This window comes from Microbacterium oleivorans, assembly GCF_023715745.1.
Taxonomy (GTDB): domain Bacteria; phylum Actinomycetota; class Actinomycetes; order Actinomycetales; family Microbacteriaceae; genus Microbacterium; species Microbacterium oleivorans_D.
The window spans coordinates 113988-170980 of record NZ_JAMBOV010000006.1; the positions used below are offsets into that span (position 1 = coordinate 113988).

Sequence of the window (56993 nt, forward strand, 5' to 3'; positions counted from 1 at the left end):
CGAGGTAGAGGCCGCCCGCCGTCTCGAACGTGATGTTCTTGGGCTTCCGTACCAGGCGGTCGACGGAGACCGTCACGTGGCTCGCCTGCGCACCTGCGCGAAGATGACCGACGACGTCGCTGCCGACAGGGAAGCCCGTCGTGTCGGGTCCGGCCGCGATCACCGTGCCGGCGAAGCAGCTGCCCGAGCGGCGGGGGAAGGGGTCGTCCCACTCCTTCTCGGCTCCCGAGCGGACGAAGCCGTCGATGTGGTTGAGACCCATCGTCATCACCTCGACGGTCACCTCGCCCGGGCCGGGCTCAGGAAGAGGCCGGGTGACGAGGTGCAGCACCTCGGGTCCGCCGCTCTCGTCGTACTCGACGACCGATGCTTCTGAGACCTTCTTGATGGCCATCGTCCACTCCTCACGTGCCTGTGGGGCCGACGATAGCCCTGCGGCCGCGGGCAGCGGAGCTCTTGACAGACGGATGCCGCGACCCTCCCGGTGGGGTGGGCCGCGGCATCCGTCGGATCACGAGGTCAGCGTGCGCCGAGCTCCACGTGTCCGATGTTCGTCTCGTACTCGACGTCCTTGGTCTCCTTCGACAGCCAGAGGGCGATGAAGGTCAGGACGGCCGACCCCGAGAGGTAGACGCCGACGAGCCACGGCGATCCGCCGGCGGCGGCCCACAGTGCGGTCGCGACGATCGGGGCGAGCGCCGCGCCGAGGATCGACGACACGTTGTACGAGATCGCCGAGCCGGTGTAGCGGACGTTGGTCGGGAAGAGCTCGGGGAGGAGCGCGCCCATCGGTCCGAAGGTCGCCCCCATGAGCATGAAGCCGAAGATGAGGAAGGCCTGCACGAGCGCGCCGCTGAACTTGGGGTCGAGCTGGGGGAGGAGGAACACGTTGAAGAGCAGGCCGAAGACGGCGATCGCCCCCGTGATCCACAGCAGCAGCCGGCGACGGCCGAGGGTGTCGGCGACGGGTCCCGAGAGCAGGGTGAACACGCCGAAGAACACGACGCCGATGATCTGCATGATGACGAAGTCGGTGTACCCGAATCCGAGCCCGGGCACGTAGGTGGCCGCGTCGAACGCGGTCCCCGTCGCCTCGGCCGCCGCAGCGGCTCCCTCGGTGGTGGCCTTGGTCCCGTAGGCGAGGGTGAAGCTCGTCATCAGGTAGAAGAGCACGTAGGTCGCCAGCATGATGAACGTGCCGAGGATGAGCTGCTTCCAGTGCCGACGGACGACCTCGCCGAGCGGGAACTTGCGGATCGCGCCGGTCTTCTCAGCCTTCGCGAACGTCTCGGACTCCACGAGCTTGAGGCGGACGTACAGGCCGACGATGACCATGACCGCCGAGAACAGGAAGGGCACGCGCCAGCCCCACGCGAGGAACTCCTCGCTGCGCTGCGCGGGGCCGTCGGGGTGCGGCAGCAGGAAGTAGATCACCAGGAACACGGTGTTCGCGATGATGAAGCCGATCGGCGCACCCAGCTGCGGGAACGTGCCGTACCAGGCGCGCTTGCCCTGCGGAGCGTTCTCGGTCGCGACGAGCGCCGCTCCCGACCACTCCCCGCCGAGGGCGAAGCCCTGAGCGAGGCGGAGGACGAGGAGCAGGATCGGGGCGAGCACGCCGACCTGGTCGAAGGTCGGCAGGAGTCCGATGAGGAATGTCGCGACACCCATCGTGAGAAGGGAGCCGACGAGGGTCGCCTTGCGGCCGAACTTGTCGCCGAAGTGGCCGAAGATCACGGCGCCGACGGGACGGGCGACCATGGCGGCGCCGAAGATGCTGAACGAGAGCAGCAGGTTGGTGGTGTCGTTCCCGGCGGGGAAGAACAGGATGGGGAAGACGAGGACGGCGGCGGTCGCGTAGACGTAGAAGTCGTAGAACTCGATCGTCGTGCCGATCAGGCTCGCCGTGATGACGCGGGAGCGGGGATTGGCGGGCGCGGCGGATGCCGCGGGTGCTGCGGATGACATGCGGGGGACCTTCGGAACGAAGCGGTGGGTCCTCATGGGACGCGTCGGCGGCGGACGTCCTCGCAGGGGTGACGCGAGGACATCACAGCACTGGGATCACCGAGGCGTCCACGGAGTCGTCGGCGCCAAACCTCAAGCCTACTCCCGCATGTCCCCGCGAGCGGGGGTCGTCACCAGATGACGGCGAGTCCGGCGTTGAGGAGCGTGAGGATGCCGATGGCCCAGAAGATCCCGGCGGGCACCGAGCCGGACTTCCGCAGGCGTCCCGCGCCGGCACCGAGCAGACCGCCGATGATCACCAGGACGACGAGCTTGATGCCGATCTTCACGTAGTTCAGGTCGTGGTCGAGACCCCACGGCGCTGACAAGGCGAGACCCGCGACGAGCGCGATGCCGAGCCCCCAGTGCATGATGCGCGTGACGCGGCGCTGACCGACGAGCTCGACCACCCATGCTCCGAACAGCGTCGCGAAGCCGACGAGGTGGACGAGGACGACGATGCTGCGCAGGATCTCCATGCCCTCAGGCTAGCTGAAGGTCGGCGCGACGCGCATCCCGCGCCGCCTCACTCGCGACGCGACGCGGGCGCCGGGCTCAGCCGCGGACGTCCCGCAGGACGAGCGCCGTGCGGATGGCGGCATCCGCTGCCTCGGCGCCCTTGTCTTCTTTCGAGCCGTCGAGGCCGGCGCGGTCGAGTCCCTGCTGTTCGTCGTCCAGCGTCAGCACGCCGAATCCGACGGGCTTGCCGGTGTCGAGGGCGACGCGGGTGAGGCCGTCGGTCGCGGCGGACGAGACGAAGTCGAAGTGCGGTGTGCCGCCCCGGATGATGACGCCCAGGGCCACGGCGGCGTCGGCGCCCGCCTCCAGTGCCGCCTTGGCGACGACGGGCAGCTCGAACGAGCCCGGCACCCGGACGAGTCGCCACGACGCGCCGGAGGCGTCGAGCACGCGCTTCGCGCCGGCGATCAGACCGTCCGTGATCACGTCGTGCCACTGACCGGCGACCACCACCACCGACAGGTCGCTCGCGTCGACGATCTCGGTCTTCGGTGCTCCGTGTCCGCTCATGCGGTGTGCTCCTCACTGTGCGCGAGCGCTTCGCGCAGCTCGTCGGCGTCGATGATGTGACCCATGCGGTCGGCCTTCGTCGCCAGGTACTGGTGGTTGTTGGCACCGACGCCGACCAGCAGGGGCACCTGGTCGACGATCTTCAGGCCGAGCGCCGTCAGCTGCGCGACCTTGTCGGTGTTGTTGGTGAGCAGTCGGATCTGCTTGACACCGAGGTCCGACAGGATGCCGGCGGCCGCCGCGTAGTCCCGGGCGTCGGCCGGCAGGCCGAGCGCGAGGTTCGCGTCGACGGTGTCGAGACCGCGCTCCTGAAGGCTGTACGCGCGCAGCTTGTTGATGAGACCGATGCCGCGACCCTCGTGACCGCGCATGTAGATGACGACACCGCCGTCTTGCTCGATCGCGTCGAGAGCCGCGTCGAGCTGCGGCCCGCACTCGCACTTGAGCGAGCCGAACGCCTCGCCCGTCAGGCACTCGGAGTGCACACGCACGAGCGGTGCCTCCTCGGTGAGGTCGCCGGAAACGACCGCGATGTGGTCGGTCCCGGTGATCCGGTCCTTGTACGCGAGGAAGCGGAACTGGCCGTGCGAGGTGGGAACGGTCGCTTCGGCGCGCAGGCTCACGCGGCGCTTGGCGGGGTGGTCGGTGTGGGCCGACGTGCTGTCGCCGTCGGCCGCGTTGAGGTGCGCGATGAGCTGCTCGATCGTGATGACGGGGATGCCTTCGCGCTCGCCCATCTCCATGAGCCCCGGCATCCGCATCATGCTCCCGTCATCGGCGACGACCTCGCCGATGACACCGACCGGCTGGAGGCCGGCGAGCTGCATGAGTTCCACGGCCGCCTCGGTGTGGCCGGCTCGCTCGCGCACGCCGCCGTCGACCGCGCGAAGCGGGAGGACGTGGCCGGGGCGGATGAGCGAAGACGGCACCGAGTCCGGGTCCGCGAGGACGTTGACGGTGCGGGCGCGGTCCGAGGCGCTGATGCCGGTCGTGACACCCTCGGCAGCGTCGACACTCACGGTGTACGCGGTGCTGCGGGCGTCCTGGTTCTGCTCCACCATCGGCGGGAGGTCCAGGCGGTCTGCCCAGTCAGCGGGCATCGGCGCGCAGAGGAATCCGCTGGACCACCGGATGGTCCAGGCGAGCCACTCCGGCGACGCGAGCTCGGCGGAGAGGATGATGTCGCCCTCGTTCTCGCGGCTCTCGTCGTCGGCGACCAGGATCGGTCGGCCTTCCTTGAGGGCTGCCAGGGCGTCGGGGATGGTGGAAAGGCTCATCGGGAGCCTCCTTCTTCTGTGGACGGGATGCCGTCGGGCGAGGCGAATCGGAGCAGGCGCTGCACGTGCCGCGCCAGGATGTCGGTCTCGAGGTTCACCCGGTCGCCCGGAGTGAGGGCGCCGAGGGTGGTGACCTCGAGGGTCTCGGGGATGAGGGAGATCTCGAACCAGTGCGTCGGTGCGTCGGGTTCGGACACCGCGGAGACGGTCAGCGAGACGCCCTGCACGGTGATCGATCCCTTGTCGACGACGAGCGGAGCGAGGTCGGCGGGCAGCGAGACCCGCAGCACGCGCCACTGCGCTCCGGGGCGCACTTCGAGCACCTCACCGGTGCCGTCGACGTGGCCCTGCACGATGTGTCCACCGAGGCGGGTGCGCGCGGCGAGGGCGCGCTCGACGTTCACGCGCGAGTCGATGGCGAGGGTGCCGAGCGTCGACATGTCGAGGGTCTGCTTCATCACGTCCGCCGTGAACCCGTCGCTGGTCTGGTCGGTGACCGTCAGACAGACGCCGCTGATCGAGATCGAGTCGCCGCGCTGCGCGTCCGAGACGGCGAGGGGCGCGCGGACCGAGAGGCGCACGCCGTCACCGGACGGCTCGATCGCGCTGATGACGCCCTGCTCTTCGATGATGCCCGTGAACATCAGTCCTCCTGGGGGGTCAAGGTGACGAGGATGTCGTCGCCGAGTCGGTCGACGCCCATGATGTCGAGGCGCCGCTGCTGGGAGATGGTGGTGACGCCGATGTCGCCGACGGCGACGCGGCCGTCGCCGAGGAGGGTCGGCGCGATGTAGACGAGGAGCTCGTCGACGAGCCCGTGCCGCAGGAAGGATGCCGCCAGGGTCGGACCCCCCTCGACGAACACGCGCTGCGCGCCCAGTTCGCGCAGACGGTCGAGCAGGTCCGGCAGGTCGTCGCCCTCGTCCTGCATGAACGGACGCGGATGCGTCCGCAGGCGCGCCCCCTGCGGGACGGCGCGGACGCCCACGACGACGGGACGGGGCTGGTCCTCGTACAGCTCGCCGTCCTCACGCCGCGCGGTGAGGGCGGGGTCGTCGGCGAGCACCGTGCCCGTGCCGACGACGATGGCGTCCGCGAGCGAGCGCCGACGGTGGACATCGGCGCGCGCGGCGGGTCCGGTGATCCACTGACTGGTGCCGTCGGATGCCGCGGCCCGCCCGTCGAGCGACTGCGCCCACTTCAGCGTCACGTGCGGGCGGCCCAGTCGTTGGACCGTCAGCCACGACGCGATCAGCGCGTCACCGTCCTCGCGGAGCACGCCGCCCTCGACCTCGACGCCCGCCGCACGCAGCCGCTCGGCGCCTCCCGACGAGACGTCGCCCGGGTCGTCCACCGCATACACGACGCGGGCGATGCCCGCCTCGATGAGCGCGACGGCGCACGGCCCGGTGCGGCCGGTGTGGTTGCACGGCTCGAGGGTGACGACGGCGGTCGCGCCGCGGGCGGCATCCGCGTCGATCTTCGACAGCGCGTCGATCTCGGCATGGGGCGTCCCGGCACCGTGGTGCCACCCTTCGGCGAGCACTTCTCCCGTCGGCGACAGGATGACCGCTCCGACCTGCGGATTGAGCCCTCGAGGCCCGCGCCGGGCGAGCGTGAAGGCGTGACGGAGCGCCGTGCGCTCTGCGTCGGTGACACTCATCCGGATCCCTCACGATGGGGTGTTCCGGGGCGCGGGCGCAGGCAGGAGGTGCGGCGTCACCGCATCACCCGTGCTGCCTCCCATCCGGACTAGCGACTCGCATCGCATCACCGTCGGTCCCGGAATCACACCGGATCAGCAGGATCGCAATCCCGCTCGCGGACTGTCACCGCCGGTTCGGATTCTCACCGACCCCGGAGCACGTTTCTTGCTCTCGAAGTGTACTCAACCGCGGTGAGGCCATTTCATTCCCCGTCATCTCTTGACGCGGGTGGTCACTCCGCCAACGCGCGCGCGGTCGCCTCGTCGACGACGAGTTCGGTGACCAGGCGCGCGGCGAGTGCACCGCGCAGGCTGTCGCGCTTGTCGACCCCCGAGACGATGCACACCCTGCTCGGAACCCGTCGCAGGACCTCGAAGCGCGGCCCGGTCGCGCGATCGTTCAGTTCGATGCCGAGGGTGGAGCCGTCGAGCCGGTAGAAGACGGTCGCGACGTCGCCCACGACGCCCTCGCGGTCGAGGGCGGCGAGCTCCTCGGGTTCGAGGTAACCGCCCGAGTAGACGTGGCTGGGCACACGCGAGTCCGCCGCGCCGACGCTGAACACGACGAGGTCCATCGCTGCCTGCATGGTCAGGATGCGGGTCGTGCTCCGCTCCCGCCACATCGCCTGCTTCGTGCGCGGATCGTCGAAGAACGCGGGCACGGGGAACTGCTGCGCGCTGCCCCCGTAGGCCACGGCGAACCGGCTGAGGATGTCGCTCGCATAGAGGAGACCCGTGGTGCGGGTGTTCCCCGACCCGTTCAGCTGCACGAAGGTCGTGCCGTGCACCGCCTTGGGGACGAGCCGACGGCTCACGGCGGCGGTCGTCGACCCCCAGGCGACCCCGACGGTCGTGTCGGCCTCGACGAGGTCGCCCAGCAGGTGTGCGGCGGCCGTGGCGACACGTTCCAGTCGCTCCACCTCGCTCGCGTCGTCGGGGACGGGCACGACGTGCGCGGTGATCCCGTAGCGGTCGGCGAGGTTCTGTTCGAGCAGCTGCGGGGCGGCGAAGGGGGAGCGGATCCGGATGTCGACGATGCCCGTCGCCCGGGCGCGGGACAGGAGCCGGGAGACGGTCGAGCGGCTCGTTCCGAGCTCGCGGGCGATCGCCTCCATCGTGCGGTCCTGGACGTAGTAGAGGTGCGCGGCGGTGAGCGCGCGGCGGACGTCGTCCAGGTCCAGGGTGTCTTCCACGGATCACAGTGTGCACGTATGTGCAACCGGACTGCAATCCCGTCCACGGATGCCATCATGGGTGCCATCGTCACTTCGGTGGCGGTCCGAGGCGGTCGGGGCAGGGCCCCGGAAGAAGTGGGAGTGTGACGTGGACACCGAGATCCGACGGACGACGACGGCGCTGCGGGAGCGGCCGCAGGCAGACGTGCTCATCATCGGTGGGGGCATCAACGGCGTCGCGACCTTCCGCGACCTCGCCCTCCAGGGTGTGGACGTCGCCCTCGTCGAGCGCAGCGACTTCCTCTCCGGTGCGTCGGCCGCGTCCAGCCACATGATCCACGGCGGCATCCGCTATCTCGAGAACGGGGAGTTCCGCCTCGTCCACGAGGCGGTCACCGAGCGCAACGACCTGCTGACCACCGCAGCGCACTACGTGCGACCGCTGCGCACCACCGTGCCGATCTTCTCGACGTTCTCGGGTCTGCTCTCCGCGCCGATGCGCATGCTGCTGCACCGCAAGACGGCGTCCACCGAGCGCGGCGCGCTGCTGATCAAGGTCGGGCTGATCATCTACGACTCCTTCTCGCGCGGCGGCGGTCGCGTTCCCCGGCACACCTTCCACGGCCGGCGTCGCTCGCTGCGGGATCTGCCCGACCTCAACGCCGACGTGAAGTACACGGCGACGTACTGGGATGCGTCCCTCCGCGAGCCGGAGCGGCTCGGCCTCGATCTGGTCCGCGACGGCGTCGCCCTCGGCGGGAGCCGTGCCCGCGCGGCGAACTACACCTCGGCAGCCGGGGTCGACGGCGGCAGGGTCGTCCTGCGCGACGAGGTCACGGGTGAGGAGTTCCCCTTCTCGGCATCCGTCGTCCTCAATGCAGCCGGCCCGTGGACCGACCTCGCCAACCGTGCCCTCGGCGACGCGACGCGGTACATGGGCGGCACGAAGGGGTCGCACATCGTCCTGGACCACCCCGAGCTGATGAAGGCGACCGGCGGCCGTGAGATCTTCTTCGAGCACTCGGACGGGCGCATCGTGCTCATCTACCCGCTGAACGGCCGGGTCCTGGTGGGCACGACGGACCTCGAGCACGACATGTCCGAGCCCGCGGTCTGCACCGAGGAGGAGGTCGACTACTTCCTCGATCTCATCGGCCACGTCTACCCGACGATCCCCGTCGAGCGGTCTCAGATCGTCTACCGCTATTCCGGTGTCCGCCCCCTCCCGGGTCACGGCGACGTGGCGGCCGGCTTCGTCTCGCGGGATTACCGCATCGAGGAGGCGACGCTTCCCGGGTCCGACGGCGTGCCCGTGCTGAGCCTCGTCGGAGGAAAGTGGACCACGTTCCGCGCCGTCGCCGCACGCCTCGCCGACGAGCTCATGACGCGCATCGGCCGCACGCGGGTCCGCTCGACCAAGGGACTGCCGATCGGCGGCGCCGTCGGCTTCCCGCGCACCGACGCCGAGCGCGACGAATGGGTCCACCACCACCTCGCCGACTTCGGACTCGAGCGTGGCACCAGCCTCCTGCACCGGTACGGCACGCACGCGCTCGCCGTCGCGGCGTCGCTCCGCGAGGACGACGAGGATGCGCCCCTCGCCTCGCTGCCCCGCTTCAGCTCGGGTGAGTTCCGCCACATCGCACGCACCGAGTCGGTCGTGCACCTCGACGACATCGTCCTTCGCCGGACCAATGTCGGCTTCCGCGGCGAGGCGACCCCCGAGGTGCTCGACGAGGTGGCCGATGCCATCGCGGATGTGATGGGCTGGGATGCCGCGACGCGGCGCGCCGAGATCGACCGCGCGCTCGCCGCGGTGCACGCCGCCGATCCCGTCGCTGTCTGACGCCGGCATCCCGTCGCCGCCCACCGGCGACGAGTACTCGAAGAGGAGACGAGACGTGACCGAGCACGTGATCGCCATCGACCAGGGCACCACCTCGACGCGGGCCATCGTGTTCGACGGGGAGGGCAACCTCGTCGCCACCGCCCAGCGTGAGCACGAGCAGATCTTCCCGCGCGCGGGACGCGTCGAGCACGACCCCGTCGAGATCTGGACGAACACCGAGTGGGTGCTCGCCAAGGCGCTGGGCCGCGTGGGGCTCTCGGCCGCCGACGTCGCAGCGATCGGTGTCACGAATCAGCGTGAGACGGCGATCGTGTGGGACCGCCGCACCGGTCGGCCGATCCACAACGCGCTCGTCTGGCAGGACACGCGCACTCAGCCCGCGATCGACCGTCTGATCTCCGCGCACGGTGTCGACGCCTTCGCCGACGTGACCGGGCTCCCCCTGGCGTCCTACTTCTCCGCGTCGAAGATCGCCTGGATCCTCGACAACGTCGACGGCGCCCGCGAGGCGGCGCGTCGCGGCGATCTCCTGTTCGGGACGCCCGACACCTGGGTCGTGTGGAACCTCACGGGCGGCAGCGACGGCGGCATCCACATCACCGACGTCACCAACGCGAGCCGGACGCTCCTCATGGATCTGACGACCCTCGACTGGTCCGACGAGATGCTGCAGGTGTGGGACATCCCGCGAGAGATGCTGCCCGAGATCCGGTCGTCCTCCGAGGTGTACGGCGAGGTCGTGCAGCCGCGGGTGGCCCGTGGCATCCGGATCGCCGGCATTCTCGGCGACCAGCAGGCCGCGACCTTCGGCCAGGCGGCTTTCGACGCCGGACAGTCCAAGAACACCTACGGGACCGGCAACTTCCTGCTCGTCGGCACCGGCACGGAGCTGGTGCGATCGGATGCCGGCCTCATCACCACGGTCGCCTACCGCCTGGGCGACGAGCCGCCGCATTACGCCCTCGAGGGGTCGATCGCCGTCACCGGATCGCTCGTCCAGTGGCTGCGCGACAACCTCGGCATCATCTCGGAGTCGACCGAGGTGGAACGCCTCGCCCGCAGTGTCGACGACAACGGCGGCGCGTACTTCGTGCCCGCGTTCTCGGGTCTGTTCGCGCCCTACTGGCGTCCCGACGCCCGCGGCGCGCTGGTCGGCCTCACCCGATACGTGACGAAGGCCCACATCGCGCGGGCTGCGCTCGAGGCGACGGCCTTCCAGACGCGCGACGTCATCGCTGCCGTGGTGTCCGACACGGACCGCGGGCTCGAGGAGCTCCGCGTCGACGGCGGGATGACCCGCAACGACCTGCTCATGCAGTTCCAGGCCGACATCCTCGGCATCCCGGTCGTCCGCCCCAAGGTCGTCGAGACGACGGCGCTCGGAGCCGCCTACGCCGCCGGTCTCGCCGTCGGTGTCTGGTCGGGGCTCGACGCGCTCCGAGGGTACTGGCAGGAGGACCGCCGGTTCGAGCCGCAGATGGACGCCGACGAGCGGGATCGTCGCTGCCGTCTGTGGGCGAAGGCCGTCGAGAAGTCCATGGGATGGGTCGACGACGACGCGCGCGTGCTCGCCGGAACGGTCTGATCTACTTCAGCAGGCGCGACAGTCGGCGGTCGGCGAGGATCTTGCCGCCCGTCTGACACGTGGGGCAGTACTCGAGACTGTTGTCGGCGAAGAACACCGACCGCACCTCATCGCCGCAGACCGGGCATGCCTCTCCCCGCCGGCCGTGGACGGCCATCCCGCGACGCTTCGCATCCTTGAGATCGGCGGGAGGTCTGCCGGATGCCGCGGCGACGGCCTCGGCGAGCGTCTGCTGCATGGCGGCGTAGAGCCGATCGATCTCGGCATCCGTCAGCGTGGCGGCCAGGGCGTAGGGCGACATCTTCGCCGCGTGCAGGATCTCGTCGGAATACGCGTTGCCGATGCCGGCGATGATCGACTGGTCGCGAAGCACCCCCTTGATCTGCGTCCGCCGTCCGGCGAGGAGTCCCGCGAGGGTGTCGCGCGTGAAGGACGGGTCGAGGGGGTCGGGACCGAGTCGGGCGATCCCGGGGACATCGGCGGGGGATCGGGCTGCGTAGTACGCGAGGGACTTCTTGGTGCCGGCCTCGGTGAGGTCGAACCCCGACCCGTCGTCGAACCCGACCCGCAGCGCGATGGGTGTCTTTCCCGGACGGATGACGGTCGCCGGGAGCTGGTCGTACCACCGCAACCAGCCGGCCTTGGCGAGGTGGAAGACGAGGTGGGCACCGGCATCCGTCTCGAGGTCGACGAACTTCCCGTGCCGCTGGGCGCCGGTCACCGTCGCGCCCTTCATCGCGTCGATCGGGGGATCGTAGGTCTTCAGGGCGGCGATGTTCGCGACGGAGACCTTCGTGACGGTCAGTCCGGTCGCGCGCTCGCGCAGGAAGTCGACCAGTCCTTGCACCTCGGGCATCTCCGGCATGCCGTCATCCTGCCACTCGCATCGGACGGTGATGAGGGGGTTGTCAGATCACCGGCCAGCGCACCGGGGTGCGGTCGTCGTCGGGGAGGAGCGCCGCGATCCATCCGTCGTAGCGCCCGCGGGGGTCGCTGAGGCCCTGCCGCAGGATCCCCTCGTACCGGAAGCCGAGCTTCTGCGCGACACGTGCCGAGGCGCCGTTGCCGACGATCGCTCGCCACTGGATGCGGGCGAGGGCGAGCGGTTCCGCGAAGCCGAAGTCGACGACGGCGGTCGCGGCCTCGGTGAGGTAGCCGTGGCCACGGGCCGCGGCATCCATCCAGAACCCGATCTCGGCGGAGCCCTGCTTCTCGACCCGATGCAGCCCGATCATGCCGATCCAGCGACCCTCGCGGCGCACCGCCCAGGTGAGCTCGCTCTCCTCGTCCCACCAGGAGGCGGCCTTGTCGATGAACTCCTCCGCGTGCCGTCGCTCGTAGGGAGAGGGCAGGGTGGTCCAGCGCGGCACCTCGGGGTCCTGTGCGGCGGTCGTGATGGCATCGATGTCGGCCGCCGTCGGCATCGACAGTTCGAGTCGCTCCGTCCGCAGGGTCACCGGTTCCACCCTCCGACCCTATCCGCGTGTCCGCAGCGCCGCGTCAGGCGTCCGGATGCTGCTGGATCCAGACCGCCATGGCGGCGAGGTTCGCGAGCGGAGCCATGGCGCCGATGACGGGCGCGTCGAAGACCATCGATTCGACGCCCGCTTCGGCGTACGAGGCGACCCAGCCGGCCGCGTCGGGGAGGGGGACGGCGAGCACGCGGCCGCGCTCCTCGACGGGGATGCCGAAGCCCGCCGCCGCATCCTGCGCACGCTGCGCCGTCGAGAACGCGAAGATCGCGGGGCCCTGCTCGGTCGTGGCGGCGAAGGGAGTCGGGGCATCGTCCGTGCCTCGGGCGATGAACAGCCACTTCTCGAGCGCGAACACCGCCCGCCAGAGGCGCTCCTGGGCGGCGCGGTCGTCGGGCGCCGCCATGGAAGGGCCGGCGGCCGCGTCGATCGCGGCGACCAGCTCGGGGGCGGGGTCGAGGCGCGGCTCGTCAGACACGTCGCAGCAGCCCGAGCTTGTCGTAGACGTCGGTCAGGGTGCGGTCGGCGACCTCGTCGGCGCGCGCGGCGTTCGCGGCGAGCACGCGGTCGAGCTCGGCCGGGTCGTCCAGCAGCTCGAGGGCGCGTTCGCGCACCGGACCGAACTCCGCCACCACGACCTCGGCGAGACCCTTCTTGAAGTCGCCGTATCCGCGGCCGGCGTACTCGTCCTCGATGGAGGGGATCTGCCGCCCGCTCAGCGCGGCGTAGATCACGAGCAGGTTGGAGACCCCGGGCTTGGCCTCGCGGTCGTAGCGCACGACGCCCTCCGAGTCGGTGACGGCGCGCATGACCTTCTTCGCGGACTTCGCCGGATCGTCGAGCAGCCACAGCACACCGGCATCCGACTCGGCGGACTTCGACATCTTCGCCGTCGGGTTCTGGAGGTCGTAGATGCGCGCCGTGTCCTTCTGGATCACGGGCATCGGCACGCGGAACGCCTCGCCGTAGCGGCCGTTGAACCGCTCCGCGAGCGTGCGCGTCAGCTCGACGTGCTGCTTCTGGTCGTCGCCCACGGGCACGATGTCGGTCTGATAGAGCAGGATGTCGGCGGCCATGAGGATCGGATAGGTGAACAGGCCGACGTTCGTGGCGTCGGTGCCGTAGCGTGCCGACTTGTCCTTGAACTGGGTCATCCGGTTCGCCTCGCCGAAGCCCGTCACGGTCGAGAGCACCCAGGCGAGCTCGGCGTGCGCACGTACGTGCGACTGCACGTACAGTGTCGACTTCGACGGCTCGATGCCCGCAGCGATGTACTGCGCCGCGGTGCGCCGGGTCTTCTCGCGCAGCTCGGCGGGGTCGTTCGGCTGGGTGAGCGCATGGAGGTCGACGACGGAGAAGAACGCGTCGTAAGCCTCCTGCAGGTCCCGCCACTGCATGAGAGCCCCGATGTAGTTGCCGATCTGGAGAGAGTCGGCGGAGGGCTGCATTCCGGAGTACAGGCGGGGTTTGCTCACCCTACGATCCTAGGCGCGAACGGATGCCGCGCCCCCGCGGCCCGGCTCAGCCGCCCAGCGTGTAGTCGGCCACGACCGGCGCGTGGTCGCTCCAGCGCGTGTCCCAGGAGGGTGCCCGCACCACGCGATAGTCGGTCGCTCGCGTCGCGAGCTCGGCGGTCGCGAGGTGGTAGTCGATGCGCCAGCCGGTGTCGTTGTCGAACGCCTTCCCGCGGTTCGACCACCACGTGTACGGCCCGTCCACCTCGCCGGCGAACGAGCGCCCCACGTCGACCCAGCCGAGCCCACGACCGCTCTCGCCGTCGACCGTCGTCACCGTCTCGCCCGCGGGCGCAGTGAAGCGGTCGAAGTAGGCGCGCTCGCGCGGCAGGAAGCCGGCCTTCTTGACGTTGCCCTTCCAGTTGCGGATGTCGAACTCGCGGTGACCGACGTTGAGGTCGCCCGTGATGAGGGCGAGGTCGCCGAGGTGCGGCATCCGCTCTTCCATCGCGTCGAGGAACGCGTACTTGGCGTCCTGCTTCTCGGTGCCGGCCTCGCCGGTGAACACATAGGCGCTGACGACGGTGAGGGTCTCGCCCTCGACCTCGACGTCCGCCTCGACCCATCGTCCCTTCGAGTCGAGCGTCTCGTCGCCCAGCTCGATGCGCCACACGTCCAGCGGCTCACGGGCGGCGATGGCGACACCTGCGCGCCCCTTCGCGAGGGCCTCGTCGTTCACGATGTGCCAGCCGGGCAGGGCCGCGGTGAGATCGGATGCCTCGGCTCGCACCTCCTGCAGGGTCAGGAGGTCGACGCCCGCCGTCTCGAGCCAGGCGTGCATGCCCTTCCGGGCGGCGGCGCGGATGCCGTTGACGTTGACGGAGGCGATGCGGACGGTTCGAGGCACGCCTGCCAGCCTATGCGGGCCCGCCGACACCGGTCGTGCCGCGAGTCCGCTCGAGCAGCTCCTCCGCGCGGCGCAGGTCTCGGCGTGCCGCCGGCCGCTGCCACCATCGGGCCTCCGCGAGAGCGGCACGCGCCTCGCGCACCGCCGGCCTCGGCGACCAGGCGCAGCGCCTCCCGCTCGGCCGCGCGCCGCTCCTGCGCCGTCAGGGGTGCGAGAGGGATGTCGGCGTCTCGCGCGGCGACACCGATCCAGGATGCCGCGACGAGCATGACGATGCCCGCCAGACGCAACCACAGAAGCAGACCGATGACGACGGAGAAGGTGGCGAGGAGGGGATTGGTGGGGGAGTAGGCGGCCAGGAAGCCGAATCCGAGCTGGAGCAGGGCGAGCGCCGCACCGCCGGCCGTCGCGCCGGGGATGATCGACCGCCACGGAAGGGACGTTCCGGTGAGGAACCGGATGAGCAAGGTCAGGGCGGCGGCGTTCAGCACGACGCTCACGACCACCGAGCCGATGCGGCTCGCGAGTTGCGCGGCGGAGGAGGGCACGTCGACCTCGAACCAGGCCAGCACCTGGGTCAGGACGCCGCCCGCGATCAGTCCCAGACCGGCGCCGAGGACGAGGGCCGCACCGAACAGGATCGCCGCGACGAGGTCTCCGAGCTTGAGCAGGAAGAAGCTGCGGGCGTCGAACGGCAGCCCGAAGATGTCGCGCACAGCCCGCCGGGTGAAGGTGACGAAGCCGATGGCGGTCCAGACGGCGACGGCGAGGGCGATCGATCCGGTCACGGCGAGCAGGCTGCCGCTGTCGCGCGCGATCGACGCCACGTCGTCGGGATCCACAGGCCCCGCGTCGCCGATGAACCCCGGGATGTAGGAGTCGACCACGCGGATCAGCCCGTCGATCGCTGCCTGCGAGCCACCGAGCCACAGCCCGACCACCGCGAAGGCGGCGTAGAGGGTCGCGAAGAGCGCGAACAGGGACTGATAGCTGATGGATGCCGCCAGCAGGAACCCGTTCCGACGCAGGAAGTGCCGCCACACCCGCACCGGGAACGACGCGACCGTCGCCCGGGTGAGCTGGGTGGCCCGCTCGATGGGCTGGTCGAGGCGCTCACGCAGACGAGACGCCTCCCACCGCTCGCGCAGGGGAGGCGTCGTGTCGTCCGAGGTCACGCCTCGAGGCTATCGGGCGGGATCAGCCGCGCAGGACCGCCTGCTTGACCTCGGCGATGGCCTTCGTGATCTCGATGCCGCGGGGGCACGCCTCGGTGCAGTTGAAGGTCGTGCGGCAGCGCCACACGCCCTCCTTGTCGTTGAGGATGTCGAGACGCACGTCGCCGGCGTCGTCGCGCGAGTCGAAGATGAAGCGGTGCGCGTTCACGATCGCCGCGGGACCGAAGTACTGGCCGTCGGTCCAGAAGACGGGGCACGACGAGGTGCATGCGGCGCAGAGGATGCACTTGGTGGTGTCGTCGTAGACGGCGCGGTCCTTGATGGACTGGATGCGCTCCTTGCCGGGCTCCGGCGCGGTGTTCGCCTGCAGGAAGGGCTGCACGTCGCGGAAGGACTCGAAGAACGGGTCCATGTCGACGATGAGGTCCTTCTCCAGCGGCAGGCCCTTGATCGCCTCGACGTAGATCGGCTTCGAGATGTCGAGGTCCTTGATCAGCGTCTTGCAGGCGAGGCGGTTGCGGCCGTTGATGCGCATCGCGTCCGAGCCGCAGATGCCGTGGGCGCACGAGCGGCGGAAGCTGAGCGTGCCGTCGACGTCCCACTTGATGCGGTGCAGCGCGTCGAGCACACGGTCGGTCGGGTACATCTCGACGTCGTAGTCGACCCAGCGCGGCTCGGCGTCGACCTCGGGGTCGAAGCGCCGGATGATGAAGGTGACCAGGTACGACTGGATGCCGGAGTCCGTGGACTCCTGCGTACCGGTCGGAGCGTCGGAATCGACGATGGTCATCAGTACTTCCTCTCCATCGGCGGGTAGTTGTACTCGCCCTGCTCGTTCTTCGTGAACACGACCGGCTTCCAATCCAGGCGGATGTGGTCCTCGGGGTTCGCGGAGTGCGGGTCACCCGTGAGGTAGGCCATCGTGTGCTGCATGTACTTGTCGTCGTTGCGGTCGGGGTAGTCCTCGCGCATGTGACCACCGCGGCTCTCGCGCCGATTGCGCGCTGCGTAGGCGACGATCTCGGCGATGTCGAGCAGGAAGCCCAGCTCGACGGCTTCGAGCAGGTCGGTGTTGTACCGCTTACCCTTGTCGTCGACGTGGACGTTCTTGTACCGCTCGCGCAGATCGTTGATGGTGCCCATGACGTTGGTGAGGGTCTCCTCGGTGCGGAACACCTGGGCGTTCGCGTCCATCTCCTCCTGCAGCTTCTTGCGGAGGGTCGAGATGCGCTCGGTGCCGGCGTTGTTCCGCAGGCCCTCGATCATCTCGCGGACCTCCTTCGCGGGGTCCTCGGGGAGCGGCATGAACTCGGCGGTCTGGACGTACTCGACCGCGTTCTGGCCCGAGCGCTTGCCGAAGACGTTGATGTCCAGCAGCGAGTTGGTGCCGAGGCGGTTCGCGCCGTGCACCGACACGCACGCGCACTCGCCGGCGGCGTAGAGACCGGGGACGATGGTGTCGTTGTCGGCGAGGACTTCACCCTTGGTGTTGGTCGGGATGCCGCCCATCGCGTAGTGGGCCGTCGGCATGACCGGAACGGGCTCGACGACCGGGTCGACACCGAGATAGGTGCGGGCGAACTCGGTGATGTCGGGGAGCTTGGTCTCGAGGACCTCCGCGCCGAGGTGCGTGCAGTCGAGGTAGACGTAGTCCTTGTTCGGACCGGCGCCGCGGCCCTCGAGGACCTCCTTGACCATGCATCGCGCGACGATGTCGCGGGGGGCGAGGTCCTTGATGGTCGGGGCGTAGCGCTCCATGAACCGCTCGCCCGAGGCGTTGCGGAGGATCGCGCCCTCACCGCGCGCACCCTCGGTCAGGAGGATGCCGAGGCCGGCGAGGCCGGTCGGGTGGAACTGGAAGAATTCGATGTCCTCGAGCGGCAAGCCCTTGCGCCACACGATGCCGACGCCGTCACCCGTGAGGGTGTGCGCGTTCGAGGTGGTCTTGAAGATCTTGCCGAAGCCGCCCGTCGCGAAGATGACGGCCTTCGCGTGGAAGACGTGGAGGTCGCCGGTGGCGAGCTCGTAGGCGACGACGCCGGCGATGCCGGTGCGACCCAGGGCATCCTTCACCGTGATGAGGTCGAGCGCGTAGAACTCGTTGAAGAAGTTGATGCCGAGCTTGACGCAGTTCTGGAACAGCGTCTGCAGGATCATGTGGCCGGTGCGGTCGGCGGCGTAGCACGCACGACGCACCGGGTTCTTGCCGTGCTCGGCGGTGTGACCGCCGAAACGACGCTGATCGATTTTGCCGTCGGGCGTGCGGTTGAAGGGCAGGCCCATGTTCTCGAGGTCGATGACCGCGTCGATGGCCTCCTTCGCGAGGATCTCCGCCGCGTCCTGGTCGACCAGGTAGTCGCCGCCCTTGACGGTGTCGAAGGTGTGCCACTCCCAGGAGTCCTCTTCGACGTTCGCGAGAGCCGCGGCCATACCGCCCTGCGCGGCGCCGGTGTGGCTGCGCGTCGGGTAGAGCTTCGTGATGACGGCGGTCTTGGCCCCGGGACCCGCCTCGATCGCGGCGCGCATGCCCGCGCCGCCGGCGCCGACGATGACGACATCGAACTGGTGGTAGTGGACGCCGTCCTTGACGACGGAGTCCGCGGTCTGAGTGCTCACGTGACGATTGCCTCTGTTCTATCCGTATGCGTGCCGGTCGGACCGGCTCAGCCCTGTGCCTTGCAGACCTCTGCGACGATGCTGCCGTCGAGGTTCGGGATGCAGGGGTCGAAGGTGAAGACGACGAGGGTGCCGAGCAGGATCATGAATCCGGCCACCACCCACAGGCTCGTGACGAGCACCTTCCGCACCTTCGCGTTGGTGACGTAGTCGTTGACGATCGTGCGCATGCCGTTGGTGCCGTGGATGAAGGCGAGCCACAGCATCAGCACGTCCCACACCTGCCAGAACGGGCTGGCGAACTTGCCGGCGACGAACGCGAAGTCGAGGGCCGAGATGCCCTCGCCGACCATCAGGTTGACGAAGAGGTGACCGAAGATGAGGACGATCAGCAGCACGCCCGAGACGCGCATGAAGACCCAGCCCCACTTCTCGAGGTTCGGTCCCTTCTTGCGGACGGCGGCCTTGCCCTGCGGGGTGCGCGGAGGGACGAGGGTATCGGCGGTCATCAGTGCTCGCCTCCCATGTGCGAGAAGACGTTCGGAAGGTGGCGTGCGGCGAAGCCGACGAGCGTGACCGCCCAGACGGCCAGGACGCCCCACCAGAGCTGACGCTGGTGACGCGTCGCCCACGGCCACAGGTCGACCGCGATGATGCGGAGCCCGTTGAACGCGTGGTACACGATCGCCGCGACGAGGGCGACCTCGCCGAGACCCATGATCGGATTCTTGTACGTGCCGATGACCGCGTCGTATGCGTCGGGGGAGACCCGGATGAGGGCCGTGTCGAGCACATGCACGAGCAGGAAGAAGAAGATGGCGATGCCGGTGATCCGGTGCAGCACCCACGACCACATGCCCTCGTTGCCGCGGTACAGCGTGCCGCGCGGGGTCTTGGACGTGGTCTCAGCTACCGACGGCGTGACGCGTGCTGGTGCAGACACGGTCGTCCTCCCTTGGGTGAGATGGGTCGCGCTGCGCGGCGAGGTCACGGCATCCCCAGGGAATGTCGCCCATCGTCGCAAGCGGGCGCACCGACCATCCTAAGCGGCGCTGAAGGTGGCGGGCGAGGAAGGGGAGCCTTAGAACATATTGATCACGGCCGTCCTCTCGGGACCGCGCCCGTCACGCGGACGGAACGGGGGCGTCACGACCGGCCGATAGGGTTCGGACCATGGTCGAACACATCGAGGACTTCTACGCCGTGATCCCCGCCGGGGGCGTCGGTTCACGTCTGTGGCCGCTCTCGCGCGCGGACGCGCCGAAATTCCTGCACGACCTGACCGGATCCGGGCACTCGCTGCTGCGCGACACCTGGAACCGACTGGAACCTCTGACCGGTCCCGACCGCATCGCGGTCGTCACCGGTCGTGCGCATCGCGCGGCGGTCGAGGCGCAGCTGCCCGGCATCCCCGACAAGAACGTCATCCTCGAGTCCGAGCCGCGGGACTCGGCGGCCGCGATCGGTCTCGCGGCGGCGATCCTGCACCGTCGGCATCCGGACGTCGTCATCGGCTCCTTCGCGGCCGACCACGTCATCCGCGGGTCGCGCGTCTTCGAGTTCGCGGTGCGCGACGCCGTCGAGGTCGCCCGCGAGGGGTACATCTGCACGATCGGCATCCAGCCCACGGAGCCGGCGGTTGGATTCGGGTACATCAAGCGGGGCGGCGAGCTGATCGTCGACGGGGCGCGGGATGCCTCGCTCGTGGAGCGCTTCGTCGAGAAGCCCGACCTCGAGACGGCCAAGACCTACGTCGCCGATCGCTCCTACCTCTGGAACGCGGGCATGTTCATCTCGCGGGCAGACGTGCTGCTCGCCGAGATCGAGGCCAACAACCCCGCCCTGCACGCCGGGCTCATCGAGCTCGCGGAGGCCTGGGACGACCGCGACCGGCGAGGACCGGCCGTCGACCGCATCTGGCCCACGCTCGAGAAGATCGCCATCGACTACGTCGTCGCCGAGCCCGCCGCCGAGAAAGGCCGGCTCGCCGTCGTGCCGGGTCATTTCGACTGGGACGATGTGGGGGACTTCGCCAGTCTCGCGAAGCTCAACTCGGGAGGGCGCACCGACCTGGCGATCCTCGGTAAGAACGCGCGCGTGCTGTCGGACCGGGCGAGCGGCATCGTGGTGTCGCAGACGAGCCGTGTCATCAGCATCATCGGGGTGAAGGACATCGTCGTGGTCGACACGGACGACGCGCTCCTGGTCACCACCGCGGAGCACGCGCAGCGGGTGAAGAGCGTCGTCGATGCTCTCAAGGTCACCGGCCGCGGAGACGTCCTCTGATCCGAGTCGTGCTGCGTTCGCAATTGCGCAGGATGCCGCTCCCGTGACGAGATGATTGCGGCTTTGTAACCATTCCGACGTACGGCCTGATCACGCTGCGTCCTCGACGTCACAGTAGGTAACTTCGGATGCGCACGCCCGCGAAGTCCGCGGGCTCCCTTCCCGTGGAGGCACTTTTGACCATCTCGAACCCGAAGAAGCTTGCCGGCATCGCCGGCGCTGCGCTTCTCATCGCGGCCCTCGCGGGCTGTGGCACCGCGCCCGAGCCGGGCTCGTCCGCGGCTCCCGGCGCATCCGGTGACGTCGTCGAGGGCTTCAAGCCCTGCCTGATCTCCGACGCCGGCGGCTGGAACGACAAGTCCTTCAACGAGTCGGCCAAGAACGGCATGGACCAGGCCGCAGAAGAGCTCGGCGTCGAGCCCCTCGAGTTCGAGTCGACCAACGACAACGACTACGAGCCCAACATGACGACGGCGATCTCCGAGGGCTGCAGCCTGATCGTCTCCGTCGGCTTCAAGCTCGCTGCCGCGACCGTCGAGGCGGCCAAGGCCAACCCCGACCTGCAGTTCGCGATCATCGACGACTACGCAGACACCGACCAGGACGGCGCGACCGACGCCGACAACATCAAGCCCCTCGTGTTCAACACGGCCGAGGCGGCGTACCTCGGTGGCTACGCGGCCGCTGCATGGTCGGCTCAGTCGGGTGTCAACAAGGTCGGTACCTTCGGTGGTCTGCAGATCCCCTCGGTCGCTGTCTTCATGGACGGCTACGCGCTGGGTGTCGAGAAGTACAACGAGGACAAGGGCGCTGACGTCCAGCTCTTCGGTTGGGATGTCGCGGGCCAGAAGGGCGCCTTCACCGGTGGCTTCGACGCGAACGACACGGCCAAGCAGACCGCTCAGTCCGTGCTCGACCAGGGCGTCGACGTCATCCTCCCGGTCGGCGGCCCGATCTACCAGAGCGCCGCAGCAGCCATCAAGGACAGCGGTGAGGACACCCTGATGCTCGGTGTCGACAGCGACCTCGCCGTCGCCGACGACAGCGTGGCGGACATCACGCTGGTCTCGATCATGAAGGCGATCGACGTGGCCGTCCACGACGCGACCGTCGCTGCAGCCGGGGGCGAGTTCGACGCTGCACCGTACATCGGCACGCTCGAGAACGAGGGTGTGAAGCTCTCCGAGTTCCACGACTTCGAGTCGCAGCTGCCTGAGGGTCTCGCCGACGAGCTGACCGCTCTGCGCGACGGCATCATCGCCGGCGACATCACGGTGGAGTCGAAGAACTCGCCGTGATCTGACGTACGGGCACTCGGGGCGGGCAGCGCGCAGCTGCCCGCCCCGAGTGCCGTTAGCTGAACATCGGATGGCGGGCCTGCCTCTCAAGCCCGCCGGATAGGGTGCCTTGTATGAAGCTCGAGCTCCGCGGAATCACGAAGAGATTCGGCAGCCTCGTCGCCAACGACCACATCGACCTCGTGGTCCAGCCGGGGGAGATCCATGCTCTCCTCGGCGAGAACGGCGCCGGCAAGTCCACGTTGATGAACGTCCTCTACGGCTTGTACCGCGCTGACGAGGGCGAGATCGTCCTGGACGATGTGGTCCAGAATTTCCGGGGGCCTGGCGATGCCATGGCCGCCGGGATCGGCATGGTGCACCAGCACTTCATGCTCATCCCCGTTTTCACTGTGGCTGAGAACGTGATGCTCGGTCACGAGAAGACCCGAGGTCTCGGCCGCCTCGATCTGCAGCAGGCACGCGAGCACGTGCGCGCCGTCGCCGACCGGTTCGGCTTCCAGATCGACCCCGACGCGCTGGTGGGGGACCTCCCCGTCGGTGTCCAGCAGCGCGTGGAGATCATCAAGGCCCTGTCGCGCGACGCGAAGGTCCTCGTCTTCGACGAGCCCACCGCCGTTCTGACGCCGCAGGAGACCGACGAGCTGATGGGCATCATGCGCCAGCTCCGGGACGAGGGAACCTCCATCGTCTTCATCACCCACAAGCTCCGTGAGGTCCGCGAAGTCGCCGACCGCATCACGGTCGTCCGCCTCGGCAAGATCGTGGGCACGGCGTCGCCCACTGCGACCAACGCCGAGCTCGCTTCGCTGATGGTCGGCCGAGCCGTCGAGCTCACCGTCCAGAAGGACGCGCCTCGCGTGGGAGAAGGCGGACTCGAGGTCCGCGCCCTGCGCGTTCTCACCCCGACCGGAGCCATCGTCGTGGACGACGTGTCGTTCGACGTCCGGCCGGGTGAGATCCTCGCCGTGGCGGGCGTGCAGGGCAACGGCCAGACCGAGCTCGTCGAGGCGATCGTGGGGCTCGCCGCACGGACGGAGGGCTCCATCCGCCTCGACGGCACGGAGCTGGTCGGGATGAGCGTCCGCGGCATCCTCGATGCCGGTGTGGGCTTCGTGCCCGAGGACCGCAAGGAAGACGGACTCGTCGGCGGCTTCTCCGTCGCCGAGAACCTCATCCTCGATCGCTCGACCGATCCCGCGTTCTCCCGCGCCGGCACGATCCGTCGCTCCGAGTTGGATGCCTTCGCCCGTGCGCGCATCGAGGAGTACGACATCCGCACCCGCGGGCCGGAGACTCCTGCGGGCACCCTCTCCGGCGGCAATCAGCAGAAGGTCGTGATCGCCCGCGAGATGAGCCGCGAGCTGAAGCTGTTCGTCGCCGCCCAGCCCACGCGCGGCGTCGACGTCGGATCGATCGAGTTCATCCACAAGCGCATCGTCGAGACCCGCGACGCCGGCATCCCCGTCGTCGTGGTGTCGACCGAGCTCGACGAGGTGACCGCCCTCGCCGACCGCATCGCCGTCATGTACCGCGGTCGCATCGTGGGGATCGTCCCCGGCGACACGCCCCGCGAGACCCTCGGCCTGATGATGGCCGGCGCAACCGACCCGGAGGTGGCCGCATGAGCGGCACGACGCCCGGCGCCGCAGATGCGGCGCGCCCTGTGGAACAGCTGCCTGCTGCGAAGGGCCCGCTCGCGGGGGACAACGCCCCGTCCCCCACACGGACGGACGTGTTCTTCCGAGAACTGATGCGCGGCAGCGCCGTGACCACCGTTCTCGCCATCGTCCTCGCGATGATCGTGGGTGGCATCCTCATCGCCGTCACCAACGAAGACGTCCAGCGCACGAGCGGCTACTTCTTCGCGCGTCCGACCGACACACTCGTCGCGGTGTGGAACTCGGTCTACAACGGATACGAAGCGCTGTTCCGCGGCGCTGTCTTCAACCCGCGCGTCGACGACTTCGCCACGCAGATCCGCCCGCTCACCAACTCGCTCGGCTTCGCGGCACCTCTCATCGCAGCCGGTCTGGGCGTCGCCCTGGCATTCCGGGTGGGACTGTTCAACATCGGCGCCCGCGGGCAGATGCTCGTCGGTGCCCTGTTCGCGGGCTTCTTCGCCTTCAACCTCGACCTGCCGCTGCTGATCCACCTGCCGATCACGCTGCTGGCCGGCATCCTCGGCGGTGCCATCTGGGGCGGTATCGTCGGGGTGCTCAAAGCCAAGACCGGGGCGCACGAGGTGATCCTCACGATCATGCTCAACTACGTGGCGTATTACCTGCTGCTGTGGATGCTGCGGACGCCGGGCCTCCTGCAGGCGGAGGGGAGCAACCAGCCGCAGTCCCAGCCGACCCCGGCGAGCGCGCAGTTCCCCGATCTCCTCGGTCCGACCTTCCCTCAGCTGGACTGGGGCTTCATCCTGGTCATCGTCGCGACCGTCTTCGTCTGGTGGCTCGTCGAGCGCTCCAGCCTCGGTCTGCGGATGCGCGCCGTCGGTGAGAACCCGCACGCCGCGCGCGCCGGCGGCATCAATGTGGAACGCATCTACGTCTACGCGATGCTGTTCGCCGGAGGACTCGCGGGCCTCGCGGCCATGAACCAGATCCAGGGGAACGTGACCTCGGGCTTCGCCGCCACGATCGACGCCGGCATCGGTTTCGACGCCATCACGGTCGCGCTCCTGGGACGCAGCCGGGCATGGGGCACCTTCGCCGCCGGCATCCTCTTCGGCGCCCTCAAGGCGGGATCGTTCTCCATGCAGGCGCAGGGCATCCCCGTGGACATCGTGCTCGTGGTGCAGTCGCTCATCGTGCTCTTCATCGCCGCGCCCCCTCTGCTGCGTGCGGTGTTCTTCCTTCCCAAGACAGAATCCGAAAAGGCCGACAAGGCGCGAGCCAAGGCCGCGAAGAAGGCGGTGGCGGCATGAGTGCTCCGGCTCCCGCAGTAGAGGCCGACGGCACGATCCAGCTGGCCGTCGTCAAGGAGAGGCACTTCAAGGTGCCGATCGTCTTCGGCGCCGTCGTGTTGCTCCTGGCCGTGCTGTTCCTCGTGGTCCCGCGCGGCGTCACGTCGGCGTTCCGCCTGGGCGACCCGACGTCGTCGATCGCGCTCCCCAACGTGGAGGTCCCGACCGGAGCAACCAGCTGGGGTGTCGTGGTCGTCCTCGTGCTCCTCGCGGGTCTCGCCGCGTGGAACGCCTGGAACTACCGCCGCACACCGCTCTGGTTGACGGCGCTGTTCGCCGTGCTCGCGGTGTTCGCGTTCCTCGTGTGGGCGGCTGCCGGCGGGCTGGTCCCGGTGACGAGCCTGTTGTTCGGCGCGGTCTCGCTGTCGGTGCCCCTCGTCTTCGGTGCGCTCGGCGGCGTCATCGGCGAGCGAGTGGGTGTCGTGAATGTGGCCATCGAGGGGCAGCTGCTCCTCGGCGCGTTCTCGGCGGCTCTGCTGTCGAGCATCACCGGCAACCCGTTCGTCGGACTGTTCGGCGCCATGATCGGCGGTGTGCTGGTCTCGTTCGTCCTGGCCGCGTTCGCGATCAAGTACCTCGTCGACCAGGTGATCGTCGGTGTCGTGCTCAACGTGCTGGTGACGGGGCTCACCGGTTTCCTCTACGGCGCGCTCCTGGTTCCGAACGAGACCGAGCTGAACCGTCCCGAGCGGTTCGGGCGCATCGAGATCCCGCTGCTCAGCGAGATCCCCGTCATCGGTCCGGTCCTGTTCAATCAGACCTTCATCGTCTATCTGATGTACATCACGGTGGCGATCGTGGCGTGGGGCCTCTACCGGACCCGTTGGGGCCTGCGTCTGCGCGCCGTGGGTGAGCACCCGCAGGCGGCGGACACCGTGGGGATCAAGGTCAACTCGACGAGGTTCTGGAACGTCTCGCTGGCGGGCGCGATCGCCGGCATCGGCGGCGCGTACTTCACCCTCGTCTCCGTCCCGCAGTTCGGCAAGGAGATGACCGCAGGTCTCGGCTTCATCGCGCTGGCCGCCGTCATCTTCGGACGGTGGGATCCCATCCGGGCGACACTCGCTGCCCTCCTCTTCGGATTCGCGACGAACCTGCAGAACCTCCTCACCATCCTGGACACGCCGATCCCGAGCGAGTTCATGCTGATGCTGCCCTACGTCGTGACCATCCTCGCGGTCGCTGGCTTCGCCGGTCAGATCCGAGGCCCCGCCGCGTCAGGAAAGCCCTACATCAAGGGCTGACCGGGATGCCGCGAGCCGCGGCATCCGCCAGAACTACGAAGGAAGAGTCGTGACCGACATCGATTGGGACGAGCTGCGCACCGCGGCCGTCGAGGCCATGGAGAAGGCGTACGCGCCCTACTCCCGTTACCGCGTGGGCGCCGCAGCGCTCGTGAGCGACGGGCGGATCGTGACCGGCTGCAATGTCGAGAACGCTTCCTACGGCGTCGGCCTGTGCGCCGAGTGCGGGCTCGTCGGCAACCTGCACATGACCGGCGGCGGCGAACTCGTCGCCTTCGTGTGCGTCAACAACGACGGCGAGACGATCATGCCGTGCGGACGGTGCCGGCAGCTGCTCAACGAGTTCGCGATCCCCGGGATGCTGCTGGAGACCGTGTCCGGCATCCGCACCATCGACGAGGTCCTCCCGGACGCCTTCGGCCCGCGTGACCTGGAGGCCGCCCGATGAGCCAGGTCGAGCCCTTCGACGCGGTCGACGTCATCCGCACCAAGCGCGACGGGGGAGCGGTCCCCGAGGACGCTCTGCGCTGGATGGTCGACGCCTACACGCGCGAGTACGTCGCAGACTCGCAGATGGCCGCCTTCGCGATGGCGGTTCTCCTCAACGGGATGAGCCGGGACGAGATCCGCGTCATGACCGACGCGATGATCGCCTCGGGCGAGCGGATGAGCTTCGCCGGTCTCGGCAAGCCGACGGTCGACAAGCACTCCACCGGCGGCGTCGGTGACAAGATCACTCTTCCGCTCGCGCCGCTCGTCGCGTCCTTCGGTGTGGCAGTGCCGCAGCTCTCGGGTCGCGGCCTGGGTCACACCGGGGGCACCCTCGACAAGCTCGAAGCCATCCCAGGGTGGCGCGCGGCGCTCAGCAACGACGAGATGGTCGCGCAGATGCGGGACGTCGGCGCGGTCATCTGCGCCGCCGGATCCGGCCTCGCCCCCGCCGACAAGCGGCTCTACGCGCTGCGGGACGTCACCGGCACCGTCGAGGCGATCCCGCTGATCGCCTCGAGCATCATGTCGAAGAAGATCGCCGAGGGCACCGACTCTCTCGTCCTCGACGTCAAGTTCGGGTCCGGCGCGTTCATGCAGGACGTCGACAAGGCCCGCGAGCTCGCCCGCACCATGGTCGCCCTCGGCACGGATTCCGGTGTCGCCACCACAGCTCTGCTCACGGACATGAGCACACCGCTCGGCCTCGCGATCGGCAACGCGAACGAGGTCCGCGAGTCCGTCGAGGTGCTCGCCGGCGGCGGTCCCGCGGATGTCGTCGCGCTGACCGTCGCGCTCGCCCGCGAGATGCTCGCCCTCGCCGGCCATCCCGACGCGGACGTCGAAGCCGCGCTGAAGGACGGTCGTGCGATGGACTCGTGGCGCCGGATGATCCAGGCGCAGGACGGCGACCCGGATGCCGCGCTCCCGACCCCGCGCGAGACCCACACCGTCACCGCGACCGAGTCCGGTGTCGTCACGAGGCTGGAAGCCCTCCCGTTCGGGATCGCCGCCTGGCGCCTCGGCGCGGGCCGCGCGCGTGCGCAGGACCCTGTCATCCACGCCGCCGGCATCGACCTGCACGTGAAGCCGGGCGACGCCGTCACTGCTGGACAGCCGCTGTTCACCCTGCTGGCCGACGATGAGAATCGCTTCGCGCGGGCTACCGAGGCGCTCGAGGGCGCCTGGGAGATCGGTGCGGAGGCACCGGCATCCACTCCGCTCGTCCTCGAGCGCATCACCGCCTGACCCCCTCACGACAGGACTCCACCATGGCCATCGACCAGCACGGCGACGCGAAGCTCGAGGGCGTCTCGATCCGCTCGCTCCCCAAGGTCTCGCTGCACGACCACCTCGACGGTGGGCTGCGCCCGCAGACGATCATCGAGATCGCCGACGAGGTCGGGGTCGACGTCCCCGAGGCGGCCGCCGACGACCTCGCCGACTGGTTCGAGGACCAGTCCGACAGCGGGTCCCTCGTCGACTACCTGAAGACCTTCGATCTCACGATCGCCGTCATGCAGACCCGCGAGGGGCTGCGCCGTGTCGCGAAGGAGTTCGTCGAGGATCTCGCCGCCGACGGTGTCATCTACGGCGAGGTCCGCTGGGCCCCCGAGCAGCACCTGCAGGGGGGCCTGAGCCTCGATGAGGTCGTCGAAGCCGTTCAGGAGGGCATCGAGGAGGGCGAGGACGCCGTCGAGGCCTCGGGCCGCGACATCCGTGTCGGCCAGCTCATCAGCGCGATGCGTCACACCGACCGGTCGTTGGAGATCGCCGAGCTCGCCGTCCGCCACCGCGGACGCGGCGCGGTCGGGTTCGACATCGCCGGTCCCGAGGCCGGGTTCCCGCCGTCGAACCTGCGGCCGGCGTTCGACTACCTGGCAGCCGCCTTCTTCCCGGCGACGGTCCATGCCGGCGAGGCCGCGGGGCTCGACTCGATCCGCTCGGCGCTCATCGACGGACGCGCGCTGCGGCTGGGTCACGGCGTGCGCATCGCCGAGGACCTCGACGTCGTCGCGGAGAAGGGCGAAGAGGTGCAGGTCCGCTTCGGCGACCTCGCCCGGTGGGTGCGCGACCGCGAGATCCCGCTGGAGCTCTCGCCGTCGTCGAACCTGCAGACCGGGGCCATCGCCAAGTGGGGGACGCAGCTCGAGGACCACCCCTTCGACCTGCTGTACCAGCTCGGGTTCGCGGTCACCGTGAACGTCGACAACCGGACGATGAGCCGGACCTCGCTCACGCGCGAGCTCTCCCTGCTCGCCGACACCTTCGAGTACACGCTGGATGACCTCGAGGCGTTCCAGCTGAACGCGGCTGCTGCCGCCTTCCTCACCATCGAGGAGCGCGAGGAGCTCATCGAGCTCATCGGCGAAGGCTTCTCGGCCTGACGTCGGGATCGTGCGGTCGGACGCCGACTCCTCAGATCCTGTCGCACCGGCCGCCGCTCGAGACTCGTTCACGGCCGGAGCCGGCGAAGACGACCTCGGATCCTGGCATCCACACGATCGCACCGGTCAAGGGTGCGTCGAGGACCCATGCCGTTCGGTGGGACGACGGCGCTGGGGGATCGCGGGCCTGGCCGGCCTGCTGCGCAGAAACTCCTCGGGCGGGAGGGCGCCGACTCCTCGAGTCCGGCTCGTCGGTGGCTGGTCAGGACGCTGAGGTGCCTCGACTGTCACAGATGGAGGAGTCACGGCGGACCCGCCGGCGCACGCTACGCGCTGTAGACGCCGAGCTCGGTCTGCCGCTGCGCCACCGCCTCCTGGACGCGTCCGAAGAGCGGATGCCCGGGCTCGAGGCCCGTGACCGAGGCGGTGAAGGCTGCGGCATCCTCGGTCCGGATACGCTCCTGCAGTTCGACCGCCTGCGGGTCGGCAGCGTCCTCGAAACGGAGCGCGGCCGAGATCGCGGCGACGAGGCCGTCGACGGAGAGTCCGCGCTCGGCGGCGGCCGACGCGGGGCCGACGAAGCGCTCGTGGCGGGAGAGCTTGCGGAGCGGCTGCCGGCCGACGCGCTGCACGGTGTCGGGGAGGGATGCGTTCGAGAACCGCTCGAGGATCGTCGCGCGGTAGCCGGCCAGCTCGTCGGCGTCGAGGCCGTGCGCAGCCGACAGGAACGCCGAGGTCTCCTCGAGTGCCTGCTCGACCTTGGCACGGATGCCGGTGTCGGCGAGGGCGTCTGAGATCCGGGTGATGCCGGCGACGTAGCCGAAGTAGGCGGTCGCCGCGTGGCCCGTGTTGACCGTGAACAGCTTCCGCTCGATGTAGGGAGCGAGATCGTCGACGAAGTGCGCGCCCGGGATGTTCGGGAGATCACCGCCGAACGGTCCCTGCTCGATCGCCCACTCGAAGAAGGGCTCGACCGTCACGTCGACGCCTGCGCCGTCGGGCTGCCCCGGGACGATGCGGTCGACCGCGGTGTTCGCGAACACGGCGCGAGCCGAGAGGTCTCCCCACGCATCGCCGGCGAGCTTCTCGATCTCGGCGCGGAGGGTGTCGGTCGCCCCGATCGCGTTCTCGCACGCCATGACCTGCAGCGGCTTCGCGTTCGCGTCGCGACGCGCGAGACCCTCGAGGATGTGGGGCGCGACGAACGGCAGGATGTTCGGTCCGACCGCGGTCGTCACGACGTCTGCGGTCGCGACCTCTTCGGCGACCGCATCGGGGTCGGCTTGGCTGTTCAGGGCGCGGAAACCGGTCACGGTCTTGTCGCCTCCGCCCGGCCCCACCTCGTGGACGGTGTACTCGGATGCCGCGTTGATGGTCTCGACGAGGGTGGGCGCGACGTCGGAGAAGACGAGGTCGTATCCGCCTTCGTGGAGCAGGAGGCCGACGAATCCGCGGCCGATGTTGCCGGCGCCGAAGTGGACCGCCTTCATGCGTCGTTCACCGTGGAGAGCAGCTGGTAGAGCTCCTCCGGGGTCTGGGCAGCCTTGAGCTTCGCGACCTCGTCGTCCTCCGAGAACAGGAGCGCGATCTGCGACAGGATCTCGAGGTGCTCGTCGCCCTTGCCGGCGATGCCGACGACGAAGGTGACGGGCTCCCCGGCCCAGTCGACGCCGCCGTCGTAGCGCACGAACGATAGGGCGGACTCGAGGATCGCGTCCTTCGTCTCGTTGGTGCCGTGCGGGATGGCGAGTTCGTTGCCCATGTAGGTCGAGACGGCGACCTCACGCTGCTGCATGGCGTCGAAATAGGCGCCGGTCACGGCCCCCGACGCCTCGAGGATGTCGGCGGCCTCCTTCATCGCCTGCTCCTGCGTGGCGGAGCCGGAGTGGATGCGGATCTGGCCGAGGGTGAGGACGTCGCGAGCCATGGTTTTCTCCTTCTGGGAACTGTGTGGGGGAAAAGCGCTGCGGGGCCGGGACCATTGTCTCCGACCCCGCAGCGGATCGCATCAGGCGTCGCCGTGCTGGCGGCGCACCATCTCCACGACCTCGTCGTACTTCGGCGAGTTCATGAAGTTGTCGACCGAGACGTGGATGGCGTCGGGATTCTGCGCCTTCGCACGGTCAGTCAGCTGCTGCTGGGTGATGACCAGGTCCGCGGTCCCATCGAGGTTGGCGATCGCCTTGTTGACGACCGCCACATCCTCGATGCCTGCCTTCTTGATCTTGTTGCGCAGGACGCTCGCGCCCATCGCCGAGGATCCCATGCCCGCGTCGCACGCGAACACGATCGAGCTGATCTGCTTGGTGTCGGTGAGCGAACCGGATGCCGCGGCTGCGCCGGCGGCCTCCGATGCCGCCGCGACGTCGCCGCCACGCAGGCCCGCGAGAGCGGCCGAGCTCTTGCCCTTGTTCGCCTCAGTGCGTGCGATGGCGGCGTCGAGGCCGCCCTCTCCAGCTGCCTCGCGCGCCAGGTCGCGCTTGCGTCCGGCGAGCAGGAAGACCGCCGAGACGGCGAAGGTCACGGCCGCAGAGATGACGACGGACAGGATCACACCGAGGTGGCTTCCCGGCGCGGTCTGGATGAGGACCGCGAAGATCGACCCCGGCGACGCGGCCGCGACCAGACCCGACTGGAAGATCGCGTTCGTCGCGACTCCACTCGCCCCACCGGCGATGAGTCCGACGATGAGGACGGGCTTCGCCAGCACGTAGGGGAAGTAGACCTCGTGGATACCACCCAGGAACTGGATGATGAACGCGCCCGGAGCGGTGGCACGAGCCGCGCCGACCCCGAAGACGGTGATCGCGAGAAGCAGACCGGCACCGGGCCCGGGGTTCGCCTCGACGAGGAAGAGCAGGCTCTTCCCGTCCGTGACGACCTGCTGGGAGCCCAGGGGGGTGAAGACGCCGTGGTTGATGGCGTTGTTGAGGAACAGCACCTTCGCCGGTTCGACGATGATGCTCGCAAGCGGGATCAATCCGTTGTCGATCAGCCATCCCACGGCGCCACCGAGCGCATCGGTCACGGCCTTGATGACCGGGGCGAGCCAGAAGAAGGCCGCGAGTGCGGTGAAGAAGGCGACGAAGCCCGCGCTGAAATTGTCGACGAGCATCTCGAAGCCGGAGCGGATCTTCCCCTCCCAGAGCTTCTCGACGTACTTGAGGATGAGCGCGGCCAGCGGACCGACGATCATGGCGCCGAGGAACATGATCGTGCCGGCAGCGCCGACGATCACGCCCATGGCCGCGACAGCACCGACCACACCACCGCGGACACCGTTGACCATGCGGCCGCCGGTGTAGGCGATGAGAGTGGGCAGCAGGTAGGTGATGATCGGTCCGACAAGGCCGGTCCACACGGTTCCGTCGGGGCCTTCGCCACCGCCGAGCATGCGGGAGTCCGCCCAACGCCAACCCTCGACCGGACCGTTCTGGCCGACCCAGCCGGTGTCGATGAACAGCGCGGTGATGAGGCCCCACGCGATGAAGGCCGCGATGTTGGGCATGACCATGCCCGAGAGGAACGTCCCGAATCGCTGGACGGCGACGCGGGCCCCTCCTCGTGTCTGTGGTGCAGACGTCGTTGTCATGTGCTGGTTCTCCTTTGCTGTGCCGCGGGTCATGCGGCGGTGAGCTGTGCGGCGGCTTCCAGGGCCGCTGCTCGGGCGGATGCCGCATCGGATGCGGCGAGGGCTGCTTCGGCGATGCGCTTGGCATCGTCGAGGCTGTGGTGCAGAAGGGTGGCGCGCACATCAGCGAGCGCCGTCGGTGCCATGGACAGGGTGGTGGCGCCGAGTCCGACCAGGACGACCGCGAGCAGCGGGTCGGCTGCCGCCTCGCCGCAGATGCCGACCGGCTTGCCGTGGGCGCGGCCGCCGTCACCGGTCAGCTTCACGAGCTGCAGGACGGCGGGGTGCCACGGGTCCTGGAACGAGGCGACGGAGCCGAGCAGCCGGTCGGCTGCGAGGGTGTACTGGGTGAGGTCGTTGGTGCCGATGGACGCGAAGTCGGCGCGGGCGAGGACCCGGTCGGCGAGAAGCGCCGACGAGGGGACCTCGACCATGACGCCCGCCGTCTTGATGTTGTACTCCTTGGCGAGGGTGACGAAGTACTCGGTCTCCTCGACCGTCGACACCATCGGAGCCATGACCCACAGGTCGGCGTCGGTGGCGGCATCCGCGTTCGCGAGGGCGGTCAGCTGCTCGCGCAGGATGTCCTCGCTCGCGCGCAGGGCACGGAGCCCTCGCAGCCCGAGCGCCGGGTTCTCCTCGTGCGCGTCATTGAGGAAGGCGAGCGGCTTGTCGGCGCCGGCATCCAGTGCGCGGACCACGACCTTCTTGCCGGGGAACGCCTGCAGGAGCTCGGTGTAGGCCTTCGTCTGCTCCTCGACCGTGGGTGCCTGCGACGAGCTGAGGAAGAGGAACTCGGTACGGAACAAGCCGACGCCCTCAGCGCCGAGCTCGACGGCCTTCGCGGCGTCGGCGGGCTTGCCGAGGTTGGCGAGCAGCGGCACGGCGGTGCCGTCGGCGAGGGCTCCCGGCGTGATCGGCGCGTCGGCGGCCGCGGCGCGGTCGGCCTCGCGGCGCTCGGCCTGCGCGATCTCGTCGTCGGTGGGCTGGGTCGTCACGATGCCGGCCGCGGCGTCCACGACGACGGTCTCGCCGTCGGTGAGCCCGGCAGCGCTGTGCACGCCGACGACGGCGACGATCGACTTCTCGCGGGCGAGGATCGCGGTGTGCGATGTCGGACCACCCTCGGTGGTCACGAGCGCGAGGACCTTGTCGAGGTCGAGGAGCGCGGTGTCGGCGGGCGCCAGGTCCTTCGCGACGAGGACGAACGGATGACCCGGATCGGGCACTCCCGGAGCGGGAACCCCGCGCAGGTGCGCGATGACGCGGTGCGCGACGTCGTCGAGGTCGGCGGCGCGCTCGCCGAGGTAGCCGCCCATCGCGGCGAGGGAGTCGCGGAACGAGGCGAATGCGTCGAACACCGCGAACTCGCCGGTCTTGCCGTCCGCCAGGCGGGCGGCGACCTCGTCCTCGAGGGCGGGGTCCTCGGCCATCATCGCCTGCGCTTCGAGGACCTCCTGTGCGGCGCCGCCTGCGGTCGCACCACGCTGCTCGAGCTCGCGGGCGACCGCCTCGATGGCGGCGGCGACGCGCGCCTTCTCCTCGTCGACGCCGAGCGTGCTCTTCTCATCCTTCGGCGCGGGCAGCGGCTCCGCCATCCGTGCGACGGGGCCGTGGCTCACGCCCAGGCCGATTCCTACTCCTCGAAGCTCAGTCATGTGTCCCTCAGGCGTCGTGGTCGGTGGTCAGAAGTTCGGTCAGGGTGTCGAGCACCGCGTCGGCGTTCGCGCCGTCGGCCGTGAGTGTGACGTAGTCGCCGTTCTCTGCGCCGAGCGAGATGACGCTCAGGATGCTGGCCGCATTGACGGCGCCGCCCGCCCCCTTCGAGATGGTGACCGGGATGCCGGCATCCTTCGCCGCCTGCGCGAAGAGCTTCGCCGGGCGGGCGTGGAGGCCGTTGGCGGAGCCGATCCTCACGGTCCGGCTGGCCGGTGCGCTCATCGCGGGGTCCTTTCGATGCGGTCGGCAGCGGTCGCGGCCGTCACCAGGGCGAGCGTGCGCGTTCCGTCGCGATCGCCGAAGACGTCCTCCGGCAGCAGCACGACGCGCGCCTGTCGGGTGGCGGCGTCCCGCTGGATGTCGGGGAGGGCGGAGGCAAGATGCGGACCCACGAGCACCACGTCGCCGGCATCCGTCCCCGTGGCAACCATGCCGGGGACACCCGCGTGGACGAGCAGCTCCGTGCCTTCGCGATGTGCGGCCTGCCGCAGACGCTGAGCGACGAATGTGCTCGACGCACCCGCGCCGCAGACGACGAGGATCTTCATCGATCCGCCTCCTTGTCTCCCCGCAATTCTCATCCGACTCCCAGGAAGCGACAACCAGGGCTTCTTCCGCGGGGGAGGAAACCCCGGTGCCCCGGCAGGTGGTTGACTGGATCCGTGAGTCGGACGAGGCAGGATCGCGTCATGGCGCTCCTGGCGAGGGATGCCGGGTGGCGCACCGCGGGCGAGCTCGCCGACCTGGTCGGGGTGACGCCCCGCAGCATCCGCTCCTACGTCGCGGCCCTCAACGCGCGCGTGCCCGGCGGTGATGCCGTCGAGTCGGGGCCGTCAGGCTACCGAGCGGGTGCCGGTGCCGCGGCGGCGTTGAAGCCCGCTGCGGAGGAGACGCCGCGCGATCGGCTGCACCGGCTCGTGCGCGACATCCTCGACGCTCCCGACGGCATCGACGTCTATGCAGCGGCGCAGCGCTTCCACGTGAGCGACGCCACCCTCGAGGCCGACCTCGGGCGCGTGCGAGCCCTGCTGAGCGGGACCCAGCTGACCCTCGAGCGGTCGGCCGAGCGCGTGCGACTCGCGGGGACGGAGATGGCGCAGCGGCGTCTGCTCAGCCGGCTGGCGCACGACGAGATGGAGCAGGGCGCCTTCGATCTGCGCGCGCTCCGCCGTGCGTTGGGCGAGAGCACGGCCGAGACCTCGGCTCTCGGTGCGTTCAAGGACGACCTGGTCGCAGGGCTCGGCGACCTCGGGTACCTCGTCAACGAGTTCGGCATCGGTGACGTCATGATGCACATCGCGATCGCCGCCGATCGCGTCGGTCGCGGCCGCGGCCTCGACGGCGCACCCATCGACGATTCCCCCGCGCGTGCGCAGATCGCCGACCTGCTCGATCGTCTCGCCGTCGGGCGCCTCGGGGTCCGCCTGGGGGACGGCGATCGGGATCATCTCGCTGCGCTCGTGCAGACCCGGGTCGTGGCACCCGGCGCGGCCGAGCCCGATACCGTCATCCGCGGGCGCCTCGATCCGGACGTCGAGGCCGCGGTGCGCGCGATCGTCACGCGGGCGGCATCCGAGTTCCTCGTCGACATCGATCACGACGACTTCATCCTGCGACTGTCCCTCCACGTGCAGAACCTGCGGCAGCGCGCCCAGGATCAGGCGTGGTCGCGCAACGCCCTGACCCGTTCGCTGAAGTCCAGCTATCCGATGATCTTCGAGGTGGCGGTCTTCATCGCGGAACAGCTGCGCGACGTCGTCGGGGCGCCGCTGTACGAGGACGAGATCGCGTACATCGCGATGCACGTGGGCGGGCGCCTCGAGCGCTCGCGGCAGTCCGCGCGCCTGCTGACCGCGACGCTCGTGTGCCCGGGGTACTACGAGATGCACGAGCTGCTGCGGGCGAGCATCGACCGCGCACTCGGGCGCGAGATCGAGGTCGTCGCGGTCGAGACGCGGGTCGATCCCGACTGGGGCGCCCTCGACACCGACCTCGTGCTCACGACGATCGAGCCCCCCGCCCCGTCCGACCGCGTCGTTCGGGTGCAGCCGTTCCTCACCGAGCAGGATGTCGAACGTGTCCAGGGCGCGGCCGCGCGCGCCCGCCGTGCACGTCGCCTGGCGGGACTCCGCGCCGAGCTGGAGCGGTACTTCTCGGCCGATGCCTTCGTTCCGCGCCTCCCCGCCGACGCCGACGAGGAGACCGTCATCCGAGGCCTCGGCGGGTTGCTGGCCGCGCAGGGGGTCATCACCGAGGACTACGTCGGTCGCACGCTCGAACGCGAGCGGATCTCCTCCACCGCGTTCACCGACGCGCTCGCCGTCCCGCATGCCATCGGGATGACCGCGACGCGCACCGCGATCGCGGTCGGGCTCGCCGACCCCTCGATCCGGTGGGGCGACGGGCGGGTGCAGGTCGTGACGATGGTCGCCTTCTCGGAATCCGACCGCGAGGCGTTCCAAACCGTGTTCGAGCAGCTCGTCGAGGTGTTCAGCGAACGCGACAGCGTGCAGCGGATCCTCCGCCGCGGCACGACGTTCCCGGCGTTCCTCGATGAGCTGGTCGCCGTCGTCGACGGGTGATCAGCGCGCCAGGCGCGCCTCGAGGCCCATCCGCACCCCGGGCCACTCGTGGGGGAGGATCGAGTAGACGACGGTGTCGCGCATCGTCCCGCCCGGCCCGATGCGGTGGTTGCGCAGCACGCCGTCGCGCCGGGCTCCGAGGCGCTCGATCGCGGCCTGCGACTGCCGGTTGTGCCACGAGGTGCGGAACTCCACGGCGATCGCCTCGCACGCCTCGAAGGCGTGGCCGAGCAGCAGCAGCTTCGCAGTCGTGTTGACGTCCGTGCGCTGCACGGTCGGCGACAGCCAGGTGTAGCCGATCTCGACGCGACGATTGGCGCTGTCGATGTCGCAGAACGTCGTCATCCCGGACGCGCGTCCGTCGACGATCACTGCGAACGGGTTCATCCGACCGGCCGCGTGTTCGGCGCGCCGCCAGGCGATCTCGTCCGGGACGGATGCCGGGATCGAGGTGTACCACGCGTAACCGAGGCCCTCGCGAGCCTCCGCGAGCTCATCCGCGTGCGCCTCGTCGAGGGGGACGAGCTGCACCCTTCCGCGGCTCAGCACGACGGGCTCGGCGAGAGGCGTCGCCGTCACGTCTGCGCCGCCGCGAGGATCTCCCGCACGCCCGCCTCCACCGCGGCCAGGCGCACAGCGGCGTCGTCGGCGGAGTCGCCGCGCACGTCGAGGTAGGCCTTGAGCTTGGGTTCGGTGCCGCTCGGGCGCACGATGACGCGCGACCCGTCGGCCAGCCACACTCGCAGCACGTCGCCCCGGGGTGAGCCCTCGGGAGCGGTGAGGAGGTCGTCGATGCGATCGACGGCGACCGCTCCGACGGATGCCGGCGGCGCCGCACGCAGGGCGCCCATGATCCGTCCGATCACGGCGACGTCGTCGACACGGAGGGACACCTGCCCGCTCGCGAAGTGGCCGAACGTCGCGGCGGACTCGTCGAGCAGGTCGCCGAGGGTCCTGCCCTCCTCGCGCGCTTCGGCGACGAGGCCGAGGACGGCGATCGCGGCGGAGATGCCGTCCTTGTCACGCACGGTGCCGGGGTTGACGAGGTAGCCGAGCGCCTCCTCGAACCCGTAGACGAGAGCCGGCGCGCGCGAGATCCACTTGAAGCCGGTCAGGGTGGCCGCGAAGTCGAGGCCGTAGTGCTCGGCGATCGTCTGCAGACCGGGCGACGAGACGAGCGAGCACGCCAAAGTGCCGGATGTCGCGGTCCGCGCGGCCCGCCAGCCGAGGAGGAGGCCGACCTCGTTGCCGGTGAGCCGGCGCCAGCCGCCGGGAGCCGCGGCATCCGGGATCGCGACGGCGAGTCGGTCGGCGTCGGGGTCGTTCGCGAGGATGAGCTCCGCGCCGGCCACCCGGGCGGTCTCGAAGGCGAGATCCATCGCGCCGGGCTCTTCGGGGTTGGGGAAGGCGACGGTCGGGAACCGCCCGTCGGGCGCGATCTGGTCGGCCACGACCGTCGGTGCCGGGTATCCCGCGGTCTCGAGGATGCGGGCGAGCGTCTCGTGACCCACGCCGTGCATCGCGGTGTAGACCCAGTTCAGCCCGGCGGCGCCCGCCGGGGCGGGGGCGACGAGCGCGGTCGCACGCACGTAGGCGTCGACGACCTCCTCGCCCGCCGTCTCGTAGTCGTCGGAGCGGGGGATCGAGGCGAGGTCCGCCGCGGCGGCGACTCGGTCGATGTGGGCCGCGATCTCGGCATCCGCCGGCGACACGATCTGAGCGCCGTCGTCCTTGCCACCGAGGTACACCTTGTACCCGTTGTCGTCGGGCGGGTTGTGCGACGCCGTGACCATCACTCCCGCGGACACACCGAGGTGGCGGACGGCGAAGGCGAGCACGGGGGTCGGCAGGAGGCGGGGGAGGAGGATCGCGCGCAGCCCCGCGCCCGCGAAGATCTCCGCGCTGTCCCGGGCGAAGACGTCCGAGTTCCGGCGCCCGTCGTAGCCGATCACGACCGACGGCGTCGCGTCACCCGCGCGCCCGCGCAGGTAGGCGGCGAACCCGGCGGCGGCCTGCCCGACCAGGACGCGGTTCATGCGGTTCGACCCGGCACCCAACGCGCCGCGCAGTCCCGCGGTGCCGAAGGCGAGCCGGCTGTCGAACCGGTCGTGCAGATCGGCGACGGCGGCCGCGTCGCCGGCCTCGGCCCGTGCGATCACCGCGCGCAGCTCGTCGCCGGTCTGCGGGTCGGGGTCCTGCCCGAGCCACTGCCGGGCGACGTCCAGGATGTCGTCGCTCACAGGACGCCGATCACACGGGCGAGGAGGTCGGAGATGACCGGCTCGGCCTCACGGCCCGCTTCGATGACCTCCTGGTGGCTCAGCGGGGTGGTCTGGATACCGGCAGCGAGGTTCGTGATGAGGGAGAAACCGAGGATCTCCATGCCCGCCTGGCGCGCGGCGATCGCCTCGAGCGCCGTCGACATGCCGACGATGTGACCGCCGATCGCCTTCGCCATCTGCACCTCGGCGGGCGTCTCGTAGTGCGGTCCGCGGAACTGGCAGTAGACGCCCTCGTCGAGCGTGGGGTCGACCGTGCGGGCGAGATCGCGCAGGCGCCGCGAGTAGAGGTCGGTGAGGTCGATGAATGTCGCGCCTTCGAGCGGCGAGTCGGCGGTGAGGTTGATGTGGTCGCTGATGAGGACCGGCTGTCCGGGTGTCCAGGACGTCTTGATGCCGCCCGCGCCATTGGTGAGCACCATCGTCTTCGCGCCGGTCGCGGCGGCCGTGCGCACGCTGTGCACGACGCGGCGGACGCCGTGCCCCTCGTAGTAGTGGGTGCGGGCGCCGATCACGAGGACGCGCTTGCCGTCCGGGGTGAGGATGCTGCGGATCGATCCGACGTGCCCCTCGAGCGCCGGCTTGCTGAAGCCCGTGACATCGGTCGCGGCCAGGGTCGCCGTGGTCTCGCCGATGAGTTCGGCGGCCTTGCCCCAGCCGCTCCCGAGGGTCAGGGCGATGTCGTGGTGGTCGACACCGGTGAGGCGGGCGATGTCGTCGGCTGCGGTCCGTGCGACCTCGAACGGGTCGGCAGTGGGGTCGTCGAGCGGGTGGGTCTCCTCGTGCATGCTCCCACTCTAGGAACCGCGGCAGCGCTCGGCCACACGGCTCGCATCGCGTCGCGGCGCACGGGGACCCCGCGGGCTGGAAGAATGGTGCGCATGTCTGTGAGCTTCGAGACCACCCAGAGCGTCGCGATCATCGGCGGCGGCCCCGGCGGATACGAGGCGGCTCTCGCAGCGGCCCAGCTGGGTGCCGAGGTGACCCTCGTCGAACGAGCCGGCATCGGCGGATCCGCGGTCATCACCGACGTCGTCCCCTCCAAGACCCTCATCGCCACCGCCGATGCCGCCGTGGCCATCCGCGGCGCGTCGGACCTCGGGGTGCAGCTGTTCGCGCGCGGCGACAGCGGCAAGCCGCTGAAGCCCGAGATCGCCATCAACCTGGGGGCGGTCAACAAGCGGCTCCTCTCGCTCGCCCGTCAGCAGTCCGACGACCAGCGCGCGCAGCTGGTGGATGCCGGGGTCCGCATCATCTCGGGCCACGGCCGCCTCGATGGCACGCACGCCGTCGTCGTCTCCACCGGCCCCGGCGGTACCGACTTCGACCGCATCGAAGCCGACACCCTCGTCGTCTCGGTCGGCGCTTCGCCACGGGAGCTCGACAGCGCGAAGCCGGACGGGGAACGCATCCTCACATGGACGCAGCTCTACAACATGTCCTCGCTGCCGGAGCACCTGATCGTGGTCGGCTCGGGCGTGACCGGTGCCGAGTTCGCCGGCGCCTACATGAACCTCGGCTCGAAGGTCACGCTGATCTCCAGCCGCGACCAGGTCCTCCCCGGTGAGGACTCCGATGCGGCCGCCGTCATCGAGAAGGTCTTCACCCGCGGCGGCATGGAGGTGCTCTCCAAGTCCCGCGCCGAGAAGGTCGAGCGCACGAAGGACGGCGTCATCGCGACGCTGTCCGACGGCCGCACCGTCGAGGGCAGCCACTGTCTGATGGCCGTCGGGTCCATCCCGAACACCGCCGGCATCGGCCTGGAGGAGGCGGGCGTCCAGCTCACCGACTCGGGACACATCCAGGTCAACCGGGTCGCGCGCACCTCGGTCCCGAACATCTACGCGGCCGGCGACTGCACGACGTTCCTGCCCCTCGCCTCGGTCGCGGCGATGCAGGGTCGCATGGCGGTCTTCCACGCCCTCGGCGACACCGTCATCCCGCTCGAGAAGCAGCGGGTCACGGCCAACATCTTCACCGCGCCCGAGATCGCGACGGTCGGGCGTCAGGAGCGGGACATCGAATCGGGTGCGGTCAACGGCACCGTCCACAAGCTCCCGCTCGCCGCCAACGCGCGCGCCAAGATGATGGGCGTCAAGGACGGCTTCGTGAAGATCATCGCCCGGGAGGGCTCGGGCACTGTGATCGGCGGTGTCATCGTCGCCCCGCGCGCGTCGGAGCTGATCTACCCCATCGCGATCGCGGTCGAGCGGCGCCTCACCGTCGACCAGCTCTCGCGCGTGTTCGCGGTGTTCCCCTCGCTCGCCGGCAGCATCACCGATGCGACGCGCGCCATGCACCAGGTCGCCCGCGACGAGGACACCTACAGCTGATCCACGCGGTCAGGGGGCGGTGATCGTCGTCACGTACAGGAAGGTGGTCGCCGGCGCAGTGCCGGTCGCCGAGACCGCTTTCGCAGCCGGGTCGCCGACGCCGATCCGATGCGGCTCGGTGTCGCAGACGATGTCCTGCGTCAGGGTCATCTGACCGCCGTCCGCCGTCATCAGATTCACCGTGACGGTGGCGGTCAGGCCGTCGCCGCCGAAACACCGGGCATCTGCACCGACGATCCCGGCAGGCTCCTCGAAGTCCGCCCTCACGTCGTTCGCCCCTCTGACCGAGGGCCCGATCCGCATGCCCGTCAGCAGGACCGCGTGCGCGGCGGTGGCGAGGCCCGGCGGAGTCAGGAGATGGTGAGGAGCTGGTGCCCCGCCGAGACCGTCGCGCCGGGCTGGGCGTTGATGGCGCCGATGACGCCGTCCTTGTGCGCCTGGATGGGCTGCTCCATCTTCATCGCCTCGAGGACGACGACCAGGTCGCCCTTGACGACCTGCTGTCCCTCCTCGACGGCGATCTTGACGACGGTGGCCTGCATCGGCGAGGCGACGGTGTCGCCGCTCGCACCCGAGACACCGCTCGCGGCGTGCGACCGACGGGAGGGCGGCACGGCGACGGGACGGCCTGCCGCAGCGGGCACGTGCGCCAGCCGATCGGGGAGGCTCACCTCCAGTCGCTTACCGGCGACCTCGACGACGACGGTGTGACGCCCCTCGGGTTCGGCGGCGGGTCCGGCTTCGCCGTCCCAGGCGGGGATGTCGTTGTGGAACTCGGTCTCGATCCACCGCGTGAAGACGCCGAAGGTGCCGTCCTCGGCTGTGAACGCCGGATCGCGGACGACCTTGCGGTGGAAGGGGAGAACCGTGGGCATCCCGGCGACCTCGAACTCGTCGAGCGCGCGACGGGAGCGTTCGAGGGCCTCCTCGCGGGTGCGTCCGGTGACGATCAGCTTGCCCAGGAGCGAATCGAAGGCTCCCGATACGCTGTCGCCGGCGGTCACACCGGAGTCCAGGCGGACGCCGGGCCCGCCGAACGTCTTGAAGACGTGGATGTCGCCGGGGGCGGGGAGGAACCCGCGACCGGGGTCCTCGCCGTTGATGCGGAACTCGAACGAGTGGCCGACCGGCTCCGGGTCGCCGTAGTCCAGCGTGCCGCCCTCGGCGATGCGGAACTGCTCGCGGACGAGGTCGATGCCGGTCACCTCTTCGGAGACGGGGTGCTCGACCTGCAGGCGGGTGTTCACCTCGAGGAACGAGATCGTCCCGTCGGCGCCGATGAGGAACTCGCACGTGCCCGCACCGACGTATCCGACCTCCTTCAGGATCGCCTTCGATGCGGCGTACAGGATCTCGTTCTGCTCAGCGGTCAGGAAGGGGGCGGGCGCCTCCTCGACGAGCTTCTGGTGGCGGCGCTGCAGCGAGCAGTCGCGCGTCGAGACCACGACGACGTTGCCCGCGGCATCCGCGAGGCACTGCGTCTCGACATGGCGCGGCTTGTCGAGGTACTTCTCGACGAAGCACTCGCCGCGACCGAACGCCGCGATCGCCTCACGGGTGGCGGACTCGAAGAGCTCCTCGACCTCGTCGAACTCGCGGGCGACCTTCAGCCCGCGCCCGCCGCCGCCGTAGGCGGCCTTGATCGCGATGGGCAGGCCGAACTCGCGCGCGAACGCGATGACCTCGTCGGCTCCCTCGACGGGCCCGGGAGTCCCAGGGGCCAGCGGCGCGCCGACCTTCTCGGCGACGTGGCGCGCGGTCACCTTGTCACCGAGTGCCTCGATGGCCTCGGGGGAGGGGCCGATCCAGACCAGACCCGCACCGATCACGGCGCGGGCGAAGTCGGCGTTCTCGGCGAGGAAGCCGTAGCCGGGGTGGACGGCGTCGGCACCGGAGCGGCGCGCCACGGACAGGATCTTCTCGATCGAGAGATACGTCTCGGCGCTCGTCGACCCGCCCAGGCCGTACGCCTCATCGGCCAGGCGGGCGTGCATGGCGTCGCGGTCCTGGTCGGCGTAGACCGCCACCGACGACTTCCCCGAGTCGCGGGCAGCGCGGATGATCCGCACCGCGATCTCGCCTCGGTTGGCGATCAGCACTTTCGAGATTCCGGTGGTCACGCTCTGAGGCATGGCTTCGAGCCTACCCAGGAGCGGGGCCGCTCCTTTGGATCACTCGCACAAGATCATCGGGGTTTCGTGTCGCGGGATCCACTAAGAGGACGTGTCGTCCACCCGGTTCCACAGCGAGGTCCACTCGACGCCGAGCTCCTGGACCAACCGCCTCAGAGTCGACAGCGACATCCCGACGACCGTGGACGGGTCGCCCTCCACCCGCTCGACGAACGCGCCGCCGAGACTGTCGACCGTGAAGGCGCCTGCAACGAGCAGGGGCTCTCCCGTGGCCACGTACGCGTCGATCTCGGCATCCGTCACGTCGGCGGCGAAGGACACGGATGCCGCGGCCACCGCGTGCGCCTCGACGGGCACCGCGCCGGGGCGGACGAGGAAGACGCTGTGACCGGAGTGCAGGATGCCGGTGCGACCCCGCATGGACTGCCACCGGGCGCGAGCCGACTCGGGCGTGTACGGCTTGCCCAGGATCTCGCCGTCGAGCTCGAACATGGAGTCACCGCCCACGACGATGCCCTCGAACCCCTCGTCGGCGAGCGTTGCGGCGACGTCTGCGGCCTTGCGCCGTGCGAGCAGCAGCACGTGCTCCTCGGGGGACAGAATGCGGTCCTCTTCCGCCTCGACGGCGGCGATCACGGCCTCCTCGTCGACCCGCGGCGCCCGGGTCGACGGTTCGATGCCGACCTGGCGCAGCAGTATGAGTCGAGCGGGGGAGGTTGAGGCCAGGCACACGCGCATACCGTCCACGCTAGCTGCGCGAGAGGCAGTCGATGACTGTTCGGCGCGACCCGGTGTGACAGCATCGAAGGATGCAACCCGGAGACCTCCTCGACCTCGAGATCACGGCCGTCGCGCACGGGGGTGTCTTCGTCGCCCGGCACGAGAACCGGGTGGTCTTCGTCTCCGATGCGATCCCCGGCGAGCGCGTGCGTGTCGCCCTCACGGACACGCGGAAGGAGTCCTTCTGGCGCGGTGACACCGTCGAGGTGCTGGATGCGTCGCCGCACCGCCGTCCGCACGTGTGGGCGCCTGCCGACGTGAGTACGCCTCCGGAGTCCCGCCCCGGCGGCGCCGACTTCGGCCACATCTCCCTCGCCCACCAGCGCGAGCTCAAGGCGGAGGTCCTCCGCGACGCGCTCGCCCGCTTCGCCGGCTCCGTTGCTCCCGTGACCATCGAGCCGCCGCTCCCGCAGACCATCGGCGACCGCGTCGTCGAAGAGTCCGAGGACGGCGCGCGCTGGCGGACGCGCGTGAGCCTGCACGTGGACGAGGAGGGGCGCATCGGCCCCTTCGCGGCCCGGAGCCATCGAGTCATCCCCGTCGACGATCTGCCGCTGGCCACTGCCGGTATCGCCCGTGCGGCGAGCCGGCGGCGCGGAGGCGCGCCGGGACGACTCGATCTCGTGCAGCCCGCGGACGGGCGCGTCCGCGTCATCCCCCGTGCGGAGTCCGGTCGCTCACGCCGACCGGTGCCCGTCGATCCGGCCGCCCGCGAAGTGGTCGTCGAGCGCGTCGGCGACCGGGAGTTCCGCGTCGACGCGGGCGGCTTCTGGCAGGTCCATCGTCTGGCCGCGGGCACCCTCCACGATGCCGTCGCGGGGGGTGTCGCCGACGGCGTCGACCCCGACGGCTGGCACCTCGACCTCTACGGCGGGGTCGGCCTGCTCGCCGCATCCGTCGCGGGTGTCGGCGGCCCCACCACCCGGATCACCTCGGTGGAGTCGGACCCGCGTGCGACCGAGCACGCGGGCGAGAACCTGGCGGCGTGGATCGGCGCACGAGCCGAGACCGGTCGCGTCGATCGTTGGCTCCAAAATCTCGCTGAGACGGCGACGCCTGCTCAGCGCGCTCGCCTCGCGCGCGGCACGGTGGTACTCGATCCGCCCCGTGCGGGAGCCGGTCGCGACGTCGTCGAGCGCCTCGTCGGACTCTCCCCGGCACGCATCGTCTACGTCGCCTGCGATCCGGTCGCCCTCGCCCGTGACCTCGGGACCTTCGCTGCGCACGGGTACACGACACCCTCGGTGCGCGCCCTCGATCTGTTCCCGCACTCGCACCACGTCGAGGCGATCGCCGTGTTGACCCGGTGACGGCTATGGTGAGCGCATGATCCGCGTCGCTTTGATCGACGACCATGAATCCGTGCGGCTCGGCCTCGAGGCCGCGTGCAGTCGTACGGATCACATGCGCGTCGTGTTCTCGGGCGAGAGCGTCGCGGCCTACCTCGACTGGCGCACCCTCACTCAGGAGAATCCGGCGGACGTCGTGGTCCTCGATCTCATGCTCGGCGACGGTGCGACCGTGACCGAAAATGTGACCCGCCTCGTCCACGACGGCTCACCCGTCATCATCCACAGCGTGGCCGATCGGCCTGCGGCCGTCCGTGAGGCGCTCGTGGCCGGTGCGGCGGGAGTCGTGAGCAAGGCGTCGCGGATCGACGACGTCATCTCCGCGATCGACACGGTCGCGCAGGGGCACGCACTCGACAACGTCGAGTGGGCGTCGGCTGTGGACGGCGACCGTGCGTTCGCCGACGCTCAGCTCTCGTCCCGGGAGCGCGACGTCCTGCGGCTGTACGCTGCGGGTCTGCCGCTCAAGACCGTCGCCGAGCGCCTCGGTGTGGCCTACTCGACCGCGAAGGAGAACATCACCCGTGTGCGGGTGAAGTACGTCGAGGTCGGTCGTCCGGCACCCACCAAGGTGGATCTCCTCCGCCGCGCGATGGAGGACGGTCTGGTCGCGGAGGAACCCGGTGGCAGCTGAGGCCGCGACGGCGGGGACTCTGACGATCCCGCCCGACTCGACCTTCTTCTCGCGGGAGAGGGTCGAGCGCATCCTCGCGCTCGTCGTCTCGGTGGGCTGTGCGATCCTCGGCTTCCAGTCCCTCTTCCACGCCCTCGGGTCCACGCAGGAGGCGCCGGCCTGGAACGTCGTGCTCACGGTCGTCACGTTCGGCCCGCTCGGCCTGATGATCGCGGCCGGAGTCGGCGGGCGGTTCTATCGCATCCCGGCAGCGGTCTTCGCGATCGTCTTCCCGCTCGTGTTGATGGTCTGGCCGTTGGCGACGGCGGATCGCGAGACGACGGGCGCGGGGGAGCCGTGGATCTGGTATCTCCTCAATGTCGCCACGGTGGCGACGGCCCTCGTCTTCCCCCTGTGGTTGCAGTACACGTGGTGCGCGGCGATCCCGGTGCTCTACGGCGTCGTACGGCTCATCCAGATCGGCGTGGACGGGCCGAATGTGATCCTCGTCTCCCGTCAGGTCGTCTACGCGATCATCCTGGCAGTCGTCATGATCATGATCGGGTGGATGCTGCGTCTGCTCGCCGAACGGCTCGATCGCACCCGGGAAGCGGCGGTGCGCTCGTATGCCGCGGCCGCAGCCGCGGACGCCGTCGAGCAGGAGCGCATCTCGGTCGCCGCCCTGATGCACGACAGCGTCCTGGCCGCTCTGATCGCGGCGGAGCGCGCGTCCACGCCCCGTGAGCGCGATCTCGCGGTGGTGATGGCCCGCGACGCACTCACCCGGCTGGCGAACGCCGATCGTGAGGCGGAGGAAGGGCCGGACGAGCCGGTCGATCCTGCCTTCGTCGTCGAGGGGCTTCGTGAGGCGGCGCGTGAGCACGACATCGATCTCGATGTCCGGGTGACCGTCGATCCGCGCGCGCAGTCGCTCCCGGGTCGCGTCGCACGTGCCCTCGTGCTGGCGGCCGATCAGGCGATCGTCAACTCCATCGAACACGCCGACGCCGTGGGCCTGCACGTCGAGGTCGGTGCCGACGATCGACGGATCGTCGTCCGGGTCGTCGACTCCGGCAAGGGCTTCGACGTCCACGCCGTCCCGGAGGACCGCCTCGGGATCAGCGGCTCGATCGTCGCTCGCACCGCCGCCGTCGGCGGGCAGGCGCTCGTTCGCAGTTCACGGCGTGGCACCGCGGTCGAGCTGCGATGGGAGTACCCGCGATGAACGTGCGCGTGCAGACCGGCCTCTCGATCGTGGCGGTCGTCTTCACCGCCTACCTCGCTGTGGGCGGCCTCGTCTGGACGGCACCGGTGGCGCAGCCGGCGCTGTTCATCGCCGCGCTCTCGCTCTATCTGGTCACGACCTGGCTGTGTGTGTTCTGGGACGTCGTGCCACGCTCGCCGGGCGCTGCGCCGTCTCCGGTCGCGTCGGAACCCGACGGGCTCCCTCGCGGCCCTTCGCTCCCGCTCTGGCTGTGTCTGCTGGTGCTCGGCACCACGGTCGCGGTGCCCTTCGCCACCTGGGCCGCCGTGGATGAGAGCCTTCGCCTCGCCACGTTCGCGACGTGGAGCCTGGGCGGCGTCGGCGCGCTCCTGACCATCGTGACCGTCCGTCGTCGTCCCCTGGTGGCGTGGATCGGCGTGATCCTCCTCGGGATCTCGTCGTCGTTCTGGATCGGCATCCTCGACTCCCTCGCTCTCGGGCTCGTCGGCGCCGCCGTGTGGGTCGTCGCGGCGCAGCTGCTCACGCGCCTCGTCGACCGGGCGGCGGTCGACACCGCTGAGCTGACCGGCATCCAACGTCGTTCCTTCGAATGGCTCGCGAGCCAGGAGGGTCGTCGCCGAGAGCGCCGTGTGCGGGTCCAGCAGGCCCTCGCGGTGGCGGGCCCGATCCTCATCCGCACGATCGAGTCGGACGGTGACCTCGAGCCCGACGAGCGCGAGCGCGCGCGTCTCGCGGAAGGATCCCTCCGCGACGAGCTGCGGGGACCGCGCCTCCTCGACGAAGCGGTGCGCGCGAGGTTGCAGGAGGCCCGGCTGCGCGGCAGCACCGTCACGGTGCTCGATGAGGGCGGGTTGGATGCCGCCGGCCCGGCCGCGCTCGACCGCATCCGGAGCGAGCTCGCCGACGCTCTGAGGGACGCGTCCTCGGAACGGATCTACATCCGGACCTCGCCGCACCCGCGTGTCGCGGTCACCGTCGTCGGTCGGTCCCGCCGGCGCGACGACCCCGATGGTGAGGAGGTCGTCGACCTCTGGCACGAGATCGCCCACCCGCGGCCGGTGGTCGACCGCCCCACGGCCTGACATCGAACGCTCCGGAAGAAGAAGAGGCGAGGGGCGGCGAAGCCGCCCGCCCCTCGCCATGCGAGTGGTTACCCGAAAACCGACCCGCACATGCCGATCCGCGCTCTGAGGGATACGGATCGACAGAACGCAGAAGCGTTCCAGCGCTATTAGTCTCTCTGATCGCGAAAAAAGTGTCTGTAGGTACTTTGGGGGACATGCGCGGCGTCAGCCGGCCCAGCGCCCCCAGGGCACATCGCGGCGCAGGTCGTTCGCGACACCCCGGGCCGAGATGCGCCAGGCTGAGACGGTGGGCTCATCCGCGACCGCGGTGCTCGCTTCGTGGACCAGCGACTCGCTGACGACGGCGATCACCGCGGCGAGCTCCTCCGGAGTCGCCGAGCCGCGCCGCAGGCGGACGTGCGGCGCGTCCGCGGGGATGTCGTCGGGCTCGGTCACAGCGGGATGTTCCCGTGCTTCTTGGCCGGCTGGCTGGCCCGCTTGCCGCGAAGGGCGCGCAGGGCCTTCGCGACGGCGACGCGGGTCTGCGCGGGCTCGATGATGCCGTCGAGCTCACCGCGCTCGGCGGCGAGGAACGGCGAGGCGACGTTGTACGTGTACTCGTTCGCGAGACGCGTGCGGACCGCCGCGACGTCCTCGCCGGCTTCCTCCGCACGCTTGATCTCTCCGCGGTAGAGGATGTTGACCGCACCTTGGCCGCCCATCACCGCGATCTCGGCGGTGGGCCAGGCGAGGTTGATGTCGGCGCCGAGCTGCTTGGACCCCATCACGATGTAGGCGCCGCCGTAGGCCTTGCGGAGGATGACGGTGACCAGCGGCACGGTCGCTTCCGCGTAGGCGTAGAGCAGCTTCGCGCCGCGTCGGATGACACCCGTCCACTCCTGATCGGTGCCGGGGAGGTAGCCGGGGACGTCGACGAGGGTGAGGATGGGGATCGAGAAGGCATCGCAGAACCGCACGAAGCGGCTGGCCTTCTCGCCGGCGTCGATGTTCAGCGTGCCGGCCATCTGCGACGGCTGGTTCGCGATGACGCCGACGGTGCGCCCCTCGATGCGCCCGAAGCCGATGACGATGTTGGGCGCGAACAGCGGCTGGACCTCGAGGAAGTCTCCCGCGTCCACGATGTGCGAGATGACCTCGTGGATGTCGTAGGGCTGGTTGGGGGAGTCCGGGATCACCGTGTTCAGCACCCGGTCGGCATCGGTCGTCTCGAACTCGAAGCCGGACTCGTACCCCGGGGCATCCGACATGTTGTTGTCGGGGAGGAAGCTGATGAGGGTGCGCGCATAGTCGATCGCGTCGTCCTCGTCCTCGGCGAGGTAGTGGGCGACGCCGGAGCGGGTGTTGTGCGTGTGCGCTCCGCCGAGCTCCTCCATGCCGACGTCCTCACCCGTGACCGTCTTGATGACGTCGGGGCCGGTGACGAACATCTGGCTCGTCTTGTCGACCATGATCACGAAGTCGGTGAGGGCCGGGGAGTAGACCGCGCCGCCGGCGGCGGGTCCCATGATGAGCGAGATCTGAGGGATCACACCGGAGGCCGCGGTGTTCAGGCGGAAGATCTCGCCGTACTTCCCGAGGGCGACGACGCCCTCCTGGATGCGCGCCCCACCCGAGTCGAGGATCCCGATGATCGGCACGCCGCTGCGCAGAGCCAGCTCCATGACCTTGATGATCTTCTCGCCGGCGACCTCCCCGAGCGAGCCGCCGAAGGTCGTGAAGTCCTGCGAGTAGACGGCGACGGTGCGGCCGTGGATCGTGCCCGTGCCGGTGACGACCGAGTCGCCGTAGGGGCGCGAGCGGTCCATGCCGAATGCCGTCGTGCGGTGTCGGACGTACTCGTCGAGCTCGACGAACGAGCCGGGGTCGACGAGCAGCTCGATGCGCTGACGGGCGGTGAGCTTGCCCTTCGCGGCCTGCTTGGCGCGGGCGGTCTCCTCGGCGGAGACGACGGCTTCTTCGTAGCGGGCACGGAGGTCGGCGATCTTGCCGGCGGTCGTGAAGAGGTCGGGCTGATCGGTCACGCGTTCCACCCTAGCGAGCGCGTCCCGCGCGGCGTTGGATACCGGCGACAATCGACGCGCGTATCCGCTGTGGCATCCCTCACCATCGCGGCTGTCAAGCCGGACCGGGCCGTGCGGTCGCGCGTCTATGGTGACGACATGTCGATTCCTGAGAACGGATACCCCCGTGCCGCTGCGGTCAGCCCCCGCCTCCACGTCGCACCGAGCGTCGACTCGACCAACAAGAAGCTCCTGAAGGATGCCTTCGACGACCCCGAAGCACATCCCCACCTGTCCGTCGTCGTGACCCGTGATCAGACCGCCGGCCGGGGCCGGCTCGACCGCACCTGGGTCACGCCGCCCGGTTCCGCTCTCGCGGTGTCCGTCCTGCTGCGTGTCGAAGCGGTCCCGGTCGAGCAGCGAGGATGGATACCCCTCATCGCGGGCGCGGCGATGACCTCGGCCGTCCGCGCGCAACTGGATGACCGCGAGGTCGGGCTGAAGTGGCCGAACGACGTCCTCGTCGGGGGCCTCAAGATCTGTGGCATCCTCGCCGAGGTCATGCCGGGCGATCCCCACTCCGTCGTCGTCGGAGCGGGGGTCAACACGCGGATGACCGCCGCGCAGCTGCCTGTCCCGACGGCCACCTCGTTCGCGGCACTCGCCCGTACCGCCGACGAGGATCGCCTTCTCGCCGACTACCTGACGAGACTCCGTGACGGGATCGCCGACCTCGCCGTGGGGGGCACCGCAGCCGGCCTCGCGACGAAAGCCGTGCGGGACGCCTGCACCACCATCGGCGGCCAGGTCTCCGTCTCGCTCCCCGACGGCTCCACCCTCACCGGCGTGGCGACCGGGATCGACGACGACGGTCGACTCGTCGTCGACGCGGCGGGCGTCGTCCACGTCGTCTCGGCGGGCGACGTCGTCCACGTCCGCTGAGGGATGGGCGCGTCGGCGGGACGTGCTCCTCTCGGCGCGTCATGATGGTTCCGTGAGCCAGCCGACCGCCTACCCGGGTCGCCCGCGGACGCCCGCCCCGGGCACCGCGGCGCCGGAACTCGTGATCGCGCGCTTCCGCCGGCACGCACGGCGTCTCATCTGGTCGGCGATCGTCCTGATCGCCGTCGCGGGTGCGACGGGGTACCTGAGCGGGAACCTGCCGTCGCCGTGGGAGGACTGGATGCTGTGGGTCGCCGCGACCGTCGTGGTCCTGCTGCTCGTGGTGCTGCCGTACCTCCGGTGGCTGTCGCACACCTACACCGTCACCACGCGGCGCGTGATCGAGCGCTCCGGCCTCGTCCAGCGGCGACGTGTCGACATCCCCCACGCGCGCGGCTACACGATCTCCGAACGCCGCGGACCGGTCCAGCGTGTGTGGGGCAGCGGCACGCTCACCCTCGCCAACGGCGTCGACGAGCCCGTGCGGCTCATGGATGTCCCGTCCGTGCGACTCGTGCACGAGACCCTCTCCGATCAGGTCGAGGTCAGCCAGATCCTCGCTCATCGCGACTCCCACAGCGTCCCGGTCATCGCCTCGGAGGACTGACCGTCCCGGGCGTCCTCCCGTATGCGCGAGAATGTCGACGTCGGGAGGAGACGCATGGCACTGCAGGTCGGAATCGTCGGAGGCGGTCAGCTCGCGCGGATGATGATCGCGCCCGCCGTCGAGCTGGGACTCGGGGTCCGGGTCCTCGCGGAGGAGCCGGGGATGTCCGCCGGGCTGGCCGCGACGGCCGTCGGCGACTACCGCGACCTCGACACCGTTCTCGCGTTCGCGAAGGACGTCGACGTCATCACCTTCGACCACGAGCACGTTCCGCAGGACGTCCTCCGCGGACTCGTGGCCGAGGGGGTCGCCGTGCACCCGGGGCCGGATGCTCTCGCATTCGCGCAGGACAAGATCGACATGCGCACGAAGCTCGCGGAGCTGGGGCTGCCTCAGCCGGACTGGGCTGCCGTGACGGATGCCGCGGCCCTCGACGTCTTCATCGCCGACCACGGCGGGCGGGCCGTCGTGAAGACCCCGCGCGGGGGATACGACGGGAAGGGTGTCCGCGTGATCTCGGCTGCCGCAGACGCCGCGGACTGGTTCGACGGTCTAGCGGACGGTGCCGCCCTGCTCGTGGAGGAACTCGTCCCGTTCACCCGCGAACTCGCGCAGCAGGTCGCGCGTCGACCGTCGGGCGAGCTCTTGGTCTACCCCGTCGTCGAGACCGTGCAGCAGGGGGGTGTGTGCGCCGAGGCGATCGCCCCCGCGCCGCACTCGGCGGGCCGTCTCGCGGACGTCGCCGCCGAGATCGGCGAGGCGATCGCGACGGGCCTGGGCGTGACCGGCATGCTCGCCGTCGAACTCTTCCAGACCCGGGACGAGCGGCTCCTCGTCAACGAGCTCGCCATGCGCCCGCACAACAGCGGTCACTGGACGCAGGACGGGGCGATCACGAGTCAGTTCGAGCAGCACCTCCGTGCCGTCCTCGACCTGCCGCTCGGGGACACGGCGATGCGCGCACCGCATGCGGTGATGGTCAACATCCTGGGAGGACCGGCGGAGGGTTCGCTCGGCGAACGCCTGCCCGACGCGCTCGCCGCGCACCCTTCGGCCAAGGTCCACACGTACGGCAAGGATCCGCGCCCTGGCCGCAAGGTCGGGCACGTCAACGTCGCTGGAGACGACCTCGACGCTGTGGTGTACGAGGCGCGCGCTGCGGCGGCGTTCTTCCTCGATTGACCCGTGCCGTTCCGGGGTTCTCCAAGCTCACGCGCCTAGCCTTGGTCGAGTGAACAGCCCCCTGCACTCGTCCGACTCCCCGCTCATCGGCGTCGTGATGGGATCCGATTCGGACTGGCGTGTGATGTCCGACGCGTCGCAGGCGCTGAGCGACTTCGGCATCCCCCACGAGGTCGAGGTGGTCTCCGCGCATCGCACTCCGGACAAGCTGCTGCGCTACGGGCGCGAGGCGCGAGGTCGCGGTCTGCGCGCGATCATCGCCGGGGCCGGCGGTGCAGCCCACCTGCCCGGGATGCTCGCATCGGTCACGACACTGCCCGTCATCGGGGTTCCGGTGCAGCTGTCCACGCTGGACGGCCTGGACTCCCTGCTCAGCATCGTCCAGATGCCTGCCGGCATCCCGGTCGCGACGGTCTCCATCAACGGTGCCAAGAACGCGGGGCTCCTCGCGGCGCGCCTGCTGGGCTCGGCCGATCCCGCGATCGCCGATCGTGTCGCGGCGTACGCCGCCGACCTCGAGGTGCAGGTCGAGGAGAAGAACCGCCGCCTGAAGGAATCCCTGTGAGCGGTCGCCGGTGGGGGGAGGGGGCATGAGCGTCCTGAGCCCGCCGCGGGTGACCTCCCGCCGTGCTCTCGTCGAAGAGCGGCCGCTGCGCCATCCCGACGCCTCGGCTCCGGGGATGATGACGAGGCGCGCATGGTGGCTCGTGGTCGCGAACTTCCTGCTTCCCGGCTCCGCGCAGATCCTCGCGGGCAATCGGCGCCTCGGCCGCCTCGGCATCGTCGCGTCGATCGTCATGTGGGTGACGCTCGCCGTGACGCTGTCGCTCGCCCTGATGTGGCGCTCGATGCTGACGACGATCGTCGCCTCCTGGTGGACGCTCACCGTCGCGCAGGTCCTGCTGTGGGTGTACGCCCTGCTGTGGGTCGTTCTCACGGTCGACACCCTCCGACTGGCTCGTCTGCGGCGCGTGCCGGGGCGTACCCGTGCGGCGGTCGCCGTCGTCGCCCTGATCCTCGCGCTCGTGCCGGCCTCGGCTGCCGCCTACACGGCTCAGTCCGTGGTCGCCCCGCTGCGCTCGGGTCTGTCGATCTTCGCCTCCGGTCCGAGCGTCCCGCCCTCCGACGGCTACTACAACTTCCTGCTCCTGGGTGCCGACAGCGGCCAGGGCCGCGACTCCATGCGCTTCGACAGCATCTCGGTCGTGTCGGTGAACGCCGACTCGGGTGCGGTGACGATCTTCGGCATCCCCCGCGACCTCCGTCATGTGCCTTTCTCGGAGGGGCCGATGCGCGAACTGTATCCGGACGGTTTCCAGGGGCAGACCTCGTCGACGTGCGGATGGTCGTCGGGCATCAATCAGCTCACCAACGCCGTCGAGGTCTGCCGAGAGGATCGCGGTGCGGGCCTGTACCCGGACGCCGCGGCGAAGAACACGACCCCGGCCGTCGAAGCCACGAGGGACGCCGCCGAGGGGATCCTCGGCATCGAGATCCCGTACCACGTCTTCATCGACATGCACGGGTTCGCGGATCTCGTCGATGCCCTCGGAGGGGTGGAGATCACCGTCAAGGAACGGCTTCCTGAGGGCCCGGGTCCGCGTTACGAGGGGCAGCCGGCCGACGAGTGGGCGACCGGCTGGATCGAAGAGGGCACTCAGGTCATGGACGGCGACACCGCCCAGTGGTACGCGCGATCCCGGTACACGACCAGCGACTGGGACCGCATGCGGCGTCAGCGGGAGCTGCAGACCGCGATCCTCGCGCAGGCGACCCCTTCCACGGTCCTGACGCGTTTCAGCGAGGTCGTCGCGGCGGGCAAGAACCTGGTGCAGACGGACATCCCGGACTCGCTGCTGCCCTACCTGGTCGACCTCGGGGTGAAGGCGAAGGATCAGAAGGTCCAGAACCTGGAACTGACGCCGAAGGGTGTCAACATCGACCCGGAGAACCCGACGGCGGACGATTGGACCAAGATCCAGTCCGAGGTCCAGCAGCTCCTCCACCCGCCGACACCGACACCGACGACCGCGCCGTGACGGCGCAGGGGGATCTCCGATGACGACGACGCTGAGATTCGTGTTCGACCCGTCCGCCCCGGGCACCGATCCCGACCTCGCCGTCGCCGCGCGGGAACTCGCGGCGGCTCTCGTCGCAACAGCGCCCAGTGGGTGCGAGGTGCGGGCCATCATCCCCGGCGACGCGGGGGAGGACACGCTCGCAGCGCAGGGCGTGACCGCGGCCGACCGTCTCCCCGTCGGATCGGCGGCCGCCGCAGCACTGTGGCGCCGCGGCCTCCGTGCCGGCGCCGGCGACGGCCTCATCCACTCCGCCACGCTCGCGGCTCCTCTCGTGCGGCACGATCGCGTCCACGATCACGACCAGACCGTCGTGACCCTGTGGGACGTGCGTCCGTGGGACCACCCCGACGAGGTGGCCCGGACGGATGCCGCCTGGGCCCGCGCCATGCTGCGCCGCGCCGTCCGGCACGCCGACGCCGTCGTCGTCCCGACGCACGAGCTCGCCCACCGCCTGGCGGACCTGGCGCCTCTCGGAGATCGGATCCGGGTGATCGCGGGTGCGCCAGAGGCCGCCCTGCGCGTGCCGACCGACGAGATCGGGCGCCGACGCGACCTCGACGTGCCCGAGGGGTACGTCCTGCTCTCCGGTTCGACGGCGGCGTCCGCTCGTCTGCGCACCGGATTTGAGGCCCTCGCGACATCGGGTCGTGATACGGCGGTCGTGGTGATCGATGCCGCCGAGGGTGAAGAGCCGGCGATCGCCGAACTCGCCGCGGCGGCGGGACTGCCGGAGCGTCGAGTGCACGTCCGCGGTCACCTCGACGCACCCGATCGCGCCGCCGTCCTGGCGGGCGCCGTCGCATTCCTCGCGCCGTCGGACGCACGCACCTATCCGTGGCGGACGCTCGATGCGCTCCGTCTCGGAGTGCCCGTCGTCGCCGCCGACAGCGCGACCCATCGGGAGCTGCTGCTCGACGGGGCGACGTTCGCCCCGGGCGATGCCGGCTCGCTGGGGGACGAGCTGGCCGCGACGCTCGCCTCGACGTCCGCGGCGGAGCGGCTCGCCGTCCTCGCCGCCGATCGTGGGCGGGCGTTCAGCTGGCCCGGCGCGGCGGAGCGGGTGTGGCAGCTGCACGCCGAACTCTGACCGACTGAGAACGCCGCGTGAGCGGCGTGTCGTTCGGGTGATCTCCAAACGCGACTGGTAACAGAGCGCGACTTCAGTAACACTGTTCACATGCGCCTCACAGTCTCCGCATCCCGTCGACCCTTGCGGAGCTTGGCGATGGTGCTCGCCACCGTTCTCTCCCTGAGCGTGCTGATGGCCGTCGCGCCGATGTCGACGGCGAGCGCGGCCGATCCGAAGCTGCCCTCGACCATCGAGGACGGCGGGTTCATCATCAGTGACGCCGAGTACTTCAACGGCGGATCGATGACGGCGGCTCAGGCGCAGAAGTTCCTCGAGACGCGAGTGCCCTCGTGCAAGGCGACGACGGGACCGACCTGCTTGCGCAACTTCACTGCGGACATGCCCGCGAAGGCGAAGGATGCCTACTGCGCTGCGATCCCGGGCAAGAAGAAGGTCCG

55 protein-coding genes and 1 riboswitch (2 of these 56 cut by a window edge) are annotated in these 56993 nt (G+C 69.9%); of the genes, 23 read left to right on the forward strand and 32 right to left on the reverse strand.

Annotated elements, in window-relative coordinates; genetic code table 11:
- From M3190_RS14170 to M3190_RS14205, 8 genes are all read right to left on the reverse strand, one after another.
- Window positions 1-394 carry the beginning of an NADP-dependent oxidoreductase gene (locus tag M3190_RS14170; protein ID WP_251583106.1) on the reverse strand. It extends 599 nt beyond the left edge of the window, so the window shows 394 of its 993 coding nt (coding positions 1-394); its start codon is at window positions 392-394; its stop codon lies beyond the left edge, outside the window.
- Window positions 395-519: 125 nt separating this feature from the next.
- Window positions 520-1968 (reverse strand): MFS transporter, encoded by a 1449-nt coding sequence (locus tag M3190_RS14175; RefSeq protein ID WP_251583109.1) that lies wholly within the window; start codon window positions 1966-1968, stop codon window positions 520-522.
- 170 nt (window positions 1969-2138) lie between these two features.
- Window positions 2139-2486 carry a Fe-S protein gene (locus M3190_RS14180; RefSeq protein ID WP_251583110.1) on the reverse strand — a complete coding sequence of 116 codons (348 nt, stop codon included), beginning with the start codon at window positions 2484-2486 and terminating at the stop codon, window positions 2139-2141.
- Between the two features lie 76 nt (window positions 2487-2562).
- Window positions 2563-3036: a 6,7-dimethyl-8-ribityllumazine synthase gene (ribH, locus tag M3190_RS14185; protein WP_251583111.1), complete on the reverse strand. Its 474-nt coding sequence runs from the start codon at window positions 3034-3036 to the stop codon at window positions 2563-2565.
- Complete coding sequence (gene ribA / locus M3190_RS14190) at window positions 3033-4313, reverse strand: GTP cyclohydrolase II (RefSeq protein ID WP_251583112.1); 1281 nt, start codon at window positions 4311-4313, stop codon at window positions 3033-3035. The genes ribH and ribA overlap by 4 nt, the downstream gene beginning before the upstream one ends.
- On the reverse strand, window positions 4310-4957 hold the full coding sequence (locus tag M3190_RS14195; protein ID WP_251583113.1) for a riboflavin synthase: 648 nt from the start codon (window positions 4955-4957) through the stop codon (window positions 4310-4312). The genes ribA and M3190_RS14195 overlap by 4 nt, the downstream gene beginning before the upstream one ends.
- Window positions 4957-5976, reverse strand: a complete 1020-nt coding sequence (gene ribD / locus M3190_RS14200) for a bifunctional diaminohydroxyphosphoribosylaminopyrimidine deaminase/5-amino-6-(5-phosphoribosylamino)uracil reductase RibD (protein ID WP_251583114.1) — start codon at window positions 5974-5976, stop codon at window positions 4957-4959. Before ribD ends, M3190_RS14195 begins: the two co-directional genes overlap by 1 nt.
- Before the next feature lie 67 nt (window positions 5977-6043).
- Window positions 6044-6182, reverse strand: a riboswitch (FMN riboswitch).
- Between the two features lie 69 nt (window positions 6183-6251).
- Window positions 6252-7211, reverse strand: a complete 960-nt coding sequence (locus M3190_RS14205) for a sugar-binding transcriptional regulator (RefSeq protein ID WP_251583116.1) — start codon at window positions 7209-7211, stop codon at window positions 6252-6254.
- Window positions 7212-7341: 130 nt separating this feature from the next.
- On the opposite strand from M3190_RS14205, the gene M3190_RS14210 reads away from it, so the two are divergent.
- Window positions 7342-9039: a glycerol-3-phosphate dehydrogenase/oxidase gene (locus M3190_RS14210; RefSeq protein WP_251583118.1), complete on the forward strand. Its 1698-nt coding sequence runs from the start codon at window positions 7342-7344 to the stop codon at window positions 9037-9039.
- A 55-nt stretch (window positions 9040-9094) separates the two neighbouring features.
- The gene (gene glpK, locus M3190_RS14215) at window positions 9095-10627 is read left to right on the forward strand and encodes a glycerol kinase GlpK (RefSeq protein WP_251583120.1); all 1533 of its coding nucleotides are present in this window, start codon (window positions 9095-9097) and stop codon (window positions 10625-10627) included.
- Between the two features lies 1 nt (window position 10628).
- On the opposite strand, the gene M3190_RS14220 is transcribed toward glpK, so the two are convergent.
- Genes M3190_RS14220 through sdhC form a run of 10 tightly spaced genes read right to left on the reverse strand, consistent with a single transcriptional unit; the run spans window position 10629 to window position 19194 of the window.
- Window positions 10629-11492 carry an Fpg/Nei family DNA glycosylase gene (locus tag M3190_RS14220; RefSeq protein WP_251583121.1) on the reverse strand — a complete coding sequence of 288 codons (864 nt, stop codon included), beginning with the start codon at window positions 11490-11492 and terminating at the stop codon, window positions 10629-10631.
- A gap of 43 nt (window positions 11493-11535) precedes the next feature.
- Window positions 11536-12093, reverse strand: coding sequence for a GNAT family N-acetyltransferase (locus M3190_RS14225; RefSeq protein WP_251583122.1), 558 nt, complete (start codon window positions 12091-12093; stop codon window positions 11536-11538).
- Between the two features lie 34 nt (window positions 12094-12127).
- Complete coding sequence (locus M3190_RS14230; protein ID WP_251583124.1) at window positions 12128-12577, reverse strand: hypothetical protein; 450 nt, start codon at window positions 12575-12577, stop codon at window positions 12128-12130.
- Window positions 12570-13574 carry a tryptophan--tRNA ligase gene (gene trpS, locus M3190_RS14235; protein WP_308222259.1) on the reverse strand — a complete coding sequence of 335 codons (1005 nt, stop codon included), beginning with the start codon at window positions 13572-13574 and terminating at the stop codon, window positions 12570-12572. The genes M3190_RS14230 and trpS overlap by 8 nt, the downstream gene beginning before the upstream one ends.
- Before the next feature lie 46 nt (window positions 13575-13620).
- Window positions 13621-14460, reverse strand: coding sequence for an exodeoxyribonuclease III (locus M3190_RS14240; protein WP_251583128.1), 840 nt, complete (start codon window positions 14458-14460; stop codon window positions 13621-13623).
- Window positions 14355-15635 carry a YihY/virulence factor BrkB family protein gene (locus M3190_RS14245; protein WP_251583132.1) on the reverse strand — a complete coding sequence of 427 codons (1281 nt, stop codon included), beginning with the start codon at window positions 15633-15635 and terminating at the stop codon, window positions 14355-14357. Before M3190_RS14245 ends, M3190_RS14240 begins: the two co-directional genes overlap by 106 nt.
- Before the next feature lie 22 nt (window positions 15636-15657).
- The gene (locus M3190_RS14250; protein ID WP_064001349.1) at window positions 15658-16425 is read right to left on the reverse strand and encodes a succinate dehydrogenase iron-sulfur subunit; all 768 of its coding nucleotides are present in this window, start codon (window positions 16423-16425) and stop codon (window positions 15658-15660) included.
- Window positions 16425-18251 carry a succinate dehydrogenase flavoprotein subunit gene (sdhA, locus tag M3190_RS14255; RefSeq protein ID WP_251583136.1) on the reverse strand — a complete coding sequence of 609 codons (1827 nt, stop codon included), beginning with the start codon at window positions 18249-18251 and terminating at the stop codon, window positions 16425-16427. The genes M3190_RS14250 and sdhA overlap by 1 nt, the downstream gene beginning before the upstream one ends.
- 47 nt (window positions 18252-18298) lie before the next feature.
- Window positions 18299-18760, reverse strand: a complete 462-nt coding sequence (gene sdhD / locus M3190_RS14260; protein ID WP_251583142.1) for a succinate dehydrogenase, hydrophobic membrane anchor protein — start codon at window positions 18758-18760, stop codon at window positions 18299-18301.
- Window positions 18760-19194 (reverse strand): succinate dehydrogenase, cytochrome b556 subunit, encoded by a 435-nt coding sequence (gene sdhC, locus M3190_RS14265; RefSeq protein WP_251583144.1) that lies wholly within the window; start codon window positions 19192-19194, stop codon window positions 18760-18762. The genes sdhD and sdhC overlap by 1 nt, the downstream gene beginning before the upstream one ends.
- Before the next feature lie 230 nt (window positions 19195-19424).
- Here sdhC and M3190_RS14270 point away from each other — a divergent pair, with 230 nt between their 5' ends.
- The 8 genes from M3190_RS14270 (at window position 19425) to M3190_RS14305 (ending at window position 28926) form a co-directional block, all read left to right on the forward strand.
- A complete protein-coding gene (locus M3190_RS14270; protein WP_251583146.1) occupies window positions 19425-20537 on the forward strand; it encodes a mannose-1-phosphate guanylyltransferase in 1113 nt (370 codons plus the stop codon).
- A 176-nt stretch (window positions 20538-20713) separates the two neighbouring features.
- Entirely contained in the window at window positions 20714-21835 is a 1122-nt protein-coding gene (locus tag M3190_RS14275) for a BMP family lipoprotein (RefSeq protein ID WP_251583235.1), read from the forward strand.
- A gap of 113 nt (window positions 21836-21948) precedes the next feature.
- A complete protein-coding gene (locus M3190_RS14280) occupies window positions 21949-23463 on the forward strand; it encodes an ABC transporter ATP-binding protein (protein ID WP_251583148.1) in 1515 nt (504 codons plus the stop codon).
- Window positions 23460-24767: an ABC transporter permease gene (locus M3190_RS14285; RefSeq protein ID WP_251583149.1), complete on the forward strand. Its 1308-nt coding sequence runs from the start codon at window positions 23460-23462 to the stop codon at window positions 24765-24767. The genes M3190_RS14280 and M3190_RS14285 overlap by 4 nt, the downstream gene beginning before the upstream one ends.
- Window positions 24764-26050, forward strand: coding sequence for an ABC transporter permease (locus M3190_RS14290; protein ID WP_251583151.1), 1287 nt, complete (start codon window positions 24764-24766; stop codon window positions 26048-26050). The genes M3190_RS14285 and M3190_RS14290 overlap by 4 nt, the downstream gene beginning before the upstream one ends.
- 49 nt (window positions 26051-26099) lie before the next feature.
- Window positions 26100-26498, forward strand: a complete 399-nt coding sequence (locus M3190_RS14295) for a cytidine deaminase (RefSeq protein WP_251583153.1) — start codon at window positions 26100-26102, stop codon at window positions 26496-26498.
- Window positions 26495-27787 carry a thymidine phosphorylase gene (locus tag M3190_RS14300; protein ID WP_251583155.1) on the forward strand — a complete coding sequence of 431 codons (1293 nt, stop codon included), beginning with the start codon at window positions 26495-26497 and terminating at the stop codon, window positions 27785-27787. The genes M3190_RS14295 and M3190_RS14300 overlap by 4 nt, the downstream gene beginning before the upstream one ends.
- A gap of 23 nt (window positions 27788-27810) precedes the next feature.
- A complete protein-coding gene (locus M3190_RS14305) occupies window positions 27811-28926 on the forward strand; it encodes an adenosine deaminase (RefSeq protein WP_251583157.1) in 1116 nt (371 codons plus the stop codon).
- Window positions 28927-29252: 326 nt separating this feature from the next.
- On the opposite strand, the gene M3190_RS14310 is transcribed toward M3190_RS14305, so the two are convergent.
- The 6 genes from M3190_RS14310 to M3190_RS14335 form a co-directional block, all read right to left on the reverse strand.
- Entirely contained in the window at window positions 29253-30416 is a 1164-nt protein-coding gene (locus tag M3190_RS14310; protein ID WP_251583159.1) for a mannitol-1-phosphate 5-dehydrogenase, read from the reverse strand.
- Window positions 30413-30853, reverse strand: coding sequence for a PTS sugar transporter subunit IIA (locus tag M3190_RS14315; RefSeq protein WP_251583161.1), 441 nt, complete (start codon window positions 30851-30853; stop codon window positions 30413-30415). Before M3190_RS14315 ends, M3190_RS14310 begins: the two co-directional genes overlap by 4 nt.
- An 81-nt stretch (window positions 30854-30934) precedes the next feature.
- Window positions 30935-32518, reverse strand: a complete 1584-nt coding sequence (locus M3190_RS14320; protein ID WP_251583163.1) for a PTS mannitol transporter subunit IICB — start codon at window positions 32516-32518, stop codon at window positions 30935-30937.
- A gap of 29 nt (window positions 32519-32547) precedes the next feature.
- Window positions 32548-34215 carry a phosphoenolpyruvate--protein phosphotransferase gene (ptsP, locus tag M3190_RS14325; protein WP_251583164.1) on the reverse strand — a complete coding sequence of 556 codons (1668 nt, stop codon included), beginning with the start codon at window positions 34213-34215 and terminating at the stop codon, window positions 32548-32550.
- Between the two features lie 7 nt (window positions 34216-34222).
- Window positions 34223-34498, reverse strand: coding sequence for an HPr family phosphocarrier protein (locus tag M3190_RS14330; protein WP_251583166.1), 276 nt, complete (start codon window positions 34496-34498; stop codon window positions 34223-34225).
- On the reverse strand, window positions 34495-34824 hold the full coding sequence (locus M3190_RS14335; protein WP_251583168.1) for a PTS sugar transporter subunit IIB: 330 nt from the start codon (window positions 34822-34824) through the stop codon (window positions 34495-34497). Before M3190_RS14335 ends, M3190_RS14330 begins: the two co-directional genes overlap by 4 nt.
- A 141-nt stretch (window positions 34825-34965) precedes the next feature.
- On the opposite strand from M3190_RS14335, the gene M3190_RS14340 reads away from it, so the two are divergent.
- The gene (locus M3190_RS14340) at window positions 34966-36858 is read left to right on the forward strand and encodes a BglG family transcription antiterminator (protein ID WP_251583170.1); all 1893 of its coding nucleotides are present in this window, start codon (window positions 34966-34968) and stop codon (window positions 36856-36858) included.
- On the opposite strand, the gene M3190_RS14345 is transcribed toward M3190_RS14340, so the two are convergent.
- Genes M3190_RS14345 through M3190_RS14355 form a run of 3 tightly spaced genes read right to left on the reverse strand, consistent with a single transcriptional unit; the run spans window position 36859 to window position 39925 of the window.
- Entirely contained in the window at window positions 36859-37437 is a 579-nt protein-coding gene (locus M3190_RS14345) for a GNAT family N-acetyltransferase (protein WP_251583183.1), read from the reverse strand.
- On the reverse strand, window positions 37434-39098 hold the full coding sequence (locus tag M3190_RS14350; protein WP_251583186.1) for a phospho-sugar mutase: 1665 nt from the start codon (window positions 39096-39098) through the stop codon (window positions 37434-37436). Before M3190_RS14350 ends, M3190_RS14345 begins: the two co-directional genes overlap by 4 nt.
- The gene (locus M3190_RS14355; RefSeq protein WP_251583189.1) at window positions 39095-39925 is read right to left on the reverse strand and encodes a purine-nucleoside phosphorylase; all 831 of its coding nucleotides are present in this window, start codon (window positions 39923-39925) and stop codon (window positions 39095-39097) included. The genes M3190_RS14350 and M3190_RS14355 overlap by 4 nt, the downstream gene beginning before the upstream one ends.
- Before the next feature lie 84 nt (window positions 39926-40009).
- Here M3190_RS14355 and M3190_RS14360 point away from each other — a divergent pair, with 84 nt between their 5' ends.
- A complete protein-coding gene (locus tag M3190_RS14360) occupies window positions 40010-41470 on the forward strand; it encodes an NAD(P)H-quinone dehydrogenase (protein WP_439958038.1) in 1461 nt (486 codons plus the stop codon).
- A gap of 9 nt (window positions 41471-41479) precedes the next feature.
- Here the strand turns inward: M3190_RS14360 and M3190_RS14365 are convergent, their stop codons facing one another.
- The 3 genes from M3190_RS14365 to M3190_RS14375 form a co-directional block, all read right to left on the reverse strand.
- Entirely contained in the window at window positions 41480-41737 is a 258-nt protein-coding gene (locus M3190_RS14365; RefSeq protein WP_251583196.1) for a hypothetical protein, read from the reverse strand.
- Between the two features lie 83 nt (window positions 41738-41820).
- Window positions 41821-43602: an acetyl/propionyl/methylcrotonyl-CoA carboxylase subunit alpha gene (locus M3190_RS14370; protein WP_251583197.1), complete on the reverse strand. Its 1782-nt coding sequence runs from the start codon at window positions 43600-43602 to the stop codon at window positions 41821-41823.
- Window positions 43603-43683: 81 nt separating this feature from the next.
- Window positions 43684-44340, reverse strand: a complete 657-nt coding sequence (locus tag M3190_RS14375) for a Maf family protein (RefSeq protein ID WP_251583205.1) — start codon at window positions 44338-44340, stop codon at window positions 43684-43686.
- A 71-nt stretch (window positions 44341-44411) separates the two neighbouring features.
- On the opposite strand from M3190_RS14375, the gene M3190_RS14380 reads away from it, so the two are divergent.
- From M3190_RS14380 to M3190_RS14395, 4 genes are read left to right on the forward strand one after another with little or no spacing between them, the layout of a single operon-like run.
- Window positions 44412-45692, forward strand: coding sequence for a class I SAM-dependent RNA methyltransferase (locus tag M3190_RS14380; RefSeq protein ID WP_251583207.1), 1281 nt, complete (start codon window positions 44412-44414; stop codon window positions 45690-45692).
- Between the two features lie 16 nt (window positions 45693-45708).
- A complete protein-coding gene (locus tag M3190_RS14385; RefSeq protein ID WP_251583208.1) occupies window positions 45709-46365 on the forward strand; it encodes a response regulator transcription factor in 657 nt (218 codons plus the stop codon).
- Window positions 46355-47569, forward strand: coding sequence for a sensor histidine kinase (locus tag M3190_RS14390; RefSeq protein WP_251583210.1), 1215 nt, complete (start codon window positions 46355-46357; stop codon window positions 47567-47569). Before M3190_RS14385 ends, M3190_RS14390 begins: the two co-directional genes overlap by 11 nt.
- Window positions 47566-48651 carry a hypothetical protein gene (locus M3190_RS14395; protein WP_251583212.1) on the forward strand — a complete coding sequence of 362 codons (1086 nt, stop codon included), beginning with the start codon at window positions 47566-47568 and terminating at the stop codon, window positions 48649-48651. Before M3190_RS14390 ends, M3190_RS14395 begins: the two co-directional genes overlap by 4 nt.
- Window positions 48652-48858: 207 nt before the next feature.
- Here the strand turns inward: M3190_RS14395 and M3190_RS14400 are convergent, their stop codons facing one another.
- Together M3190_RS14400 and M3190_RS14405 are read right to left on the reverse strand one after the other, a co-directional pair.
- Complete coding sequence (locus M3190_RS14400) at window positions 48859-49089, reverse strand: acyl-CoA carboxylase subunit epsilon (RefSeq protein ID WP_251583214.1); 231 nt, start codon at window positions 49087-49089, stop codon at window positions 48859-48861.
- Window positions 49086-50675 carry an acyl-CoA carboxylase subunit beta gene (locus tag M3190_RS14405; protein ID WP_439958039.1) on the reverse strand — a complete coding sequence of 530 codons (1590 nt, stop codon included), beginning with the start codon at window positions 50673-50675 and terminating at the stop codon, window positions 49086-49088. Before M3190_RS14405 ends, M3190_RS14400 begins: the two co-directional genes overlap by 4 nt.
- A gap of 138 nt (window positions 50676-50813) precedes the next feature.
- On the opposite strand from M3190_RS14405, the gene M3190_RS14410 reads away from it, so the two are divergent.
- The 7 genes from M3190_RS14410 to M3190_RS14440 form a co-directional block, all read left to right on the forward strand.
- Window positions 50814-51596 (forward strand): biotin--[acetyl-CoA-carboxylase] ligase, encoded by a 783-nt coding sequence (locus M3190_RS14410; protein ID WP_251583218.1) that lies wholly within the window; start codon window positions 50814-50816, stop codon window positions 51594-51596.
- A 52-nt stretch (window positions 51597-51648) separates the two neighbouring features.
- Complete coding sequence (locus M3190_RS14415) at window positions 51649-52203, forward strand: PH domain-containing protein (RefSeq protein ID WP_251583220.1); 555 nt, start codon at window positions 51649-51651, stop codon at window positions 52201-52203.
- Window positions 52204-52257: 54 nt separating this feature from the next.
- Window positions 52258-53385 carry a 5-(carboxyamino)imidazole ribonucleotide synthase gene (locus M3190_RS14420; protein ID WP_251583222.1) on the forward strand — a complete coding sequence of 376 codons (1128 nt, stop codon included), beginning with the start codon at window positions 52258-52260 and terminating at the stop codon, window positions 53383-53385.
- A 97-nt stretch (window positions 53386-53482) separates the two neighbouring features.
- Window positions 53483-53950, forward strand: coding sequence for a 5-(carboxyamino)imidazole ribonucleotide mutase (gene purE, locus M3190_RS14425; RefSeq protein WP_251583237.1), 468 nt, complete (start codon window positions 53483-53485; stop codon window positions 53948-53950).
- 25 nt (window positions 53951-53975) lie between these two features.
- A complete protein-coding gene (locus M3190_RS14430) occupies window positions 53976-55424 on the forward strand; it encodes an LCP family protein (protein ID WP_251583224.1) in 1449 nt (482 codons plus the stop codon).
- Window positions 55425-55443: 19 nt separating this feature from the next.
- The gene (locus M3190_RS14435) at window positions 55444-56553 is read left to right on the forward strand and encodes a glycosyltransferase (protein WP_251583226.1); all 1110 of its coding nucleotides are present in this window, start codon (window positions 55444-55446) and stop codon (window positions 56551-56553) included.
- Between the two features lie 90 nt (window positions 56554-56643).
- Window positions 56644-56993 carry part of the coding region annotated (locus M3190_RS14440) for an SH3 domain-containing protein (protein ID WP_251583228.1) on the forward strand (this coding region is incomplete at its 3' end). Its footprint extends 1835 nt past the window's final position, so 350 of the 2185 annotated nt are shown.

Coding starts and splice junctions, on each gene's coding strand:
- M3190_RS14175 (WP_251583109.1), bottom strand. CDS start 1,968: ATGTCATCCGCAGCACCCGCGGCATCCGCCGCGCCCGCCAATCCCCGC.
- M3190_RS14180 (WP_251583110.1), bottom strand. CDS start 2,486: ATGGAGATCCTGCGCAGCATCGTCGTCCTCGTCCACCTCGTCGGCTTC.
- ribH (WP_251583111.1), bottom strand. CDS start 3,036: ATGAGCGGACACGGAGCACCGAAGACCGAGATCGTCGACGCGAGCGAC.
- ribA (WP_251583112.1), bottom strand. CDS start 4,313: ATGAGCCTTTCCACCATCCCCGACGCCCTGGCAGCCCTCAAGGAAGGC.
- M3190_RS14195 (WP_251583113.1), bottom strand. CDS start 4,957: ATGTTCACGGGCATCATCGAAGAGCAGGGCGTCATCAGCGCGATCGAG.
- ribD (WP_251583114.1), bottom strand. CDS start 5,976: ATGAGTGTCACCGACGCAGAGCGCACGGCGCTCCGTCACGCCTTCACG.
- M3190_RS14220 (WP_251583121.1), bottom strand. CDS start 11,492: ATGCCGGAGATGCCCGAGGTGCAAGGACTGGTCGACTTCCTGCGCGAG.
- M3190_RS14250 (WP_064001349.1), bottom strand. CDS start 16,425: ATGACCATCGTCGATTCCGACGCTCCGACCGGTACGCAGGAGTCCACG.
- sdhD (WP_251583142.1), bottom strand. CDS start 18,760: ATGACCGCCGATACCCTCGTCCCTCCGCGCACCCCGCAGGGCAAGGCC.
- M3190_RS14270 (WP_251583146.1), top strand. CDS start 19,425: ATGGTCGAACACATCGAGGACTTCTACGCCGTGATCCCCGCCGGGGGC.
- M3190_RS14280 (WP_251583148.1), top strand. CDS start 21,949: ATGAAGCTCGAGCTCCGCGGAATCACGAAGAGATTCGGCAGCCTCGTC.
- M3190_RS14285 (WP_251583149.1), top strand. CDS start 23,460: ATGAGCGGCACGACGCCCGGCGCCGCAGATGCGGCGCGCCCTGTGGAA.
- M3190_RS14290 (WP_251583151.1), top strand. CDS start 24,764: ATGAGTGCTCCGGCTCCCGCAGTAGAGGCCGACGGCACGATCCAGCTG.
- M3190_RS14300 (WP_251583155.1), top strand. CDS start 26,495: ATGAGCCAGGTCGAGCCCTTCGACGCGGTCGACGTCATCCGCACCAAG.
- M3190_RS14305 (WP_251583157.1), top strand. CDS start 27,811: ATGGCCATCGACCAGCACGGCGACGCGAAGCTCGAGGGCGTCTCGATC.
- M3190_RS14310 (WP_251583159.1), bottom strand. CDS start 30,416: ATGAAGGCGGTCCACTTCGGCGCCGGCAACATCGGCCGCGGATTCGTC.
- M3190_RS14315 (WP_251583161.1), bottom strand. CDS start 30,853: ATGGCTCGCGACGTCCTCACCCTCGGCCAGATCCGCATCCACTCCGGC.
- M3190_RS14320 (WP_251583163.1), bottom strand. CDS start 32,518: ATGACAACGACGTCTGCACCACAGACACGAGGAGGGGCCCGCGTCGCC.
- ptsP (WP_251583164.1), bottom strand. CDS start 34,215: ATGACTGAGCTTCGAGGAGTAGGAATCGGCCTGGGCGTGAGCCACGGC.
- M3190_RS14330 (WP_251583166.1), bottom strand. CDS start 34,498: ATGAGCGCACCGGCCAGCCGGACCGTGAGGATCGGCTCCGCCAACGGC.
- M3190_RS14335 (WP_251583168.1), bottom strand. CDS start 34,824: ATGAAGATCCTCGTCGTCTGCGGCGCGGGTGCGTCGAGCACATTCGTC.
- M3190_RS14340 (WP_251583170.1), top strand. CDS start 34,966: ATGGCGCTCCTGGCGAGGGATGCCGGGTGGCGCACCGCGGGCGAGCTC.
- M3190_RS14355 (WP_251583189.1), bottom strand. CDS start 39,925: ATGCACGAGGAGACCCACCCGCTCGACGACCCCACTGCCGACCCGTTC.
- M3190_RS14360 (WP_439958038.1), top strand. CDS start 40,010: ATGGTGCGCATGTCTGTGAGCTTCGAGACCACCCAGAGCGTCGCGATC.
- M3190_RS14370 (WP_251583197.1), bottom strand. CDS start 43,602: ATGCCTCAGAGCGTGACCACCGGAATCTCGAAAGTGCTGATCGCCAAC.
- M3190_RS14375 (WP_251583205.1), bottom strand. CDS start 44,340: ATGCGCGTGTGCCTGGCCTCAACCTCCCCCGCTCGACTCATACTGCTG.
- M3190_RS14380 (WP_251583207.1), top strand. CDS start 44,412: ATGCAACCCGGAGACCTCCTCGACCTCGAGATCACGGCCGTCGCGCAC.
- M3190_RS14385 (WP_251583208.1), top strand. CDS start 45,709: ATGATCCGCGTCGCTTTGATCGACGACCATGAATCCGTGCGGCTCGGC.
- M3190_RS14395 (WP_251583212.1), top strand. CDS start 47,566: ATGAACGTGCGCGTGCAGACCGGCCTCTCGATCGTGGCGGTCGTCTTC.
- M3190_RS14410 (WP_251583218.1), top strand. CDS start 50,814: ATGTCGATTCCTGAGAACGGATACCCCCGTGCCGCTGCGGTCAGCCCC.
- M3190_RS14420 (WP_251583222.1), top strand. CDS start 52,258: ATGGCACTGCAGGTCGGAATCGTCGGAGGCGGTCAGCTCGCGCGGATG.
- purE (WP_251583237.1), top strand. CDS start 53,483: ATGGGATCCGATTCGGACTGGCGTGTGATGTCCGACGCGTCGCAGGCG.
- M3190_RS14430 (WP_251583224.1), top strand. CDS start 53,976: ATGAGCGTCCTGAGCCCGCCGCGGGTGACCTCCCGCCGTGCTCTCGTC.
- M3190_RS14435 (WP_251583226.1), top strand. CDS start 55,444: ATGACGACGACGCTGAGATTCGTGTTCGACCCGTCCGCCCCGGGCACC.